The organism is Bifidobacterium sp. LH_417, from assembly GCF_056357035.1.
Genome location: NZ_JBKEVI010000019.1, coordinates 1 through 50,862 on the forward strand (window position 1 = coordinate 1; position 50,862 = coordinate 50,862).

39 protein-coding genes, 1 tRNA gene, 2 rRNA genes and 1 pseudogene are annotated in these 50,862 nt (G+C 63.9%); 15 read left to right on the forward strand and 28 right to left on the reverse strand.

Annotation, left to right across the window (positions count from 1 at the left end; genetic code table 11):
* The first annotated feature begins 287 nt into the window (after positions 1–287).
* The 5 genes from AC1AYR_RS09780 to AC1AYR_RS09800 all read left to right on the forward strand — a co-directional run bounded on the left by AC1AYR_RS09780 (position 288) and on the right by AC1AYR_RS09800 (position 5,460).
* On the forward strand, positions 288–461 hold the full coding sequence (locus AC1AYR_RS09780) for a hypothetical protein (RefSeq protein ID WP_476512529.1): 174 nt from the start codon (positions 288–290) through the stop codon (positions 459–461).
* A gap of 1,762 nt (positions 462–2,223) precedes the next feature.
* Positions 2,224–2,814, forward strand: coding sequence for a GNAT family N-acetyltransferase (locus tag AC1AYR_RS09785; protein WP_476512528.1), 591 nt, complete (start codon positions 2,224–2,226; stop codon positions 2,812–2,814).
* Positions 2,815–3,552: 738 nt separating this feature from the next.
* Positions 3,553–3,957: a DivIVA domain-containing protein gene (locus tag AC1AYR_RS09790; RefSeq protein WP_476512527.1), complete on the forward strand. Its 405-nt coding sequence runs from the start codon at positions 3,553–3,555 to the stop codon at positions 3,955–3,957.
* Positions 3,954–4,394: a very short patch repair endonuclease gene (locus AC1AYR_RS09795; protein WP_476555170.1), complete on the forward strand. Its 441-nt coding sequence runs from the start codon at positions 3,954–3,956 to the stop codon at positions 4,392–4,394. The genes AC1AYR_RS09790 and AC1AYR_RS09795 overlap by 4 nt, the downstream gene beginning before the upstream one ends.
* 145 nt (positions 4,395–4,539) lie before the next feature.
* Positions 4,540–5,460, forward strand: a complete 921-nt coding sequence (locus tag AC1AYR_RS09800) for a hypothetical protein (protein ID WP_476512525.1) — start codon at positions 4,540–4,542, stop codon at positions 5,458–5,460.
* 157 nt (positions 5,461–5,617) lie between these two features.
* Here AC1AYR_RS09800 and AC1AYR_RS09805 read toward each other — a convergent pair whose 3' ends face one another.
* Positions 5,618–7,057 carry a hypothetical protein gene (locus tag AC1AYR_RS09805; protein WP_476512524.1) on the reverse strand — a complete coding sequence of 480 codons (1,440 nt, stop codon included), beginning with the start codon at positions 7,055–7,057 and terminating at the stop codon, positions 5,618–5,620.
* A gap of 200 nt (positions 7,058–7,257) precedes the next feature.
* Here AC1AYR_RS09805 and AC1AYR_RS09810 point away from each other — a divergent pair, with 200 nt between their 5' ends.
* On the forward strand, positions 7,258–8,385 hold the full coding sequence (locus tag AC1AYR_RS09810) for a helix-turn-helix transcriptional regulator (protein WP_476512523.1): 1,128 nt from the start codon (positions 7,258–7,260) through the stop codon (positions 8,383–8,385).
* 127 nt (positions 8,386–8,512) lie between these two features.
* Here AC1AYR_RS09810 and AC1AYR_RS09815 read toward each other — a convergent pair whose 3' ends face one another.
* Entirely contained in the window at positions 8,513–8,758 is a 246-nt protein-coding gene (locus tag AC1AYR_RS09815; RefSeq protein ID WP_476512522.1) for a hypothetical protein, read from the reverse strand.
* A 240-nt stretch (positions 8,759–8,998) separates the two neighbouring features.
* Here AC1AYR_RS09815 and AC1AYR_RS09820 point away from each other — a divergent pair, with 240 nt between their 5' ends.
* On the forward strand, positions 8,999–9,436 hold the full coding sequence (locus AC1AYR_RS09820) for a (deoxy)nucleoside triphosphate pyrophosphohydrolase (RefSeq protein ID WP_476512521.1): 438 nt from the start codon (positions 8,999–9,001) through the stop codon (positions 9,434–9,436).
* Between the two features lie 87 nt (positions 9,437–9,523).
* On the forward strand, positions 9,524–9,724 hold the full coding sequence (locus AC1AYR_RS09825; protein ID WP_476512520.1) for a hypothetical protein: 201 nt from the start codon (positions 9,524–9,526) through the stop codon (positions 9,722–9,724).
* Positions 9,725–9,950: 226 nt separating this feature from the next.
* On the opposite strand, the gene AC1AYR_RS09830 is transcribed toward AC1AYR_RS09825, so the two are convergent.
* A complete protein-coding gene (locus AC1AYR_RS09830; RefSeq protein WP_476512519.1) occupies positions 9,951–10,865 on the reverse strand; it encodes a DUF4928 family protein in 915 nt (304 codons plus the stop codon).
* A gap of 18 nt (positions 10,866–10,883) precedes the next feature.
* Positions 10,884–12,074 carry a DNA cytosine methyltransferase gene (locus AC1AYR_RS09835; RefSeq protein WP_476512518.1) on the reverse strand — a complete coding sequence of 397 codons (1,191 nt, stop codon included), beginning with the start codon at positions 12,072–12,074 and terminating at the stop codon, positions 10,884–10,886.
* A 154-nt stretch (positions 12,075–12,228) separates the two neighbouring features.
* Between AC1AYR_RS09835 and AC1AYR_RS09840 the strand changes: the two are divergent.
* A pseudogene (locus AC1AYR_RS09840) lies at positions 12,229–13,119 on the forward strand (DUF3427 domain-containing protein); the annotation flags it as partial.
* 227 nt (positions 13,120–13,346) lie between these two features.
* On the opposite strand, the gene AC1AYR_RS09845 reads toward AC1AYR_RS09840, so the two are convergent.
* From AC1AYR_RS09845 to dnaK, 15 genes are all read right to left on the reverse strand, one after another.
* Positions 13,347–14,621 (reverse strand): ABC transporter substrate-binding protein, encoded by a 1,275-nt coding sequence (locus tag AC1AYR_RS09845; protein WP_476512517.1) that lies wholly within the window; start codon positions 14,619–14,621, stop codon positions 13,347–13,349.
* Between the two features lie 254 nt (positions 14,622–14,875).
* Positions 14,876–15,694: an ABC transporter ATP-binding protein gene (locus AC1AYR_RS09850; protein WP_476512516.1), complete on the reverse strand. Its 819-nt coding sequence runs from the start codon at positions 15,692–15,694 to the stop codon at positions 14,876–14,878.
* Between the two features lie 321 nt (positions 15,695–16,015).
* Positions 16,016–17,104, reverse strand: coding sequence for an ABC transporter ATP-binding protein (locus AC1AYR_RS09855; RefSeq protein ID WP_476512515.1), 1,089 nt, complete (start codon positions 17,102–17,104; stop codon positions 16,016–16,018).
* On the reverse strand, positions 17,097–18,080 hold the full coding sequence (locus tag AC1AYR_RS09860; RefSeq protein ID WP_476512514.1) for a branched-chain amino acid ABC transporter permease: 984 nt from the start codon (positions 18,078–18,080) through the stop codon (positions 17,097–17,099). The genes AC1AYR_RS09855 and AC1AYR_RS09860 overlap by 8 nt, the downstream gene beginning before the upstream one ends.
* A gap of 3 nt (positions 18,081–18,083) precedes the next feature.
* Entirely contained in the window at positions 18,084–19,514 is a 1,431-nt protein-coding gene (locus AC1AYR_RS09865; protein WP_476512513.1) for an ABC transporter permease subunit, read from the reverse strand.
* A 208-nt stretch (positions 19,515–19,722) separates the two neighbouring features.
* The gene (locus tag AC1AYR_RS09870; protein ID WP_476512512.1) at positions 19,723–20,094 is read right to left on the reverse strand and encodes a fluoride efflux transporter FluC; all 372 of its coding nucleotides are present in this window, start codon (positions 20,092–20,094) and stop codon (positions 19,723–19,725) included.
* Positions 20,091–21,029 (reverse strand): fluoride efflux transporter FluC, encoded by a 939-nt coding sequence (locus tag AC1AYR_RS09875; protein ID WP_476512511.1) that lies wholly within the window; start codon positions 21,027–21,029, stop codon positions 20,091–20,093. The genes AC1AYR_RS09870 and AC1AYR_RS09875 overlap by 4 nt, the downstream gene beginning before the upstream one ends.
* A 57-nt stretch (positions 21,030–21,086) precedes the next feature.
* Positions 21,087–22,373 (reverse strand): adenylosuccinate synthase, encoded by a 1,287-nt coding sequence (locus AC1AYR_RS09880; RefSeq protein ID WP_476512510.1) that lies wholly within the window; start codon positions 22,371–22,373, stop codon positions 21,087–21,089.
* A gap of 1,754 nt (positions 22,374–24,127) precedes the next feature.
* Positions 24,128–24,200 (reverse strand) — tRNA-Ala (locus AC1AYR_RS09885).
* 101 nt (positions 24,201–24,301) lie between these two features.
* Entirely contained in the window at positions 24,302–25,042 is a 741-nt protein-coding gene (locus AC1AYR_RS09890; protein WP_051922922.1) for a DedA family protein, read from the reverse strand.
* A gap of 435 nt (positions 25,043–25,477) precedes the next feature.
* Complete coding sequence (locus AC1AYR_RS09895) at positions 25,478–26,164, reverse strand: HAD family hydrolase (protein ID WP_034529081.1); 687 nt, start codon at positions 26,162–26,164, stop codon at positions 25,478–25,480.
* A gap of 270 nt (positions 26,165–26,434) precedes the next feature.
* A complete protein-coding gene (locus AC1AYR_RS09900) occupies positions 26,435–26,989 on the reverse strand; it encodes a heat shock protein transcriptional repressor HspR (RefSeq protein WP_476512532.1) in 555 nt (184 codons plus the stop codon).
* A 117-nt stretch (positions 26,990–27,106) separates the two neighbouring features.
* Positions 27,107–28,141 (reverse strand): DnaJ C-terminal domain-containing protein, encoded by a 1,035-nt coding sequence (locus tag AC1AYR_RS09905; protein ID WP_476512509.1) that lies wholly within the window; start codon positions 28,139–28,141, stop codon positions 27,107–27,109.
* 225 nt (positions 28,142–28,366) lie between these two features.
* The gene (grpE, locus tag AC1AYR_RS09910; RefSeq protein WP_476512508.1) at positions 28,367–29,065 is read right to left on the reverse strand and encodes a nucleotide exchange factor GrpE; all 699 of its coding nucleotides are present in this window, start codon (positions 29,063–29,065) and stop codon (positions 28,367–28,369) included.
* A gap of 11 nt (positions 29,066–29,076) precedes the next feature.
* Positions 29,077–30,960 carry a molecular chaperone DnaK gene (gene dnaK / locus AC1AYR_RS09915; RefSeq protein ID WP_476512507.1) on the reverse strand — a complete coding sequence of 628 codons (1,884 nt, stop codon included), beginning with the start codon at positions 30,958–30,960 and terminating at the stop codon, positions 29,077–29,079.
* Between the two features lie 485 nt (positions 30,961–31,445).
* Between dnaK and AC1AYR_RS09920 the strand changes: the two genes are divergently transcribed.
* On the forward strand, positions 31,446–32,471 hold the full coding sequence (locus AC1AYR_RS09920; protein ID WP_476512506.1) for a LacI family DNA-binding transcriptional regulator: 1,026 nt from the start codon (positions 31,446–31,448) through the stop codon (positions 32,469–32,471).
* A 24-nt stretch (positions 32,472–32,495) separates the two neighbouring features.
* On the opposite strand, the gene AC1AYR_RS09925 is transcribed toward AC1AYR_RS09920, so the two are convergent.
* From AC1AYR_RS09925 to AC1AYR_RS09950, 6 genes are all read right to left on the reverse strand, one after another.
* Positions 32,496–33,266 (reverse strand): TraX family protein, encoded by a 771-nt coding sequence (locus AC1AYR_RS09925; RefSeq protein ID WP_034530288.1) that lies wholly within the window; start codon positions 33,264–33,266, stop codon positions 32,496–32,498.
* Positions 33,267–33,331: 65 nt separating this feature from the next.
* A complete protein-coding gene (locus AC1AYR_RS09930) occupies positions 33,332–34,159 on the reverse strand; it encodes an HAD family hydrolase (protein ID WP_034530287.1) in 828 nt (275 codons plus the stop codon).
* Positions 34,152–36,317 (reverse strand): type I pullulanase, encoded by a 2,166-nt coding sequence (gene pulA / locus AC1AYR_RS09935; RefSeq protein WP_476512505.1) that lies wholly within the window; start codon positions 36,315–36,317, stop codon positions 34,152–34,154. Before pulA ends, AC1AYR_RS09930 begins: the two co-directional genes overlap by 8 nt.
* Before the next feature lie 193 nt (positions 36,318–36,510).
* Entirely contained in the window at positions 36,511–37,413 is a 903-nt protein-coding gene (locus AC1AYR_RS09940) for a sugar ABC transporter permease (protein WP_476512531.1), read from the reverse strand.
* Positions 37,414–37,436: 23 nt separating this feature from the next.
* Complete coding sequence (locus tag AC1AYR_RS09945) at positions 37,437–38,810, reverse strand: carbohydrate ABC transporter permease (RefSeq protein ID WP_476512530.1); 1,374 nt, start codon at positions 38,808–38,810, stop codon at positions 37,437–37,439.
* Positions 38,811–39,018: 208 nt separating this feature from the next.
* Positions 39,019–40,254 (reverse strand): extracellular solute-binding protein, encoded by a 1,236-nt coding sequence (locus AC1AYR_RS09950; protein WP_476512504.1) that lies wholly within the window; start codon positions 40,252–40,254, stop codon positions 39,019–39,021.
* Between the two features lie 256 nt (positions 40,255–40,510).
* Between AC1AYR_RS09950 and AC1AYR_RS09955 the strand changes: the two genes are divergently transcribed.
* The 3 genes from AC1AYR_RS09955 (at position 40,511) to AC1AYR_RS09965 (ending at position 45,426) form a co-directional block, all read left to right on the forward strand.
* Complete coding sequence (locus AC1AYR_RS09955) at positions 40,511–42,247, forward strand: alpha-amylase family glycosyl hydrolase (RefSeq protein ID WP_476512503.1); 1,737 nt, start codon at positions 40,511–40,513, stop codon at positions 42,245–42,247.
* A 242-nt stretch (positions 42,248–42,489) separates the two neighbouring features.
* Positions 42,490–44,292, forward strand: coding sequence for a glycoside hydrolase family 13 protein (locus tag AC1AYR_RS09960; protein ID WP_476512502.1), 1,803 nt, complete (start codon positions 42,490–42,492; stop codon positions 44,290–44,292).
* Between the two features lie 120 nt (positions 44,293–44,412).
* Positions 44,413–45,426: a LacI family DNA-binding transcriptional regulator gene (locus tag AC1AYR_RS09965; RefSeq protein ID WP_476512501.1), complete on the forward strand. Its 1,014-nt coding sequence runs from the start codon at positions 44,413–44,415 to the stop codon at positions 45,424–45,426.
* A 94-nt stretch (positions 45,427–45,520) separates the two neighbouring features.
* On the opposite strand, the gene AC1AYR_RS09970 is transcribed toward AC1AYR_RS09965, so the two are convergent.
* On the reverse strand, positions 45,521–46,234 hold the full coding sequence (locus AC1AYR_RS09970; RefSeq protein ID WP_476512500.1) for a histidine phosphatase family protein: 714 nt from the start codon (positions 46,232–46,234) through the stop codon (positions 45,521–45,523).
* Between the two features lie 90 nt (positions 46,235–46,324).
* Between AC1AYR_RS09970 and AC1AYR_RS09975 the strand changes: the two genes are divergently transcribed.
* Together AC1AYR_RS09975 and AC1AYR_RS09980 are read left to right on the forward strand one after the other, a co-directional pair.
* Positions 46,325–46,708 carry a DUF4235 domain-containing protein gene (locus tag AC1AYR_RS09975; protein WP_476512499.1) on the forward strand — a complete coding sequence of 128 codons (384 nt, stop codon included), beginning with the start codon at positions 46,325–46,327 and terminating at the stop codon, positions 46,706–46,708.
* Positions 46,709–46,804: 96 nt separating this feature from the next.
* Complete coding sequence (locus AC1AYR_RS09980) at positions 46,805–47,674, forward strand: nitroreductase family protein (protein WP_476512498.1); 870 nt, start codon at positions 46,805–46,807, stop codon at positions 47,672–47,674.
* Positions 47,675–48,109: 435 nt separating this feature from the next.
* Here the strand turns inward: AC1AYR_RS09980 and rrf are convergent.
* Together rrf and AC1AYR_RS09990 are read right to left on the reverse strand one after the other, a co-directional pair.
* Positions 48,110–48,226 (reverse strand): 5S ribosomal RNA (gene rrf, locus AC1AYR_RS09985).
* A gap of 175 nt (positions 48,227–48,401) precedes the next feature.
* Positions 48,402–50,862, reverse strand: a 23S ribosomal RNA gene (locus AC1AYR_RS09990); the annotation flags it as partial.

Here is a 50,862-nt window from a genome sequence, read left to right on the forward strand (position 1 = left end):
CCCGGACCCGACCGGCAAACCCCCGGCCGGACGGCGAAGCACGCCCACCACGCACAACCCCTAACCCGATACATCACCCCGGCCACAAGTTGACAAAAACATAGGAACACCCCCCTCCCATCGGCGGGAGGTGGCACGCACGAGCCGCACCTTCCATCTTCCTCCCGCTGGCGGGAGGCGGCGCGCAGCGCCGGAGGGTAGCCACGAGCGGGCAGATGCCGGAATTCCACTCCCTCCCCGAGGGGGGTCGCCACCTCCGCTACCGGCAGGACGACACACATCGATATATGAGCCCCGACGCCAGCAATCCCGAAGATGAGCGGCTTCATCCAGGATTCCTGACGCTGAGTCATGGGGGTGCGTCACATATCCCGGAGATGAGCGGCTTCATCCGGATTTTGGGATGCCAGCTCTCAGCGTCACAGATTCCGGAGAACAATGGCTTCGTCCGGGATTTCTGACGCTGGAAGGGGGCAAGCGGACGGGGAACAGCCTCCCGGGGCGATGCGGACAGTCTGTCTTCGGGCCAGGGGCGTCCTTGTGCTTCACACGACGAGTTGACCCCACGGCCACATCATGCCACGCAACCATTTGATTCCCCGCGCTTCACACGACGGTCCGGTCCACGCCATGGCAATGGGCGGCAATACCCCACCGCGGCGCGCGGGGATCGTGTCATGGGACCGCGATGCCCCACGATGGAGCCGATCCATGCCGCGGGATACGGCAATGCCCCACTACGGCGTGCGAGATCCGCGCCGTGGTGCAACCGTAGAGGCGACGCGCTCCACAACGACATATGAGGATCGTGTTGTGGAGCGGTAGTGCTCCACTATGGCGTGCGGGAATCGTGGCTGTGGGCGGTGATGCTCCACAACGTTGTGCGGGAATGGTGTTGTGGAGCGCTGGTGCGCCACAACAGGGCCATAGGAGGCGGTTCGCGGGAATCGTGGCGCAATATGAGGGTCCTTCTGCTCCACAACGCACGGTGAGAACGATACCGGCTCCTGTTGTGGAGCAGCCCCGTCCGGGACACGGGACGTAGGACGCGGAGTATGGGACATAAGGAGCGGGAAGCCGCACGCCGCACCCCGCACGCGCCCGCCACCCGCATCCTGAAACGACCGGTCCCACGCCCGAAAACGGTCCGCTGCCAGCCCCCTGAAAACCGCCTCGCACCCGAAACGACCGGCTTCACACCACACCGCACCGGGAAATCCGTGGCACGCCACCCACGACGGTCACCCGCGCGAGGTCATGCGCCAATCGACAACGCCGGGAAAAGGGAATCCCGGCATTCCCGCCACGCGATTACCGGTCCGGCGTCACGACCCGCGGCCACCCTCCGGCGTTGCACGCCGCCTCCCGCCAACGGGAGAGGAATAGGGGGACTCATGCCCCATGTGCGCCATCTCCCGCCCACCGCGCCGCGATCCTTTCGCTCCCGCCAGCGGGGCTCCCGGCGTGAGCCGGGTGGGGGTGGTTACGCCAGACACCAACGACACCGCCAGCATCAGCCGGACACGACGACGCACCATCGCAGACCGCCCTCCGGCGCTACGCGCTACTTCCCGCCAGCGGGAGGAAAATACCAATCATCCCGCAGTGCATCTGCGGCCTAATCATCACCTATCTCTAGCGGAGGGGAGATGAAAACCACAACCGCACGCCCTATAAAGAGTCCATAATCAACATCCGTACACGTATGACCCAGTTTCCACATACGGGGGGCATACCCCCGTATGTGAAACAGCCCCGACTCATGCGTCGAGCGCGATAGAAGTAGATAAAACCGTCGAAAATCAGCCATTTCACATACCAACCTGCAATCATCACCCGAAGAGCGAGCACCCTCTCAATTACCCCCTTAAACTTCATACGGGGGTATGCCACCAAAGCCGCGAACTCCGAAATCACCGATTCCACGTTACAAGGTCACCATATGCCATGAGGCCAGCCCGACAGTCGCCATCCCGGAGCGGAGAACAGGCCCGCATTCGCGCATAAGACATGGACTCACGGCATCGGCGATGCCGACCAACAGTGCAGTCACATTGTGGCCACCCATTCGGCATACGAACATAGTCCGTCAGAGGAACGCACTTGCGGCCATAGTCCACAATCCGCACCCAGTAAGGCCACATGACGATTAGGGGGTATACACGAGGGGGCATTGCCCCTACCGTGCGAGGGTAGTGAAGGGGAGAAAGAAGGAATCACACCATGCCAAGCAGCAATTCAAGGCACTCCGATACCCCCATACGACGGAGAAAGCGCCGCGGCCCGGCACCACGCCTGCTGGCCCCCACGATGGACGACCTCGACGACCTGCACGCCCTGTTCGCCGACCCGCGCACCTGGTGGAACGCGCCGAATCATCGGCACACCGGCATCGGCCAGACACGCACGATGCTCAGCCAATGGATCGACGACTGGCAGCAACATGGCATCGGCTATTGGGTGATGCGCGACAGCCAAGGACAGTTCCTCGGCACGGGCGGCATCCGCAGAACCGGCGACAGTCTGACCATGCGCTATTACATACCGCCACGTCTCTGGAACCACCGATACGGCTCGTACCTCGCCGCGAGCGGACGGCAGGTGGCCACGCAATACAACGCAAGCCTGCCCATATTCCTCACATCGCTCGCACGCAACCATGCGTCCTGCATGATCGCCGACAAACTCGGCTTCGTCGTGGTACGACGTGACGTCGACCTCACCGCCGACGCCGCATCACGCAGGATCTACGCCGACCGAGCGGTCCGCCAGCAGGACATCGCCGACTATCTGCGCGCGCGGGAAACCATCTGACCCCACAGCAAATGCCGGCAGCCCAAAACGACGTTGCCACAACAGGCGCAGCCGCAAACGGGCGTCGCCCATCACACATCGAAACGGCGAAACGTGCGGAGCTGACGGCAGGTCCTGTATGGTCCAGGCACGAACCTGTATGGTCCGGGCACGAACCTGCACGATCAGAGCAACGACCTGCACAATCCGACCGGGAATCTGCACGGTCACCCCGGGAAGACGACACCAACCTCGACGACTCCTGGAGCCAAGATGCTTGGAATCATGCGGATTCGCCGAAATACGGACAGCCACCGGCCGGGCGGTCTTCAAGGAGACACCCTACACATCCGCATCGGAACACTACAGGTTCACGCCAAAACCCTACAGGTTCGCCATCGCACTCCACACATTCGCCGGGGTGTGGACCGCCGACGTGTGCGGCACCGACCATGACCTGTAATCGCACTCCACACATTCGCCAGGGTGTGTGCCGAATGCCGGCTCCGGCCCCACCGGCCTACGCGCCAAGCCAGCCCCGTGTCTCCTCTCGCGGGCACCCACTACCCATCCACGCCGATGCCCCAGGCCATCAAGACCAAGGCTAAGCTGAGAACCACGGACGACCGGCCCGCACCCCGGAGCCACAAGCACAGGCACGCGCCGCACACAGGCGCCGCCGTCAAACCGGCCTATCGCGCACGGCGTGCATGGCCTCGGTCGCCCCTGCCGCAAGATGGGAGGACAATGATGGTCAGTGTGAACGACATCCGCAACAGGACGTTCCAGACGGTGCGGTTCAGGACAGGATACGACGTCGATGAGGTCGATGATTTTCTTGACACGGTCATGGAACGCATGAAGGCAGGCCAACCGATGAGCGCCGCCGAACTTGAAGGGCACACATTTCGCACCGTCCGTTTCAAGGAGGGGTACGATACCGGTGAAGTGGATGAGTTCCTGGAGGAACTCGCGATCAACGCGCCCGCCGCCAGCAACGGCACCACGGATACCGTCACGTCCCGCGACACCGGCGTTCGGGATGATTCCACGTCGTCGTCGTCGAACAACGCCCCGCTCTCGGGCGATCACCGATTTTCGGGCAACACCTCCCTCCCGAGTGACGACCCGTTCTCGGGCGGCGAGGCCCAGCGCGCGTGGTGACGCCGAAGAAAGCTACGAAGCCGGAGAAGTACGCGCGCGGCACCCGGTCGTACACGATGTCGCATATCCGCGGCAAGGACACGTCGATCGAGGTGCTGGTGCGCAGCTACCTGTTCCGCCGGGGACTGCGGTTCCGCAAGAACGACAAACGCTACCCCGGTCACCCGGATGTGGTGCTGCCGAAATGGCATACGATCGTGTTCGTGAACGGCTGCTTCTGGCATGCGCACGAGGGGTGTTCGCGGCGCAGCACGCCGAAGTCGAACGTGGAGTTCTGGACGGCGAAGCTGCTGCGCAACCGCGAGCGTGACCGTCGCCAGCATGCGGAGCTCACGGCGGCCGGTTGGCGCGTGATCGACGTGTGGGAGTGCGAGCTCGTGAAGGCCAAACGAGAGGATCGTCTGGCTCGCCTCTACGACGAGATCGTCGGCGGCTGAACCGCCACGTCACGCCAAGATGAACGGCGGTGCAACATAAGGAGACGCGTCGCTGAACATCGCGGATTTGCGGAGGATTCATACGCGCACGATCGTTTCCGGCGGGACAATGGGAATTGACGATAAGAACGGTTTAAGGAGCATCGTGAGCGCCATTCCCGAATCCCAATTCCAGCAGCCATTCGACGGTCGTACCGATACCCAGCATGCCGATACCCCGCATGCCGATACGGATTCCGCTTCGGGGGAACCATCTGACCAATCCTGGCGCGCCGTCGGTTGGATCGGCACCGATGGGCCTCGCGCGGATGCCGAGAAGGGAGCGTCGTCACAGCAGTTTGGCATGGCGTGGTTCTACACCAAATTCGCTTTGTTCTGCTGGGTGTTCGCCATCGGGGGTTTCATGATGGACTGGGATCAGCATGGCAGCATCGACGTAACGGACATCATTCCGGCATCGATGTTCGGCATCCCGGCGATCATCACCACCGTAGTCGCCTGCCGCCTGTTCCGTCAGCGTTACCAGCAGGGCCACGGGGCGAATCCTTACGCGGGACTTATCGGCATTGACGGGAAGGACATCGCTTCCGCGCTCGGCGTCAAATCATTGCAGATGCAGCATTTTGATCAGGAGGGCGATCCCAACCACTATCACGTTGATCGCGTTCTCTTCCCTCCAACGGCGAACGTGACCCTCCGGTTCCCCGCTTCGATCAGCCCGCGTCTTTGGAAACAGAATCGCCAACCTGAGGCACCGAAGAGCGACCTCAACATTCAGCTCGACCGGTTGTCCCCGTCCGAAACGTCAGCGGCCGTTCAACGTGTCCTCGACTCCAGTTTGTCGACCTGTGAACGACTGCACACCGCCTATATCACGCTTCGCATCGCCAGCGGACGAGTCTCAATCACCGGCATCATTCCCATCAGCACTACCGCGCAGCAGATAGAGTTCACGAACAAGGGCGCGATCGCCTCCATCACCGGAGGCCGCTATGACGACGACGCGAAAGCCCTCATCGCCGGTCCTCCCAACGAGCATTTCCGGCCACGATCCGCCGCGCTATGAGGTGGCGGGCTGAGGTGGCGGGCATGGCCGAGTTCCTCCCCGAACCGTCGAACGTTCCGCACATAGACAACGCGACGACACGGTCGTGACGTTCGGAATCTACTGATGATTCCAAACGTCACGGCCGCGTTGCGCAAGTAAGGCCTGAACGTTAGCTCTACAGGATTCCGGCGAGCGCCATCTTGTAGGCATCTTCGACGGTGTTGTAGCTCGCCGCCGACTTGCCGATCTTCTGCGGATCGTAATCGCAGGGAACGAATTGCGCCGAATAACGCTTCACGATGCCCGGCAGCCACTTGTCGAGGAACGCCACGGGCTCGGTGCGCCATTCCATCTTCTCCGGGTCGACCAGAACGGTCAGACCGTACACCAACGGCGTGATGAAACCATCGGGGCTGACTGTGTTCACCGGAACGCCCGCGAACGGGGTGACCTTGTCGGTGGTGCGCTCGTTAAGCTTCTTCACCGCGGTGATGCGCCCATAGCTGCCGCCGGCCTGGTTGTACAGGTCGGGGAATTCGCTATAGATCTTGTCATACAGTGCGGGGACCTGCGCGACCAGATCGAAGGCCTTGCGCACCGTCTCGTTCCTCAAGCCGTGACGGTAGCTTCCATGATCCTGGCTGGTGACATCCTCCGAGCTCATGAAACGCTCGAACAGCGCCAGACAGCTCCCCTTGCCCGAATACAGCTTGGTGGGTGCAGGAGCCTCCACCTTCTTGCCGGCGCCGTCGTCGATCGGACACAGCCAGCTCAGCACGATCCAAGACAATGCGATGATGTCCTGAACCTTGATGTCGCCGCCGTTGTTGGTCTTCCATTCGACACGGTCGTGGACATCCGGGTTGGTCTTGCCCAGCGCGGCGGCGAGCGCGTCGAAGTAACCCTTCTGGTGGGCTTTGGCGCTGGCGTTCAGCTCGGCGTTGTTGTTACGGGCCACGCAGATTTCCAGCAGATTGTTGCTGAAATCCTCTACACAGATGGGATCCGTGGGGTCGGTCGGCACCAGCAGCTCGACGGGAACATAGAACGACAGATCGTCGCCCTGAGGCTCTTCGCCGGAGTCCAGCGTCTCATCCTTGCGCACGGCTTCCTGGTATTCCTGAATGAGCGAACGATTATCCTGCCACAGCGCCTTGAACTCGCTCCACGTCTTCGATCCGGTCGGCATCTTGGCCTTTGAGTTGCCGGCGGAACGCGCGTAGCCCATGGCACGTTCCAGAATCAGCAGGCCGATGGCCAGCGTGTTGTGACCACCATCGAGGATGCCCTCAGTGGACGGATCATTGAAGATGACGCGGATGCGCCCCCTTTTCATCTCCTCGTAATCGGATGCGGCGAGCAGCAGACCCTTGGTCTTGAAGGGGAACAGCATCGGATCCTCGTCGATGGACTGCTGAATGGCTTTCGTCACAGGACCGGTCTTGGAATTACGCGGATTGGCTTGAAGGTCGAGGTTATCGATGATGGGGATCAGATACTTCGCTCGTACCAGACCGATGATCTTCGTGGTTTCCCCGACCGACTGCTTCACCAGCTTCTCGAAACGGATGATGATACCGCCATTGGCATCCGTCACATTCTTGTCTTGCGTCATCCTAACTCCTTCCAGAGTCACCTTGCCGACTGCACCGCAATCGGCCTACTTACCAGAGCCCGTCCGAGCTCTTGGTTCATATTGAATACCCGGTTTTTCAGCTCGGCAAAATTTTGCCGAATCGTTCATCGCCCGACACCAAGTACGAGCTCTGAGATCACACCTCTCAGCTTCCCGCAACACTCGTAGTATCAACCCTTATGAGCCAGTCCGAAGCCGACGACGAACCACCGACGAGAACGCCAGCCAAACAGCCAGCCAAACAGCACTATGCCAGCAACTCCGTCCCGGAAATCCTTGAGATTCTATGGCGGCACACATACTCCGGGCATGGCCTCAGCGCCCGCGAGATCCACGATTCATTAGTGGACAAGCTCGGAGAGTCCGCTCCGGCCATCCGCACGGTGTCCAATCAGCTCAACGCCTTGGAAGGACGCTCTTTTCTAGGGCGTGAGATCCATAAGCTGGCTCCCAAACAGAACGAGGATGACGCCAACGAGTTGGAGGGAGCCACCGATCCACGCCCCGGTTGGCGCATGAGCACCTTCTTCGATCCCTCAGAGGCGCGCCTACTCGCCGACGGCTTGGCATTGTCGCGAATCAGCCGCGACTCAATCGGCGACATCGTCGTCAAACTCAATGAGCTGGTCGGCGGCATATCACTCAGCAGCGATTATCTGACCACCACCACCGCGAAAGACGATTTCAATGGCGAGTTTCTCCGAACTATCGGACTGCTCAATGAAGCCATCACGCATCATCGTTCCGCGACCTTCAACTACATGAACTACGACGAGAAAGGTCAGCTACGCCCACGCCGATCACGCACCACGGGCAGACCCCGCGAATACCACATCGACCCCTATCAAATGGTGTTCAAGAACGGCCGTTACTATCTGGCATGCTGTCTGCATGATGACCCCACTCAGCAACGCATGTTCAGCATCGACCGAATCACCAATCTGCAAGTCACGGAGGCCCTTCCCGACACGACTCGGACAGATTTCGATGTCATCACCTACATGCGAGAACGCCCATACCCGGTGACGGACACCCCCACGACCATCATCATGGCGGTCAAGGCGGAAGCGTTCAATCCCCTGTTCGAGTGGTTCGATAGTCCAAAAATCACAGGGCCGAACTCGGCAGGCTGGTACAAGGTCGTCGTACGAAGCCCCGAAACGGCCGTCTACTGGTGGACATTGCAGTATGCCGACAACCCGATCGTCATTCAAAAGCCGGAAAACCTCAGACAGAGACTGGCCAAAACCGGATACGCCTTCGCCGTTCGATACGGCCTTCATAAGGCGGACAAGGATTCCAGATAGAACAGAGGCGAAACCGTTCCCACTGCCATCACGTTGTTCGAGATGGACCCGGAGCAAGCGCTTCGCCTCTATCAGGACGCGAAGGAAACCACCCGCGCCAAGGGACTGGAGCGACTCGCCACCATGTTCAGGCGACATCCCCGTCATCACTGACATTGTCTTCGCCATCATCGCCGTTCAGCCAGTCGTCGGAGATGAGCATTACCGACACCGCCAATGGCACAGCATCGGCCAGCACCTCCGCCAACCGTTCGCGCGTGGTGATTTCGGTTTCACCGTCCGCCTCGATGGCGTTCACGATGTTGCTGTACCAGCGGATGTGTTCGCCCTTCGGCATCACGAACGTCACGCACGCGGGAATGTGCACACTCACGATTGGTCTCCTTCCGATTGACGCGGATCAGCGTTACACCGCCCGCGGTATCCGACATGTATTCCCCATCGTGATCAACAAGTCCGCATCGGATGCGCCGTGCCGATACAGATCCACCAGTGATCCACGATCGGCGCGGATTGAGACACGTAAACCACCATGTCCCAGACAACGATTCGGCGCAAACAATCCGCTGCGGAATCCACACATCCCAGCGAACCCGTTGTATCCTGGTGAGCCATGGAGACAACGAGTAGTCCCAAAGCGAACAGCCCCAAGGTCATCAACGTCGTCGGCGCGGCGATCGTCCGCAACGGGACGGTGCTATGCGCGCAGCGCGGCCCCGGCAAATCGCTCGCCGGATACTGGGAGTTCCCCGGAGGCAAGATCGAACCGCATGAAACGGCACGGCAGGCACTGCACCGCGAGATCGAAGAGGAGCTGCTGTGCGAGGTCGACGTGGCCGACGAAGTGTGCACCAGCGAATACGCCTATGACTTCGGCACGGTCCGGCTCACCACGTTCATCTGCCATCTGACCGACGGCACTCCGCATCTCACCGAACACACCGACATCCGCTGGCTACACCCCGCCGAAATGTCCCAGTTGGATTGGGCACCAGTCGATCGGGAAGCGGTCGGCATCATCGCCGGGAACCAATCGCTGACGAAGCGCTAGCCGCATATCACCACGCAGTCCGCCCCCTCCCACACACACTTTCCCAACCGTCACTACATCGCCCGCATACTCAAGGAGCATGGCAACATGACGAACACGAGCCCCGACATCGACCTGCGACTCCATCAGCCAGCGACTGTGCCAAGTCCTGTGCCAAGTCCAACGTTCACCGACGATAACACGGGAGCGATCGCCTCCATCACCGGAGGCCACTATGACGACGACGCGAAAGCTCTCATCGCCGGCGCTCCCGACGAACATTTCCGCCCACGATCCGCGGCGCTATAAGGTGGCAGGCACGACCCATATATATGGGCCCACAGGATAGATGCCATTCAGCGGAAGCAGCTAGATGAGCCGGAGTGCTCTGGGCGTCCTGCCGGTCTAGGTTTCGCAGCTGCGCCAAAATTCGCGTCTGCGCTTGAGTCGGGCTCACGTGAGCCCCTAGCAGGACAGTTTCGACGCCTTGCATGGGGATTGCTCGTCCGCTTCGCGCTACCGCCGTATGCCGATTTCAGTTGTACTCGATTCGCAAACTTGGATCTGTTTCGTACTTATCGATAATTCTGTTATAAGCAGAGATCAATTCGCTAAGCATTGCCTTGCGTGCATTCTTACTAAAATGTCCATGTTCATGAACATTGGTCGACAAGAACGCCTGAATATCCCAAACCTCCAAACGCTCGGCAAATCCCATGTCCGCCGCCAAATCCCACGCAGTCTTTACTCGATCCTTTACCGTGATGATGATTGGGTGAAGGCCGTTCTTGATATTGCGTTGGCATTTCTCCATAAGCAGTGTAGCTGGAGCAGTAGTGCAATGTATAGCAGTATCGCCGATATTGAAATCTCCACCTCGTCCCGTGGGATCATCTGCGACTGAAGCACCATTGATTTGTACTTCAGGCATGACGATAGACAGCTTTGCCGCCACAAGTTGTTGCAATACCGTCCCCTCATACATGGTGCCGGGGTTTTCCTTCTGCCTCTTCTTGGCTTGATCCAGCAAATGCCCTACAGCTGCGGTGACCGAGAGAGAATCATCAGATTCCAGCTTAAAGGGTTTGCCGCTGAAGAATTTGCGTATACGGTCAATCCAATACGCTTCGATATCGGTGAAATCCTCATTTGATGGCTGTTCAGCATTGATGAAAGCCGCATAGGCCTTCATAAGTCCCATGGAGCCACGACTAGTGCGTCCGCCTTCAGCCGCAAGCATTCTTGTTATATGGTACTCTTCCAAGATGCTCTGGCAGTTATCGCCACTCAGCCCCTTGACCTGTCCCTCTTTGCCGGTGAGATAATCATTAGGGTCAATTGGTAACGTGTCCTTCGAGAAGGCACGATTAAGTTGAAGAACAGCCGCCAAATTCCCCTTAGTGTTAATTCTGTGGCTTTTTCGAAATGCTTCAATAGCACTAATATCCATTCTGCTCTCCTTTGATAGCTATCGAACCAACTGGGGTTCACATTTCGGTTCCGTTTTACCCAATGTTCCTCGAAGTGCCGGCATGAAATAGTGTTCACTCAACCATTCAACGACGGGCACAGCCACTGCATCACCGAAACCAAATAGGGCTTGATTGGTACGAAGCCCGTCGAGATTGTAATGAGCCGCACCCATAAGAGCAGCATATTCCTTCGGCGTCATCCACCGCACTGATGCAGACCCTTCTCCGAGACGCACCACCGCTTGCCTTGAAGATCCTCCACGCGCTGTACGCAGGCAACCGGAGATGTCATCAGCGCGGACTTCCCACGTAGGTTTTCCGTTCCTAGTACGCCTATAGGCCGTCCGATAGGAAATAAATGAATTAGACTTGAGCTTCTCCACCCTTTCAGCTTGAACAGTTGACAACGATGCGAAGAAGGCTCCCAACTTGCTTTCGGCCCACCATCTAGAGTCATCATCCGACATCTCTTCTGCGTATAAGCCAAATCCGGACATCAACGGTTCAGGCGGCTCCGGAAGTACCGCCCTATGCATACGAAGAGAAGCGTCCGCGAATACCTGCTGTAACCAGTCAGGACGTAGAGGAGAATTGACCTGCACGCCCTCCGGCGGATTCATCAAGCCAATCAAAAACAGCCTAGGACGGGACTGCGGAACGAACCTACGAGCGTCAATAGACAACGCATCCACAGAATACCCAAGTTTGTTGAACGCACGCACTGCCGCCGCTATATCCTCCCCTGAATGTGACGTGGCGAGCCCATTGACGTTCTCAAGAACAGCAATCGGAGGACGCTCCCCGCCCATTTCTTCCAGCAGACGGATGTACTGCCAAAATGCACTGGACTGTCTGCCATTCAAACCCGTGCGAGTTCCAGCCAACGAAATATCGGTACACGGAGACGACCCCCAAGCGATAGAGATATTGCGCGGAAGGTCAGAGCCATGCAACTCACTCATATCACCTTCGACCAGTGTATGCCCCTGTCCGTCCCCAAACTGGTTCTTATACATCTGGCATTTGGCATGATCTATATCATTCGACCAAGCAACATGAAAACCAGCTGCTTCAAGACCGAGGCGCGCAAGACCAATACCCGCGAAGAATTCAAGAGCCCGAGGAGCTGTCTCGTTGCCCCTATCGCTTGGCTCAGGACGAACGCCACCTCTTGCTGCATCAGCCATACCCCTATTCCTTCCAACTACCGACACCATTAGCACTAGTGTACGTGCTGCCAGCATCGCTGCTCCCGCATATCGCTATGAGATTCCTCCGCCGAGCGGTGGCAACAGCGAAGATAGATCATTCGCCACCTAGGTCGAACCAGTGCCGAAGACCGTCGACGCGATCCGCACGGACTTCCCGCAGGCCGACCTGTCCGACGTGCAATTCGACTCGGCGATCGGCGTGCTCGACTACTCGTACTTCACCGAACCGAACCGCAAGCGCTTCGGCGGGCAGCCGCTGATCGCCGCGACGCACGTCGCCGGTGCCAGCGGCAACAGCAACGCCAACGCCAACGACAACAGCAACGACAACGGCAACGGCGAACCCGCGTACCGGCTGGACGACACGTTCGCCGCGATGCTCGCCGCGAACCGCACGTTCCGCATCTTCTTCGCGGATACGCTGCGCACCGGTCTCGCCAACTGCCGCGACCTGTTCCGCGAGGCGCACGCGAACCGTCGCACCTTCGACCGCACGTTCCTGTACGAGCACAAGTATTCACTGGCCGACGTCATGCGCCTGTGCGGGTGGCGGAAGGAGAATACGCCGCAGAACGTCGGCGGCTATCTGCTCGATAAGGAGACCGGCACGATGCCGATCTTCGTGAAGTACGCGGCCAGCCAGTACGAGGACGAGTTCCTCAACGAGCAGGAGATGCGCTACTACAGCAAGAACGGGCGCACGCCGCAGTCGCCGGAATTCCGGTGGCTGCGTGAGGGATTGGAACCGGCCGAAAGCGATTCGGATGCGAGCGCCAGCACGGCCGACTGGCAGCGCACGCACTTCATACCGCTATTCGTCATGCGCAAGGCGGAAAGCGATCACGCGAAGCAGGGCGAGACCACTCGGTACTACTACGTCGGTCGCGTCGCCGCGTTCGACCATCCGACGCTCACCACCAAGCCGAACGCGTCCGGCAACGGGACCGTGAACGTCACGGTCTCCACGCTACGACTGGCGAAGCCGCTCGACCCGGAGCTCTACCGCCATCTGACCAGCTGAACCAGCAGCGACGGAGGCTGCGACGACGGAAACCGCATACGGCAAACGCCCGTGGGAATGCCGCCCGTCTGCACGGGCCCACTCCCACGGGCGCAAAGACCGGCGCGCGGCCCGGCGGCGAGACCCGCACGAACCGCGAGACCCGCACGAACGCGAGACCCGCACGAACCGCACAGGGCCAGACAGTGCCGCACCGGACCGCACAAAGCCGCCCTCCCGGACGCGGCCTACTTGGTCGGGACCTTGCCTTCCTGCGCGTGGTCGAAGTTCGGCACGTTCTTGGCGTCGAACTTGTACACGCCGATGTTGGCGGAGCTCGGATCGTTGCTGGAGTTGAACGGTCCGATGCCGGTCACACCCTTGTAGTGGATGTCCTTGCCGGACTTCAACGCGGCAAGGCATTCCTTGTAGGACGTGCATTCGGTGCCGCCGTTCGCGCCGGAGACGGCCGCCATGTTCTTCTGGATGGTTTCGCCGTCGGCGCTGCCGCCCTTCTGCGCGGCGAGCGCGGCGAGGATGATGCCGTCATACGTTTCGGCGCCGTAGGTAAAGTTGTCGATGTCCTTGCCGTACGCGTCGACGAGCTGCTTCTGGAAGTCGTCGGAGGCCTGGACGCCCGGGATGGTGCCCTTCGAGCCTTCAAGCAGCCCCGCGTCGAACACCTTCGAATAGTCGGACGTGTTGCCGTCGACGAAGTACAGCTTGTGGGTGTCCACGCCGGCGCTCTTCAACGCCTTGACGAGCGGCTTGGTCTGGTCGAAGGCGATCACGGCGACGGCGTCCGGGTTGCTCGCCTTGATCGCGGTGGCGATCGACGAGAAGTTCGTCTCGGTCGGGTCGAACGCGTCCTTCTCGCCGTAGACGACGTTCACGCCCGCGTCCTTGACGGTCTTGACGACCGTGTCGCGCAGACCGGTGCCGTACTCGTCGTTGAACACCGCGACGGCGAGGTTCTTCACGCCGTCCTGCGCGATGACCTGTCCGAGCACGGTGCCCTGCACGGTGTCCGGCGGGACGGTGCGGAAGAAGTACGGGCTCAGGCCGGAGAAGTCGGAGCTGGTGGCGCCCATGGAGAGCATCGGGATCTTCTGTTCGGTGATGGTCTTGTACACGTTCTTGACGACGGCGCTGGAGGCCGGGCCGATCACGAACGACGGGTTCTTCGACAGCACGGACTGCACGGCGGACGTGTTCTGGTCGGCGTGGTCCGCATCGGAGGTGTCGGCGTCGGTGGTGGTCACGTCCTTGCCGAGTACGCCGCCGGCCGCGTTGATGTCGCTGACGGCGAGCTTCTCGGCACCGTGCTCCACCGGCCCCAGGTAGGCGAGCGAGCCGGTGTCGGGCCAGAGTCCTCCGAGCACGAACGTGTCCTTCTTGCCGGAACCGTCCGCCCCGGAACCGGACGCGCCGGAGCTGGACGACGAGCCGCATCCGGCGAGCGCCATGACGGCCGCGGCGACGGCCGCCGTGGCGGTGAATAGGAACTTCTTCTTGCTGTTCATGATTGCTTCCTCTCTATAGCGATATGAACGTGTGGCGATATGAACGTGTGGCGTAATGGCGAAGACGCGCCGGTCACCGGCCTTCTGCAAGCAGGTCAGTGATGCGCGTGGATTCAAAGCGCACCGAGGGAAGCGGTACTGAGTACCGCAACCGAGGAGCAACGCCGAAGCGCCACGTTGCACGTGGCCTTCGCAGCAAGCTGCTCACTTCGCCTATGGACAGCCCACTGGGCTGTCCATGAAACGGCTCAGCATCACTGGCCTTCTTCTTCGACTTCCTGTTCGAGGTTGCCGAGATACAGGGAGATGACCTTGGGGTCTTCCAGCAGGTCTCGCCCGCGACCGGAGTAGGCGTTGCGGCCCTGGTCGAGGACGTAGCCGCGGTCGCAGATCTGCAGGCAGCGGCGTGCGTTCTGTTCGACGATGATGACGGAGACGCCGGCCTTGTTGACCTGGCGCACGCGGATGAACGTCTCGTCCTGAAGCATCGGGGACAGTCCGGCGGAGGGCTCGTCGAGGAGCAGGACGGACGGGTTCATCATGAGGGCGCGGGCCATGGCGACCATCTGGCGTTCGCCGCCGGACAGGGAGCCGGCGAGCTGGTCCTTGCGCTCCCCCAGTCGGGGGAAGATGGAGCACACGTAGTCGAATCGTTCGTTGAATTTCTTCGGCGCCTGGTAGGCGCCCATGTGCATGTTTTCGGCGATGGTGAGCGACGGGAACACGTTTTCGGTCTGCGGGACGAATCCGACGCCGAGGGAGACGAGCTTGTCGGCGCGCAGGTTGGTGATGTCGCGGCCTTTGAGAATCAGGTGTCCGGAGTGGATGTGGACGAGTCCGAACAGGGATTTCAGCAGCGTGGATTTGCCGGCGCCGTTCGGGCCGATGATGCCGACGATCTCGCCTTCGTGGAGGGTGAGGGATGCGCCGTTCAAGATGTTCACGCCGGGGATGTAGCCGGCGACGAGGTCGACGGCGTCGAGCAGCGGCTCGCCTTCCGGTTCGCCCACATGGATTGCGGAGCGCGGACGCGTATCCGTGGTGGTCGCGGTCAGTGTTGCGGTATCGGTCATCGTACGGCCTCCTTAGCCCCCTCAGTCCGCTTCGCGGACAGCTCCCCCTGAAGGGGGAGCAGAATATTAAGACCGGTCATCGTACGGCCTCCTTGCCCCTCCCAGTCCGCTTCGCGGACAGCTCCCCCTGAAAGGGGAGCAGAATATTAAGACCGGTCATCGTACGGCCTCCTTGCCCCTCCCAGTCCGCTTCGCGGACAGCTCCCCCTGAAAGGGGAGCAGAATATTAAGACCGGTCATCGTACGGCCTCCTTGACCCCCTCAGTCCGCTTCGCGGACAGCTCCCCCTGAAGGGGGAGCAGAATATTACGACCGGCCATGTCAGTGTTCCTCGCTTTCCTTGAGGTCCATCACCGAGTCGTCGCCCAAATCGATGTTGGCATGGGCGCCGAGGTAGGCGTCGATGACGGCGGGGTCGTTCATCACGCTCTTCGGCTGTCCTTCGGCGACGATCTTGCCTTCGGCCATGACGGTCACCCAGTCGGCGATGTGGCGGACCATGTTGATGTCGTGTTCGACGAACAGCACGGTGGTGCCTTCCTCGCGCAGCGACAGGATGTGGTCGAGCAGCGACTGCTTCAACGCCGGGTTGACGCCGGCCATCGGCTCGTCGAGCATGACGAGCTGCGGGTCGGACATCAGCGCACGCGCCATTTCGAGGAGCTTGCGCTGGCCTCCGGAGAGCGAACCGGCGAAATCATTCTTCTTCTTGATGAGCAGGAACCGTTCGAGCAGCGCCTCCGCCTTCTCGATGTTCGCCTTCTCCTGCTTGCGCCACAGTCCCGGCACGAGCGCGCGGAACAGGCCCTCGCCGGGCTGGACGGGCGCGCCGAGCAGCATGTTGTCGAGCACGGTGAGGCGGCTCATCACCTTGGTCAGCTGGAACGTGCGGACCATGCCCATGCGCGCCACCTGCTCGGGGTGCACGTGCGCGAGGTCCTTGCCGTCGAACTGCCAGGAACCGGTGTTCGGGGTGTCGAAGCCGGTCATCAGGTTGAAGAACGTGGTCTTGCCGGCGCCGTTCGGGCCGATCAGCGCGGTGATGCCGTGCCGTTCGATCTCGAAGTGTTTGACGTTGACGGCGGTCATGCCGCCGAAGCGGCGTACCACGTCGTCGGCCACGAGGATCGGATCGGGCTTGTGCACGCCCGGCTCGTTCTTGACGAACTTGAGATCCTCTTTCACCTTGTCGCCGAACGCGGTGGAGATGAGGTGCTCTCCTTCGGGGGCTTTGGTGGCCCATTTGGCGAGGTCGTGGAACGGCTTGCCCGGTTCGGCCGGGTTCACGTCCCGCTCGGACAGGTTGCCCGGGGTGACGCCGGCCACGGTCTCGACAGGCTCGACAGGCTCTGCGGTCTTGGCGGTCTTGGCGGTCTTGGCGGGATTCTTCCCGGAAGTATTCTCAGACATTGAAGGCCAGCTCCTTTCGGTCTCCCAGCAGACCCTGTGGTCTGAAGATCACCAGGCACATCAGCGCGACGCCGACGATCACCCATCCGAGCGATTCGACCTGGTTGGAGGAAATGACGGTTTCGGGGATCGCGCCGCGCATGAGCTCCTTGACGAACGTGAGCAGCACCCACAGCAGGCAGGAGCCGATGATCGGCCCGAAGATCGTGGCCGCGCCGCCGAGCAGCAGGATCGTCCACGCGTAGAACGTGACCGCGCGTCCCAGCGAATCGGGCTGTACGGAACGCGGCAGAACGAAGATGATGCCGCCGAGCGCACCGAAGATGCCACCGATGATGAGCGCCTGCATCTTGTAGACGGTGACGTTCTTGCCGAGCGAGCGGATCGCGTTCTCGTCCTCGCGGATGCCCTTGAGCACGCGCCCCCACGGGGAGCGGAACCAGCGCCAGCACAGCACGGCGGCGATCGCGACGAGCACCCAGGCGACGATGCGCAGCCACCACGAGTTCGCAATGTTGTTCGAATACGTCCAGAACAGGAACGTGGTCGAATCGTCCGGCAGGGGCGACAGGTCCTCGAACTTCGTGGTGAAGTCCTGCGGCGAGATGCCGGCCGAACCGCCGGTGATCGTCGTCATCGCCGTGGAACGGCCGATGATGCGGATGATCTCGGCGGCGGCCAGCGTGACCATGGCGAGATAGTCGGGGCCGAGCTTCAGCGTCGGGATGCCGAGCAGCAGCGCGTAGATCACGGCGAGCAGGATCGCCGCGCACACGGAGGTGAACAGGTTCGCCCCCATCGACTGCGTGATCGCGAAACCGTATGCGCCGAGGAGCATGAAGCCCGCCTGGCCCATGTTCATCAGTCCGGTCATGCCGAAGTGGATGTTCAATCCGATGGCGGCGAGCGCGTACGCCGCCGTGGTGGGCGCGATGAGCTCGCCCAGCGTGTTGGTGATGATGGTCATGATGTCCATGTCTCAGCCCACCCTTTGCTGCTTGCCGAAGATGCCCTGCGGACGCACCAGCAGGACGATGATGAGGATCGCCAGCGCGCTGGCGTATCGCATGTCGTTGGGGATGACGAGCGAGCTCATGTCCGCGACGACGCCGATGATCAGCGAACCGACGAGCGCGCCGTTCGCGGTGCCGAGGCCGCCGAGCGTGACCGCGGCGAACATAAGGAGCAGCAGCGTGGCGCCGGTGTTCCACGAGATGCCGTTGAGGTAGACGCCGAGCAGCACGCCGGACAGTGCGGCCATCGCGCACGAGATGATCCACACGATGCGCACCACCTGTTCGACGTTGATGCCGGAGGCGGCGGCGAGCGCGGCGTTGTCGGAGACGGCACGGGTCGCGCGGCCGAGTCGCGTCTGGTAGAGGAACAGGCTCACGCCGATGATGGTGACGATGGCGATCGCCGCGGAGATGAGCGTCGGCGCGTCGGTGGTGATCGGGCCGAGCGCGAAACTGTTCGGCACGGACTTGACGATGCCCTTGATGTCGCCGCCGAAGAAGAACTGGAAGAGATACTGCAACGCCATCGACAGGCCGATCGTGACGATCATCTGCTGCATGGTGCCGACGCGTTTACGCCTGAGCGGCGCCCACACGATCTCGTTCTGGATCCAGCCGGTGAGGCCGCCGATCGCAATCGCGACGATCGCGGAGGGTATGAGCGGCCAGTGCAGAATCTGCGTGCCGACGAACGCCATGAGACCGCCGAGCGTGACCTGCTCGCCGTGGGAGAAGGAGCTCAGTCCGGTGGTGCCGTAGACGAGGTTCATGCCCACGGACATGAGGCCGAGCATGAGGCCGAAGATCACGCCGGAGTAGAGCTGCTGCCAGAAGCGGGCGCCGATGTTCGCGCCTGCGCCGCCGGCGTCGGGCGTGGAGGCGGTCGAGGAGCCCGAACCGGATGTCGAGCCGCCGGACGTGCCGGAGCCGGACGCCGATCCCGAGCCCGAGCCGCTCGAAGCGGGCGCGGGCTTGTCGAAGCGGACCACCTGACGGGCCGCGTCGAAGCTGTTCTTCTCGACCTTGACGGTGGCGGTCGCGGCCTTGAGACCATGCTCCTTGGCGACGGACTCATCCATCGTGACGGTGTACGAGCCGTCCTTTTCGACGCTGAACGCCCAGTTGCCGTTCGCGTCGGTCGTGGTCGTGGCGCTCTCCGCGCCGCTGAGCTTGAGTTCGACGCCGGCGATCGGCTTCTTGGATGCGTCCTGCAGGATGCCGTTGACGCATCCGTTCGTGGCGGACGGGTTGCAGGTGGGGACGGCCTCGGCCGCCAGGGCTTGGTTGGGTGGTGTGAAACAGAACGCCATCAGTAGGGTCAATGCCGCCGCGCAAAGCGACGAGCGCAACAATCCCATTCGACGACGCCGTTCGATGTTCTTCACGGCTGTCATGTGAATGTCCTCTCTGGATTTGCTTCACAACCTAGAGAGGCAAACAGCGCACGCCGTTATGCTCCGGTTTCCCGGGAGTTACCGCGCGGGCCGCATATTACCCGGGTATGACGGAACCCGGGGTTTGATTTCGCCTGCATTACATGATGTCGTGCAGGTTACAGAACCCCGCGCCGTGATCCCCAAGGAGGAAAGCAGCCAGCAGCGGTCAGTCGCCGAGGGAACCAACCCACCATCCGGCCGCGACGCACAGGATCGGCACGAGAATCGTCATCGCGCAATAGAAACCGGCCATACGGTACCGGCCGCCGCGCACCAGCGACACCATCTCGTTAATCGCGGTGGAGAACGTCGAGAATCCCCCGAGGAATCCGGTCACGAACAGCAGGTACACGTGATGGTCGACGGCGGCGGACGCATACGCTCCCGCGGCGATGCCCGCGCAGAACGTGGCGATCACGTTGATGATGAACGTGGACAGCGGGAACGCGCGGTTCCACCAGCGCTGCACCGACGTGTTCACGATGAAGCGCGTCACCGCGCCGAGACCGCCGCACAGGCAGACGAGCAGGAACGTCATCGCGTCTCCTCCCCATGCACGTCGCCGGTGACGGGATCGCCGACCATCGGAATCTCATCGGTGATCGGCGCAGGCTCGAACGACGGCAGCGGCTGACCGTAGTCACCTTCCGGCGGCGTCGACGAGGTGATCTCAATCGGACCGAACAACGGATCTCCGACCACGATCGGCTTGTCGGCGAGCGCGACACCGTCCACGTCGACGTTGCGCTTCGGCGCGGCGTGCGCGGGGCCGGAACGGCTCCCGGCAGCCGTCGCGCCGGACGATGTCGCGCCGGACGCGCCGGAAAGCGCGGCGGCGTCGGCGAGCGCGTCCGCGACGACGCGCGCGGAACGACGCGCGGACGCGGCGAGCGCGAGACGCACGCCCGCCGCCGCGACGATGAGGCCGCCGGCGAAACTGACGAGCATATAGAAGAGGAATCCGCCGATCTGGTCGCCACGGATCGAGATGAGCTCCTCGATGACCATCGCGGACAGTGTGGAGAACCCGCCGCACATGCCCATGCCGATGCCGCGCGACGCGAGCTGGCGCACGCGCTTGCGGATCCACGCGGCCTGCGACATGTACGTGGAGACGAATGCGAAGATGAGGCACGCGATCATGTTCGCGAGGAACGTGGCCGTATGGAACGCGCTGAAGAACCCGTGTGCCGCGGCGGGCGCGGGAAGCAGCAGCGACAGGGCGTAGCGCATGGCGGTGCCCACGCAGCCGCCGACGAACACGACGAGATAGATCATGCCGTCGGCGAGCGGATTGAACTGCGCCTGCACGCGTTTGGCGGGAGCGAGCGGGATCGCGGGAGGAGCGGCCGCGGCGGCGGCGCCCTTCGGATGCGGCACGCCCGCCGCATAGGAGCGGGCGTGCGCCGCGGTCATCTCCTGCGTCGCCGGATCCGGCTCGGCGAAGTATTCGGGCTCATGGATCACGGTCATACGCGAAAACCAGTCGATTGGTCGATTGAACGGTGCGCCGGTTGAACGGTCTGCCGGTCAGTCGATGAGCGAGTGGACGGAGATGATGTGGTCGCGCTGCGGGCCGGTGCCGATTGCGGAGATGCGGCAGTTGCTCAGCTCCTCAAGACGCTTCACGTACGCCTGGCAGGTGGCGGGCAGCTCGTCGAAGCTGTGGCAGCCGGAGATGTCCTCGTCCCAGCCGGGCATGGTCTCGTAGATCGGCTTGGCGGCGGCGAAGGCGGCCTGGTCGGTCGGCATGTCGTCGTGGCGTTCGCCGTCCACGTCGTAGGCGACGCAGATCGGAATCTCCTTGAGGCCGGTGAGCACGTCGAGCTTGGTGAGCACGATGTCGGTCAGGCCGTTGACCTGGCTCGCGTAGCGGTTGACGACCGCGTCGAACCAGCCGCAGCGGCGCGGGCGACCGGTGGTCACACCGAACTCGTGGCCCTGCTGGCGCAGCCATTCGCCGGACTCGTCGAACAGCTCGGTCGGGAACGGGCCCTCGCCCACGCGGGTCACGTACGCCTTGGCGACGCCGATCACGCGGTTGATCTTCGTGGGGCCGACGCCGGTGCCGGTGCAGGCGCCGCCGGCGGTCGGGTTGGAGGAAGTGACGAACGGGTAGGTGCCGTGGTCCACGTCGAGCATCGTGGCCTGGGCGCCCTCGAACAGAACAGTCTTGCCCTCGTCGAGCGCCTTGTTGAGGATGAGGCCGGTGTTCGCGACGTACGGCTTGAGCCGCTCGCCGAGCTTGAGCAGCTCGTCGGTGGTCTGATCCACGTCGATGGCGCGACGGTTGTACAGCTTGACGAGAATCTGGTTCTTCTGGTGTAGGCTCGCCTCGACCTTGTCGTGCAGGTGGTCGGCGTTGAACAGGTCATGCACGCGGATGCCGACGCGGTTGATCTTGTCCGCGTAGGCGGGGCCGATGCCGCGGCCGGTGGTGCCGATCTTGTGCTTGCCGAGGAAGCGCTCGGTCACCTTGTCGAGCGTGCGGTGGTACGGCGCGATGATGTGCGCGGCTTCGGAGACGAGCAGGTGCGAGCAGTCGATGCCGCGGGCCTCAAGACCGTCGATCTCCTCGAACAGGACCTCCGGGTCGACGACGACACCGTTGCCGATGACCGGGGTGAGGTTCGGATTGATAATGCCGGAGGGCAGCAGGTGCAGCGCGTACGATTCGTCGCCGACGACGACGCTGTGGCCCGCGTTGTTGCCGCCGTTGAAACGGGCGACGTAATCGACCTTCGTGCCGATGAGATCCGTGGCCTTGCCTTTGCCTTCGTCGCCCCACTGGGCGCCGATCAGAACGATTCCGGGCATGATGCACCTCCGCATTTGCATGATTTCCGCATGATTCCGCCGGGGAACAAGCCTACCCTACGGCCCCTACGGTGCGGCACCACGTCCCGTTGTACGGATGGATGCGAGCCACGGGCTCGTCCCCGCCGAAACGTATCCGCCAGGTCACGTCACCGCCAGTTCGCGTCCTCGCCAGGTCGCGTCCCGTTGTGCGAATGGATACCAGCGACAGCGAGCGCTCTCTTTATCGCCTCCCGCCGGCAGCGAAGCTGCACACACGAGCCGACACTGCCATCTCCCTCCCGCTGGCGGGAGGCGGCGCGCAGCGCCGGAGGATGGTCACGAGCGGGCAGACCACGCGAGTCGCATCCCTCACCCTCCTCCCGCCGGCGGGAGGTGGCGCGCAGCGAGATGACGCGGGCAACGGTATATCCTTCCTCCCGCTGGCGGGAGGTGGCGCGCAGCGCCGGAGGGTGGCCGCGGGCGGGCAGACACCGGGCACCCCCTCCCCGAGGGTGGATGCCACAACCTCCGCCACCAGCAGGACGACATACGTCGATATATGCGCCCCGGCGCCAGCAATCCCGAAGATAAGCGGCATCGTCCGGAATCTGGGATGCTGAGCCATTCCCAGCGTCCCAGATTCGGGAAACGAGCGGCTTCATCCGGGATTCCTGACGCTGAGTCATTCCCAGCGTCATATATCCCGGAGATGAGTGGCTTCGTCCGGATTTTGGGATGCTGAGCACTTCTCAGCGTCCCGGATTCGGGAGAACGGCCCCGCCGTCCGGGATTTCTGACGCTCAGTCCCCCCAGCGTCATAAATCCTGGAGAACAACGGCTTCATCCGGGATTTCTGACGCCAGGGAGGAGCGGCCGGACAGGGAGCGACCTCCCGGGGTGATGCGGGAGGCCGGCCTTTGAACCTGGGGATGTCCCTGTGCTCCACAACGCTGTGCGGGAATGGTGTTGTGGAGCAGCGGTGCGCCACAACATGGTCGCAAGAGGCGGTCCCGGGAGTTGTGGCGCGTTATGAGGGCCCTTCTGCTCCACAACTCGCGGCGGGAACGATACCGGCGGCTGTTGTGGAGCAGGCCCGCTCCACAACAGGAGCGGAACCCAGGATTCCGGGGAGTTGTGGCGCGGTTTACGGGCCGGGAACGCTGGAAACAGGGGTTTTCGCGGGGGTCGCGGCGGGATGCCGCTCCACAACAGGCTCTCCGGCACGTGTTGTGGAGCAGACCCGACCGGGACACGGGACGTAGGACGCGGAGTATGGGGCATAGGAAGCGGAGAGCGGAGAGCGGGGTATGGGGAGCCGCGCACTGCACGCGCCCGCCGCCTGCATCCTGAAACGGCCGGCCCATGTCTGAACGACCGGCCGGCCCACGTCTGAAAACGGCCGGCCCCGCGCCCGCACCGACCGGCTCGCCCGCACCAACCAGCCCGGCACTGGCGGACGCGTCGGATTGTGGCCCGCGACCACCCTCCGACACCACGGCGTCTCCAGCCGCGACCACCCTCCGGCGCTGCGCGCCACCTCCCGCCAGCGGGAGGGAGAGCACAGCGACCGGCAGCCAACGGCCCGGGAATCACGAAAAAGAAAAACCCTCCGGGGCCAAGCCGTGAAGAAAAACCCTCCGGGGCCAAGCCGTGAAGCATACGGTCCAGTGGACCGTTTGTAGGCTTGGGTCGGCGAAGCCGACAACTGCCAACAGATAAGCGGGCAAGATTACAAAAAGAAAAACCCTCCGGGGTGGAATCCGGAGGGTTTGTGGAGCTGATGGTAATCGAAACCACGACCTCTTCGATGCGAACGAAGCGCTCTACCAACTGAGCTACAGCCCCTTGGTTTGTTGTCTTGCTCCGCAGGACAACTCGACCAATACTATCCCGAGTTCAGGATTTCGCAACTCGACACGCCCGGGAAGTCGCAATCACCCCGACGATCACTCGGCCGCGGCGACGTGGTGGGGCACGTGAAGGCCGTCGGTCGAGGAACCGGCGGACGCATCATCGTCGGACGCTCCCTTCTTCTTGCCGAACTTCGCCTTGATGAGGCCGACGATCGTCGGGATCAGCGAGACGGCGAGGATGAGCACAATCACGAGCTCGAAGTGCTTCTGCACGGCGGGAATGTTGCCGAAGAAGTAGCCGAGCAGCGTGAACAAGGACGACCAGACGAGACCGCCGAGCATGGAGAACGGCGTGAATCGACGCCAGCGCATGCCGGAGATACCGGAGATGAACGGCATGAACGTGCGGATGAACGGGAAGAAGCGGCCGAGGAACACGGCGAGCGGACCCCACTTCTCAATCATCGCTTCGGTCTTCGCGATGCGTTCCGGCGTCATGGCCTTGACCTTGCCGGAGGCGATGATGCGACGGCCGAAGAAGTGGCCGATGAAGTAGTTGCACTGGTCGCCGATGATCGGCGCGCACCACACGACGGGCAGCAGGTAGTGCAGCGGCAGCGCGACCTGGCCGGTTGCGGCATCGGGCGCGGCGAACACGCCGGCGGCGAAGAGCAGGGAGTCACCGGGCAGGAACGGGAAGAACACCACGCCGGTTTCGATGAAGATGATGAGGAAGATGAAGCCCAGCGTGGGCGCAACGCCCATCGCGATCCAACCGGCGATGGCCGCGCGCGGATCCTTCAGCAGTTCGATGATGAAATGTACAAAACCCATGTATTTCCGTGTTTCCTATTGCGGGTGCCGCAGTTGCTGCGGCGTTTCCTATTGCATATGTAAGGGGCCGCCGGTATCGGACGGACGGCCGCGAATCAGCCGTCCATCACCATACCAGCAGCCCCTATAAGAAACGACTAGGAAACCGGGCCTCCGGCCGCGTCACCGCGTCACCACACCGCGCTGCGCCACACCGCATCACCGTGCCACACCGCGCTGCGCCACCGCACCGCGCGTCACCGCACCGCGCGTCACCGCGTCACCGCACCGCACCGCGCGTCACCGCACCGCGTCACCGCACCGCGCTGCGCCACACCGCAGCACCGTACATCACCGCGTCACCGCGTCACCGCACCGCACCGCTGCACCGCACCGCACTGCACCGCAAGACCTCCACCTCTCCCCCACCCGCCTTCGCGGGAAGGGCGCGTCGTGTCACGCTTCGGCGGCGAGGGCGGCGAGACGACGGCGAACGATCGCGTCGATCGCCTCCGCGTCGATGCCGTCATATCCGTCGACCGACGTGAACTGCGGACCGTTCGACGTGTCGGTGCGGATCGTGCAGGTCTGCGCGATGACGGTCGCGCCGGACGCGGCACCCGCGGCGAGGCCGACGGGCGTGTCCTCGAACACCGCGCATTCGGCCATGTTCTCGGGCGCGATGCCGAGCTTCTTGGCGGCGAGCAGGTACGGTTCGGGCGACGGCTTGTGCTTGGCGTCGTCGTCGCCGCACACGTAGCCGGAGAACAGTCCGGGCGCGGCGTCGAGCACGTTCTCGACGATCGGGCGCGGCGAGGTGCTCACCAGCATGGTCGGGATTCCGGCCTCCTTGAGCGAGCGCAAGGTGTCGAGCACGCCGTCGATCCACGGCATGTGCATTTTCTCGTGCTCGAACACGTAGGCCTTGAGCTGCTTGTCGATCTCCTCGACGCTCAGCGTGCATCCATGTTCGATCATCCGGCGCGCCACGTCGGGCACCGGCGTGCCGGAGCACTCCCAGCCGAGTTCCTCGGTCCAGTGACCGTTGTTCGCCGCGGCGATCTCCAATTCGCCGTCATGCCACAGCGGCTCCGAGTCGATGAGCGTGCCGTCGAGATCCCAGAACACGGCTTTGAGCTGCATGATTCCTCCGTCCGTTTCGACCATTCGACGAGGTTTCGGCAGGTGTCGCTGCCGGTCGTCGTTCCGGTCTCCATCTCACCAAATCGACACGACAGACACGACACGAATCATCACAGAATCGTCCACGAAAGTAACGGAACCGCACACGCAACTGCCATGTTTCACAGCGTTTCACGTGAAACGCGCGTCTGCCGCGGCGTGAAACGCGGCAGACGCAAACGGCCTCGCGTCACGTCGACTGACGTGGCGCGAGGCCGTTTCGTGCGCGTTTCAGCGCCACAGCACGATCGACTTGGAGTCGGGATCGGCGTCGACGCGACGATGCGGGCGACCGGGCAGTTCGCGCGTCTGCGTGCGGATCGCGCGACGCCACATGCGCGCGGAGTTGGAGCGCTGCATCTCGATGATGTCGCCGTCGCGCCCGGCGGCGAACACGCTCTCCCCGCCCGACGACTGCAGTCGTCTGACCTGACGGCGCAGCTGACGGTTCTCTTCCTGAAGCTTCAGGATGCGGGTGACACCAGCCAGATTGATGCCTTCCGACTGACTCAACCGCTGCGCCTGCACGAGACGGTCGATGTCGCGCAGGCAGTAGCGGCGGGCGCCGCCTTCCGTGCGCTGCGGCGTGACCAGACCGACGCGATCGTACTGACGCAGGGTCTGCGGGTGGATGTCGGCGATTTCGGCCGCCTGCCCGACGGTGAACACCGCCAGATCGAGGTCGAAGCCGGCGTCGTCGGCGCCATCAAGATCGGCGCGGCCGAGCACGATCGCCGCCGCGCACATCGCATACAACTGGCGCACTTCACGCGCGACTCTCGCCATCATCCACCTCCATATATCGATTATCGGCACCAGACGCACCTGTGGGAAACAGACCAGACCAATGCCGAGCCCTCACCGGACTACCCGGCCGGACCGCCGGCTGAGGCGCCGAGCAGGTCACCGCCCGACGTAGTCGCCGGCGGCCTTGTCGAACTCCTTGGCGGCGTGTTTGACACCGAGACCCGGCTTGGCGGGCACCTGGATCATCACGCGGCCGATCAGGTCGCCCGGAGTGTTGCCGGCCTGCACGCCCTTGCCGGAGATCCGTACTTCGGCGCCGCTGGACGAGCCGGCGGGCACCTTGAATGTGACGGTCTCGCCGTCGATGTCCTTCGCCTCGACCTTCGCGCCGGCAACGGCCTCGGCGACGCTCACAGGCAGATCCATGACGAGGTCATGGCCGCGCATCGTGAACTTGGAGTCAGGCTTCACGTTGACCTGCAGGTACAGGTCGCCGTGCTTGCCGCCGTTGACGCCCGCGTGACCCTTGCCGGCCAGACGGATCTTCTGCCCGTCCTTCACACCGGCGGGGATATGCGTCTTGAACTTGGAGCCGTCCACGGACAGGGACACGGTCGCCCCCTTGGCGGCCTGACGCAACGTCAGGCTGATCTTCGAGTTGCGGTCCTTGCCCTGCTGAGGCTGCGGAGCCTCCTCGTAACCGCCGGCACCACCGGGGTTGCCGTATGCGCCGTAGGGCGAGCCGCCCATGCCGGATGCACCGGCACCGGCCGCACCGCCGAACATCGAGAAGATGTCGTTGAGGTTCGGGTTGCCGCCGCCCGACGTGGAGAAGCGGATGCGTGACCCGTTGCCGCCCATGCCCGCGCCGCCGCCGAACATCGAACCGAAGATGTCGGAGAATCCGGAGGCGTCGAAACCGCCCTGGCCGGAGCCGCCGGCGAAACGGGCGCCGCCCATGCCGAACTGGCGGATCGCATCGTACTTCTGGCGCGAATCCTTGTTGCTCAGCACGTCGTAGGCTTCGGAGATGTCCTTGAACTTCTCCTCGGCCTCCTTCGTCTTGTTGAGATCGGGATGGTACTTGCGGGCCAGCTTGCGGTAGGCCTTGGTGATGTCGGAATCGGAAGCATCCTTGGAGACACCAAGGACCTTGTAGAAGTCTTTGCTCAGCCATTCGTTCTCAGCCATTCATGTCTCCTTTCGTATTGAAGTCTGTACGTATGATTTCGTGAAACCTGAAGTCTTGCAATGATGCGCGCCCTCTGGCGAGGGGACGCACCCTCCCCCGCTCCCGCCGGCGGGAGCTGTCGAGCGAAGCGAGACTGAGGGTGGTCTCGAACCGAGAACCACCCTCAGTCAGCCTGCGGCTGCCAGCCAGCTCCCGCCGGCGGGAGCGAAGTGGGGGGAATCGAATCAGTTGCTCGGAGAGGCGACGACGACGCGGGCGGCGCGGATCACGCGGTCACCGATGCGGTAACCGGCCTCCACGACCGTGTCGACGGTCTCCTTCTCGGCATTCGCGTCCGGCTTGTGCAGGATCGCGTCATGCTTGGTCGGGTCGAATTCCTCGCCGGCCTCGCCGAACTTCTCGACGCCGAACTTCTCGAAGGCCTTGTCGATCTTCGCGGCGACGGCCTTGAACGAGTCATCCATCTCGCTGTTGGCGCGGATGCGGTCGATGTCGTCGAGCGCGGGCAGCAGGGCGGTCAGCACGTCGATGATGCCGTGCTGGCGGAAGCGATCCTGCTCCTTCTTCGCGCGGTTGCGGAAGTTGATGAACTCCGCACGTTCGCGCTGCAGCGCTTCGAGGTAGTCGGCGGCCTCCTTCTTGGCCTGGCCCAGCGGGGTCAGGGTGTCGGAGTCGGAGTCGTCGGACTTGGCGTCGGCGGACTTGTCCGCAGCCTCGGCCTCAGCCGCGCCGGCTCCCTCGTCGGAGGAAGCCGAAGAAGACTCGGCAGCGGCCGAAGCGGTCTCGCCCTCAGCCGAAGCGGGGGCCGACTTGGCGGCGGCCGCGTCGGCGGGGGTGTCGGCCGGGGCCGACGAGCCCGCCTTGCGGGCGTCGTCGGCATCGGGCAGATCGTTCAGGTAATCGTCCTTGTTGAACTCAGCCATCGGACGGGACCTTACTTGTTGTCCTTGTCGTCGTCGTCCACGACCTCGGCGTCCACCACGTCGTCGTCACCGCCGTTGGAGGCGGCGCCGGCGCCCGCGGCACCGGCAGCACCAGCAGCACCGGCGGCATCCGCCGCGCCCTGCTGGGCGTAGAGGGCCTGGCCGATCTTCTGGGCGGAGGTCATCAGCTCGGTCTGAGCGGTCTTGACCTTCTCGATGTCGTCGCCCTTGAGGGCTTCCTTGAGGGCGTTGACCTTCTCGGTGACCTCGCCCGCGACCTCGTCGGAGAGCTTGTCCTTGTTGTCGGCGACGAGCTTCTCGGTCTGGTAGGCGAACGCCTCGGCCTGGTTGCGGGTCTCGGCGTCCTCCTTGCGCTTCTTGTCCTCGGCCTCGTGGGCTTCGGCTTCCTTGACCATGCGGTCGATCTCGTCCTTCGGCAGGCCGGAACCGCCGGTGATGGTCATCGACTGCTCCTTGCCGGTGCCCTTGTCCTTGGCGGACACGTGCACGATGCCGTTGGCGTCGATGTCGAAGGTGACCTCGATCTGCGGGACGCCACGCGGGGCCGGAGCGATGCCGGTCAGCTCGAAGGTGCCGAGCGGCTTGTTGTCGCGCGCGAACTCACGCTCGCCCTGGTAGACCTGGATCAGCACGGACGGCTGGTTGTCCTCGGCGGTGGAGAACACCTCGGAACGCTTGGTCGGGATGGCGGTGTTGCGGTCGATGAGCTTGGTCATGATGCCGCCCTTGGTCTCGATGCCGAGGGAGAGCGGGGTCACGTCGATGAGCAGGACGTCCTTGCGGTCGCCCTTGATGACGCCGGACTGCACGGCGGCGCCGACGGCGACGACCTCATCCGGGTTGACGGACTGGTTCGCTTCCTTGCCGCCGGTGAGCTCCTTGACGAGCTCCTTGACGGCCGGCATACGGGTGGAACCGCCGACGAGCACCACATGGTCGATCTGGCCGACGGAGATGTTCGCGTCGCGCAGCACGTTGTTGAACGGCGTGCGGCAGCGGCCGAGCAGGTCGGAGGTCATTTCCTCGAAGTGCGCACGGGTCAGGGTCTCGTCCAGGTGGACCGGGGTACCGTCGGGCGTCATGGCCAGGTACTGCATGGAGATGGAGGTGGAGGTCGAGGAGGAGAGTTCCTTCTTGGCCTGCTCCGCGGCTTCCTTCAGACGCTGCAGGGCGATCTTGTCCTTGCTCAGGTCGATGCCGTACTTGTTCTTGACTTCGGTGACGAGCCAGTCGATGATCTTCTGATCCCAGTCGTCGCCGCCGAGGTGGTTGTCGCCGTTGGTGGCCTGCACCTGGATGGTGGAGAAGCCGTCCTCGTCCTTGCCGATCTCCAGCAGGGAGACATCGAAGGTGCCGCCGCCGAGGTCGAAGACCAGGATGCGCTCGTCCTCCTTGCCCTTCTCGAGGCCGTAGGCCAGCGCGGCCGCGGTCGGCTCGTTGATGATGCGCAGGACGTTCAGGCCGGCGATCTTGCCGGCGTCCTTGGTGGCCTGACGCTGGGCGTCGTTGAAGTACGCCGGGCAGGTGATGACGGCGTCGGTGACGGGCTCGCCGAGGTAGGCTTCAGCGTCCCTCTTCAGCTTCATCAGGATCTGCGCGGAGATCTCCTGCGGGGTCCACTTCTTGCCGTCGATCTCGACGGTCCAGTCGGTGCCCATGTGACGCTTGACGGAGGAGATGGTGCGGTCGACGTTGGTCACGGCCTGACGCTTGGCGACCTCGCCGACGAGGATCTCGCCGGACTTGGAGAACGCGACCACGGACGGCGTGGTGCGCGCGCCTTCGGCGTTGACGATGACCGTGGGCTCGCCGCCTTCGAGGGTGGCGATGCAGGAATTCGTGGTGCCCAGATCGATACCAACTGCACGTGCCATAATGTGTGCTCCTTTGTTCTTGTGTTCGTTCTTACGTTCTTCGCTCAAGTTCCGGATGCGATCGGTGCGGCCCGACCGCCCGGCCCTTTGCCGTTCCAAAACTTGAGCCTACACCACTCAACTTCCACTCCGCAAGTTTTATTCCCACTTTCAACACAAAAACCTGAGCGAAGTCCGCTCAGGTTTGTGAAAAGAGGTTTCGGTGACACGTATGCCGCCGCAAGTGCGGTCGATACGTCTCCATTCACCCCCATCGAGTGCATACGTTTGCAACAATGTGCAGTACTTACTGCATCACGCTCGGTATGGCGACCCGCGACGTTTCGCAAACGTTTGCAGCGTATGATGGTCATGTCATCCGACGACACACCGAAGTATCATCGCCCACAGGTACGGGCGGCACGGACGGGACGACACGGCGCAACCGCACGCGCCGGCAGACGCGACCACGCACCCGCACGCACCGCACGGCAAGGAGGAGCACCATGGCCAAGTCAGACATCCACGAGGTGGCGAAGGAAGCCGGCGTCTCCATCTCCACGGTGTCCCGCGCCTTCACCCGCCCGGAGCTCGTCTCCGCGAAGACCCGCGCCAAGGTGCTCGAAGTGGCCGACCGGCTCGACTTCAACATCTCCCGCTCCGCCACCGCGCTCAAGTCCGGGCGCACCAACCGCGTGGCCATGCTCATGAACGAGGAGATCACCAGCTGGTTCAACACGCAGACCTTCGCCGGCATCGAATCGGTCATGCACCCCGCCGGCTACGACATCTCCCTCTTCCAGCACATCGACACCGAGGCCAACCGCCGCGAATTCTTCGGCGACCTGCCCATCCGGCGCAACGTGGACGCCGTGTTCGTGGCCTCGTTCGCCATCGACCCGCACGAGGTGGAGCAGCTCAAGCGCATCCACGTGCCCATCATCGGCATCAACACGCCCTCCTCGGACGGCTTCGACGCGACCATCAGCATCGACGACGAGCAGGGCATGTTCACCGCCGCCCAGCATCTCATCAATCTGGGCCACAAGCGCATCGTCTACCCATGCTCGGAGGCCGCCCTGCTCGACTCCTCCATCGACGCGCGCAGCCGCGGCTTCATCCGCGCCTGCAAAAGCGCGCAGGACAAAGGCAACACGGACCTCGACTGGCGGGTGCTGTCCGTGCCGCGCGGCCCGGCGTTCGCGGACTCCACGCTCTCCGCGCTGCTCGCGCTGAACGAATTCCCGGACGCCATCTGCTGCCAGATGGACATGATGGCCATCCCGCTCGTCATCAAGCTCGGACGCTACGGGCACCGAACCCCGCGCGACTATTCGATCGTCGGCTTCGACGACAGCCCCTACGCGGACACCATCAACCTCACCACCATGCGCCAGGACCCGTACGCGATGGGCCGTTCCGCCGCCGCCAAGGCGCTGAAGCTCATCGACGGCAAGACGCTGCTCAAGCCGCACGAGGTGGTGGAGGCGCAACTCGTGCTGCGAGGCTCCGACGCCCCGGTGGAGGACTAGCCACAGATCAACGGCCGCCGCAGGTCACAGCATCAGGCAACCGGCCGCAAGCATGGCCGGGTAGAGCGCGTAGAACACCCACTTCGCCCACGCGTGCCGCCAGCCGGGCTCATCGTTGCGGTAGTGCAGGAACGCCACGCCCACGCCCGGCGTGATGCACATCACCGCGCCCAGCAGGCCGGCGGTGAACATCATCGTGTTCTCATGGGCGCCGAGATAGCGGAATACCAGCGAGAACGCCAACGTGAGCACGCCGGTGTACATGACCTGCTGACTCACCCCCACGCGCAGCAGCAGATCCCACAGCACGCCGGCAACGACCACCGCCACGGTGAGCAGCACGCGCGGCGCGCCCGCGTACCGCTCCGCAATCCGGTCGGCGGCCACGAGCACCACGAGCGTCACCAGCAGGCCCCACACCGGGTTGTGGGCGCGCATGTCGAACCAGTGCCCGGTCATGAGCCGCATGTACGGCGCCTCGCACACCACGGCCAGCACGAGCAGCCGCAGCGCGTAGCGGGACACGCTGCGCGTATGCCTCAGGCCGTTCACCAGCAGCCACGCGTAGATCGGCACCGCGCACCAGGAGGCCACCTCGCACACCACGGCCACGGTCAGGCCGGTCATGTTGTCCGCCGTGGGCGGGCCGACCAGCAGCGGCACGAGCGTGGTGGAGGCGACGGACAGGGCCATGAACACCGCGGCGACCACCTTGAGCCGGAACACGGATAGGCCCTTGCGGCGCCTGCCGCCCGCGGCCTGCCTGCGCTGTCGTTCCATTTCGATGTCGTTCATCGTTCCTCCATTGCGTTCATACGCCCTTTCGGCATCGCCCGTCCGACCGACACGCCCCAGGGCGCTCAGACGCCCAGAAACTCCATGAGCCCAGCATAATCGGGGCCGTCCAAGGATAGGACGGCGTGCGTGCTGGCCTGCGGATCGTCCTGCGGGGAGATCGCGGTGCGCAGGTAGACGCCGTCGATGCCCGCTCCCTTCGCGCCGAGGATGTCCGCGCGCTCGTCGTTGCCGACCATCACCGTGCGGCCCGGATCGGCCAGGACCCCGTCCAGCGCGATGTGGTAGATGTCCGGCGACGGCTTGCGCACGCCCACCTCGCTGGAGATGACGATGCCGTCGAACAGCGGCTCCAAGTCCAGCCAGCGCAGTTCCGGCCGCGTGTAGCCCGATTGCGCGTTGCTGACGAGCACCACCGTGAGGCCCGCCTCGCGCAGCCGCGTGAGCATGGCCGCGGCGCCCGGGTAGAGACGCAGCAGGTTGGTGCTGGCGCGCCGGAACGTCCACGCCAGCCGCAGGGCCCACGGCAGCACCGTCGGCCCGAGATTGGCCAGCTCGCCCACGTCGGCCATCGCGACCGCCCGCGGACCCCTAGAGGCGGGGTCGACGACCGTCCGCTCCGCCGCCAACGCCGCATATACGGGCAGCAGGTCGGGCTCGGCGTTCCCGCCGCGCGCGTCGGCCGCCCGTGCCAGCACCGGCGCGGCCAGCGTATCGAACCAGGCCTTGAGCGCGGCCGCGTCACGGAACGTCACGCCGGAATGGTCCTCCAGCACCTCGCGCAACGCCTCCCACGCGGCCGGCGACTCCTCGTCGGTGCGGATGTCCACCAACGTGCCGTACAGGTCGAAGAACACCGTGTCATAGCGGCGTTCACGAACGGGCTCAGGCATGACGTCTTCTCCTCCACACGGTGATGCTGTACGGGGGCAGCGGCATCTCGCGATCCTCCACGGACGGCAGCGGCAGGGCGGCCGCGTCGTCGGACGCCCGCTCGGCATCGGACGGAACAGCCCAATCGCATGCCGCGGCCGGACCGGACGCGAACCCGTCGGCGGCGCAATAGAGGCACCGCCAGTCGTCGGGCGCGATCTTCGCGACCTCGTCGTACGGGGCGGGCGTCTCCAAGGCGACGGTCGGCTGCGTGCGCACGTCGTCGGTCGGGTTGACGGCCACGCAGTCGTCGCCGACGCGGAACACGACCACCTCGTCGTCGCGCGGCACGATCGTGCGCGCGCCGCCGAAGTACGCGGGGTTGCCGCGTCGCAACGCGATGAGCGTGCGATAGTGCTCGACGAGGCGCGCGAGCCGTCGCGCGCGCCTCCAGTCGAGCCGGTTGAGCGCGGCGGGACTGCGGTAGGAGTCGGAGTCGCCGCGCTTGGTGCGCGCGAACTCCTCGCCGGACAGCAGGAACGGCACGCCGGCGGCGGTGAACACGATGCCGGCGGCGAGCCGGTTCGCGGCCATGAGGTCCGCGCACCGGCCGCCGGAGTCAACGTCGTCCGCCGCGTAGTCGGCTTCCGTGGGGAGCCGGCGCATCGCGGCGCACAGTTTGTCCCACAACGTGAGGTCGTCGTGCGCGGAGACGTATTGGATGACCTGCGCGACGGATGCGGTCTCGTGCGGCGTGCCGCGCCACGCGTCCGCCGCATGGCGGATGTCGTCCGCGTAGTCGGCGGCCGCGCCGGACAGGTATCCGGGCTCCTTGTGATAGAAGATGTGGCCGCGCACCGCGTCGCGCGTCGTATCGCAGAACGCGCCGATGCGCGGGCTCAGGTACGGCAGGCCGCGTTTGTCGGCGAGGACGACGCCGGCGGCCGGGTCGAGCGCGGTCCTGCGCGCCGACCACGGCTCGCCGTGCATGAGGATCGTCGCGCCGCCCGGCAGCTCGTCGAGCGCGGTGCGGATCGCGTTCATCGTGTCGACGTCGATGAGTCCCATCAGGTCGAAGCGGAATCCGTCGATATGGTATTCGCGCGCCCAGTACGTCACCGAATCCACGATGTAGCGGCGCATCATCGGATGCTCGGTGGCCACGTCGTTCGTGCAGGCGGAGCCGTCCGCGAACGTGCCGTCGGCGCGGCGGCGCAGGCAGTAGCCGGGGATCATGCGCTCGAACCAGTTGTCCGTGGAGAACATGTGGTTGTAGACCACGTCCATGATGACCTTGATGCCGGCGGCGTGCAGCGCCTGGATCATGCGCTTGCACTCCCTGATGCGCACCTCGCCGTGGAACGGGTCGGTGCTGTACGAGCCTTCAGGCACGTTGTAGTTGAGCGGATCATAGCCCCAGTTGAAGCCGTGGCGCGGATCGTCGTGCGCGAGGGATTCGTCGATGGAACCGTAGTCGTAGAACGGCATGAGCTGGACGGCGGTCACGCCGAGATGCTTCAGGTAGGCGACGCATGTGGGGAATTCGCCGTCGCCGTCGACGCTCGTGTCGTCGTAGGTGAACGCGAGATACGTGCCGCGATGCTCGAACGGGACGCCGCTGTGCATGTCGTCGCTGAAGTCGCCGACATGCGTCTCCCAGATGACAAGGTCGTGGCTGGCGACGTGCGGGCGACGGTCGGCCTCCCAGCCGTCCGGGTCGGTGCGCGCGAGGTCGACGACCATGCTGCGCCGGCCGTTCACGCCGGCCGCGCGCGCCCACGGGTCGGCGGTGCGGTGCGTCGTGCCGTCGGGGAATCGGACGAGATAGTCGTAGTAGACGCCGTGGCCGACGCCGTCGCAGCGCGCCGCCCACGTGCCGTCCGCGCCGGGGACGAGGTCGCGCGAGGCGAACGGGCCGGCGCAGTCGCCCGCGGATTCCGCGGCGCCGGCGATGGACGCCGCGGGCTCCTCGACGGCGGACTCGGCGTCCGAACCGTAGCGGAACAACCGCAGCGTCACGCCGGACGCGGTCGGCGCCCACACGCGGAACGTGGTGCCTGCGGCGTCCGGACGCGCGCCCAAATCGCCGCCGGCGTATACCGGCAGATCGGGGCACGGCAGGGCCGGCTCGGCGGGTGTGCCGGCGGCCACGGCCGGAATCTGCACGGGCTTCTCCATCGAAGTCTCCTTTCATGGAACGCGGCGCCCGCCGGACAGGCCGGCGAGCGCCGCGATGATATGCAAGTGACGGCCCTCCTCCGGCCCCGCAAGAACGGACCGGCCTGCGGCCGGGCCCGATCCTGCCTTCGTTCGGCTGTCGCCTCACTCAGGCTGAGGCCAGTCGGAAGCCCACTGGGCTTCCTTGGTGGCCTCAGCCCTTTACCGATCCCGCCATGGACTCCTGGTAGAAGCGCTGCATGACGATGAAGAGAATGGCGATGGGGATGGAGATCAGGACGGCGGCCGCGGCGAAGCGGGCGTACCAGTTCTGAATGTACTCCTTCTGCAGCATGAGCCACAGTCCGAGCGCCACCGTGTAGTTCGACTGCGTGCGGCAGATCACCTTCGCCATGACGAAGTCGAGCCACGGGGTGAGGAATCCGATGATGGCCTGGTAGACGATCATCGGCTTGCAGATCGGGACGATGATCTTCGTGAACACCTGCAGGCGGGTGCAGCCGTCGAGCAGCGCCGCCTCGTCGAGCGAGGTGGGAATCGTGTCCATGTAGCCTTTCATCACGTAGAAGCCCGCGCCGGTGCCGGCCGAATACACGAGAATCAGCGCGAGGATCGTCATGCCGTCGCCGGTCAGGCCCATCGCCTTGAGGATGAAGTAGATCGCGGAGACGGCCATGATGCCGGGGAACATGCCGAGGATGAGCACCACGTTCATGAACGTGCGGCGCGTGCGGAAGCGCAGACGGCTCATGCAGTACGCGACGGACAGCACGAACGCGATCGAGATCACGCACGTGAAGCATGCGACGATGAACGTGTTCGCGAACATCTTCGGGAAGTCGAGCACCGATTTGTCGGTGAACAGCGCGATGTAGTTGTCCAGCGAGAACTCGGTCGGGAAGAACGTCTTCGTGTACGGCGCGGTGTTCTTGTTGAAGCTTTCCGCGAACACCCACACAATCGGGATCAGCCAGATCACCGCCATGACGGCGAGGAACAGGTGCGCGAGCACGTCGCCGAGGATGCGGCGCTTACGGGAATCGTGCATGAGGCCGTGGGATTCGGCCTTCACCACGCCGCCGGTCGCATCCTCCATGACGGCGGTTTCGCTGTGCTTGCTCATCGGAACGCCTCCTCGTTCTTGTAGGAACCCGAATTGCGGTAGGTGACGAGCGACACCACCGCGAGGACGATGAACGTCATGATGCCGATGACCGCGCCGAGGTTGTAGTCGCCCTTGTCGACGGTCAGCTTGTACAGCCACGTGATGAGCAGGTCGGTCTTGCCCGCGGACGAGCCGATCGGCGTCGGGTCGCCGCCGGACAGCAGGTAGATCACGTTGAAGTTGTTCACGTTGCCGGTGAACGTGGTGATGAGGTACGGGGTGAGCACGAAGATGATGTACGGCATCGTGATCTGCGTGAAGATCTGCCACCAGTTCGCGCCGTCGAGCCGCGCCGCCTCGTACAGGTCGGCGGGGATGTTCTGCAGGATGCCGGTGATCTGCATGATCGTGTACGGGATGCCGACCCACAGGTTGATGATGATGACGGTGACGCGCGCCCACGTGGCGTTCGTGAAGAACGGCAGCGCGGAGTCGATCCACCCCCATTCCATGAGCAGGCGGTTGACGGCGCCGGTCGGCTGGAGCATCGTGCGCATCACGAGCAGCGAGACGAACTGCGGCACGGCGATGGACATCGAGAAGCAGGCGCGCCAGAACCCCTTGAACCTCGTGGTCCTGCGGTTGATGACCATCGCGAAGAACAAGCCGAGGAAGAAGTTGAGGAACGTGGCGAAGAACGCCCACACGAGCGTCCAGACCAGCACGGACACGAACAGGCCCGCATTGACGGTGCCGCCGCTGTTGGAGAACACCTTGCCGAAGTTCTCGAAGCCCACCCAGTCGAACAGGACGAGATGGTCGTGGTCGTAGCTGGTGAACGCCATCGAGATCATGAAGATCAGCGGCAGGACGGTGAACACGAGGATGCCGAGCGTCGGCAGGAACATGAGCAGCTGGTGCGCGCGGCCGTCGGTCAACTCGTGCAGGTCCTCGCGGAAGGTCGGCGCATGGCCGTGCTCGCGGGCCTCGCATTCGGCCCGGTAGGCGCTGCGCACGGACACCGCCCACAGGACGGCGAACGCGGCGATGAGCACGACGGTGCACACGCCGTACAGGAGGATGACCACCGAATTGTCGCCCTTGGTGTATACCCAGAAGCCGTCGACGAGCGTCTTGCCCTGCTTCTGGCTACCCAGGCCGGGCAGCTTCGACAGGTAGCCGGCACCGCTGACGGCCATGAACACGATGAACGCGATCTCCAGGGCGAGGAACAGCACGCCCTTGACGAATTGCTTGCGCACGAGATTACCCAGCCCGAAGACCAGGGCGGACAGTTTCGTGAACACGTCGCCGCGGGTCAACGCGTTGCGCACCGAATACGGCGACGGTGCCACGTAGTCCGCGCCCATCCTGCGACGGCGTTTCATCTCGCGCGGGGAAAGGGTTGCCGAAGTCATTGCACCCTACCGCCTCTCAACATGATTGATACGTGTGGAATTGTTACGTGTGGATCGATGATCGATGGTTGATGTTCGACGATCGATGGTTGATGTTCGACGATCGTCGCCGGCCGCTGCCGGCCGACGAGGGAACGGGGCCGGGCCCCGAAGGAGGGAGGACCCGACCCCGCGGGAATCACTTGGCGTAGGATCCGACGGACTTGACCCAGGCGTCGGTCTTGGCCGCGGCGTTGTCGGCCGTGACCTCCTTGTTGACGATGGCCTTGCCGAAGGTCTCGGCCGGGGTCCACCAGTCGTTCATGCCGGCGAGACCGGACTGCAGGATGGCGGTGTTGGCCATCGTGTCGGACTGGGCCTTGGCGACCGCGTCATCGGCGGTCAGGGCGGCGAGGGACTTGTCGGTCGGGATGATGCCGCGGGTCGTGTAGTGCAGCTTCTGCGCCTCGGTGGAGCCGAGGTAGGCGGCGAACTGGGCGGCGGCCTTCGGGTTCTTGGCGTTCGGGTTGTAGGCGGCGGCCTTGGTGGCGGCGAAGGACTTCATCTGCTTGGTCTCACCGTTGACGGTGAAGGTCGGCAGCTGGGCGACGCCCATGTCGTCGCCGAGGGCCTTCTTGATGTCGGCGGCGGACCAGGAGCCTGAGAAGAACGCGTCGGCGGTGCCGGCCTGGATCTCGGACAGGCCGGAGTTGTCGGCGCTGTTGTGGAAGTTCGGGTTGGCGGCCATGTCCACCAGATACGTGGTGATGTCGGCTGAATCCTTCGGGAAGACCATGCCGGCCTTCTCGTCGTTGCCCTTCTCGCCGAAGAGCGTCAGGCCGTCGTAGAAGCCGCCGAGGTACCAGGAGTCGGCCAGCGGGAAGGCGACGACGCCCTTGGAGAGCATCGTGTCGAGGCTCTTGACGTCGTCGTCGGAGAACTTCGCCTTGTTGTAGTACAGGAACCACGTGTTGTCGGTGTACGGCACGCCGTAGTACTTGCCGTCGGAGCCGGTGACGGAATCGACTTCGAGGCTGCCGTCCTGCTTCTTGATCTGCTTGGCGGCGTCGGTGCCGAGCTCGCCGATCGCACCCAGCTTGATGAGCGCGCCGAGCTGGTCGGAGGCGAACATGTAGACGTCGGCCGCGGCGGACGGATCGGTCTGGACCTGCTTGGAGGCGTCGCCTTCGGAGACGACGTCGTTCTTCCACGTGATCTTGTACTCGGGGTGTGCCTTTTCGAAGCCCTTCTCGACCTGGCTCAGCCACGAGTCATTGCCGTCCTGGTCCTCCTGCGGGGCCCAGACGCTCAGCGTGACGGCGCCGCCGTCGGCGCCCTGCGCGGAATCACCCGAATCGGAACCGCATGCGGCGAGCGGCGCCAGCATGGCGGTCGCGGCGACAAGTCCGACAAGCTTCTTCTTCCAACTGATCATCTTCGATCGTTCCTTTCCTGTTCAGTCGACTCTCCAACTTCACGATGACCACGTTTGCAATGCCGAATTGACATTATCGCTGAATACGTTAACACCACCGCTTTGGGGCGTTGAGATGCCTTGTATTTGCAACGCTGCGGAACATCGTTGGCTCACAGTGTAGCACCGTTTCTGCATACGTTCGCATTTCGCGTTTCCCTGCTAGAATTGCAATCGTTGGTCAATGACGAGAAACCGCATGAACATTGGAGTTTTCATGGATGAGACAACACGACACACCCGTCCCGCATGGCTCGCCGACGCGGTCTTCTACGAGGTCTACCCGCAGTCGTTCAACGACACGAACGGCGACGGCATCGGCGACATCCCGGGCATCATCGCCAAACTCGACTACATCCGCGACCTCGGCTGCAACGCGCTGTGGATCAACCCCTGCTACGATTCGCCGTTCAAGGACGCCGGCTACGACGTGCGCGACTACACGAAGGTCGCGCCGCGCTACGGCACGAACGCGGACCTCGAACATCTCTTCGAGGAGGCGCACGCCCGCGGCATGCACGTCCTGCTCGACCTCGTCCCCGGCCACACCAGCGAAGAGCACGCCTGGTTCCGGGCATCCGCCCTCCCCGACCCGGCCAGCCGCGTCGTCACGGACGGCACCGGCACGGCCGACGACGTGTCCGAACGCTACATCTGGACGGACTGCTGGATCGCGGGCGGCGACGGCCTGCCGTTCGTCGGCGGCGAGGCCGAACGCGACGGCACGTACATTCTAAACTTCTTCAAATGCCAGCCGGCGCTCAACTACGGGTTCGCGCACCCGAAGCAGCCGTGGCAGAAGCCGGCGCTCGGCCCGGACGCCCTCGCCACCTGCGACGCGATGCTCGACGTGATGCGCTTCTGGCTCTCCCGCGGCGCGGACGGCTTCCGCGTCGACATGTCCGACAGTCTCGTCAAGCACGACGACGACGGCAAACCGTTCACGATCCGCACATGGCAGCACATGTTCGCGCAGATCCGCCCCGAATTCCCCGAGGCCGCGTTCGTCGCCGAGTGGGGACGCCCCTACGAGTCGATGCAGGCGGGCTTCGACATGGACTTCTATCTCGATTGGCGCTGGGGCGGCTGGCCGAACGGCTACAACATGCTGTTGCGCAACACCGACACCCCGTTGGTCCGCGACGGCGACGCCAGTTATTTCAACGCGGATTCCGGCGCGGCGATCAAACCGTTCCTCGACCAGTATCTGCCGCAGCTCGCCGACTGCGAGCGCGCGGGCGGCCTGTTCGACCTCATCACCTGCAATCACGACACGATCCGCGTCGGCCAGCGCCTGACCGAGCGCGAACTGAAGGTCGCGTACGGCATGCTGCTGACGATGCCCGGCTGCCCGTTCGTCTACTACGGCGACGAGATCGCGATGCGCTACCGCCCGTTGCCCACGCATGAGGGCGGCTACGTCCGCACCGGCAGCCGCACGCCGATGCAGTGGGACGCGGCCGCTCCGAATCTCGGATTCTCCGAAGCGCCGGCCGATCCCACGACCGGCGTCGCCGACCTGTATCTGCCCGTCGACCCCGCGCCGGACGCGCCTACCGTCGCGGCGGCGCAGGCCGATCCGCAATCGTTGTGGCATTGGCTGCGCACGCTGCTCGCGTTCCGTCACGCGTGCCCCGCGTTGCGCGCGCACGCCGGTTTCGAGGTGGTCGCGGGGCGCGACGGCGGCCGCGCGTTCGCCTTCCGCCGCGTCGCGCGCGACGCCGGCGAGGCGAACGCCGCCGACGCGCGTCGCGACGTTTCCGGCGGACGTTCCGACGGCGACGCGATCGTCGATGACGTGATCGTCGCGATGAATCCCGGCCACGGCACCGTCACGATCGACGTGCCCGCGCGCGATGACGGCGAGCGCACGATCGCCCTCGCGCTCGGCGATCCGTCGGTCGACGGCGGCTCGCTCACGCTTCCGCCGCAGTCGTTCGCGATTCTTGAGTGATACCGTCACGGTTCCCTTCCCAACCGTCGCACGACACCCCGTCATCCTTACTACGGCAACGATGCTATCGTTGTCATCAACGTGGCAGGACGTTCGCCGCGCGAGGGAATACGCATCATAACCGCACAACAACCGCAGGCGCCGCGGCACGGCCGGCGTGGCCCGTCACCACAAAGCCGCCCGTCGCCCGACCGCAACACCGCACCCGGCGTCGGCACGCACCCAAAGGAGGGCGAACATACATGACCGCGAACAACATGCATGAGGACTGGTGGAAGCAGGCAGTCGTCTATCAGGTCTACCCGCGCAGTTTCAAGGACGTGAACGGCGACGGCCTCGGCGACATCGCCGGCGTCACCGAGAAAATGGACTATCTTGAGAAGCTCGGCGTGGACGCGATCTGGCTGAGCCCGTTCTACCCGTCCGATCTCGCCGACGGCGGCTACGACGTCATCGACTACCGCAACGTCGACCCGCGGCTCGGCACGATGGACGATTTCGACGCGATGGTCGCCGCCGCGCACAAGGCCGGCATCAAGGTGATGGTCGACATCGTCCCGAACCACACCGCCGACAAGCACGTCTTCTTCCAGGAGGCCCTCGCCGCCGCTCCCGGCTCCCCCGCGCGCGACCGCTACATCTTCCGCGAGGGGCGCGGCGAACATGGCGAACTGCCGCCGAACGACTGGCAGTCCATGTTCGGCGGCCCCGCGTGGACGCGCGTGCCCGACGGCCAGTGGTACCTCCACCTGTTCGCCAAGCAGCAGCCGGACGTCAACTGGAACAACCCGGACATCCACGCCGAATTCCTGAAGACCCTGCGCTTCTGGGCCGACCACGGCACCGACGGCTTCCGCATCGACGTGGCCCACGGCCTCGCCAAGGACCTCGACTCCACGCCGCTGGCGGACATGGCCGCGAACGACGTGCAGAACCAGCTGTGCCACGACTTCACCAGCCCGCTGTGGGACCGTCACGAGGTGCATGAGATCTACCGCGAGTGGCGCCGCGAGGTGTTCGACCGCTACGATCCGCCGCGTTTCGCCGTCGCCGAGGCGTGGGTCGTGCCCGAACACCAGCACCTGTACGCCTCCACCGACGAGCTCGGCCAGTGCTTCAACTTCGATTTCGCGAAGGCCGCATGGCTGCCGGACGAGATTCGCGCCGCCATCGAAGGCGGTCTCGGCGCGGCCGCGGCCACGCACGGTTCGACCACCACGTGGGTGATGAACAATCATGACGTGCCGCGCAGCCCCACCCGCTACGGTCTGCCGCAGGTGCCGAACGCGCCCTACCACCAGCTCGCACACGACTGGCTGGTGCGCGACGGCTCCACGTATGTCGAGGACCGCGCGCTCGGCACGAAGCGCGCCCGTGCGGCCGCGCTCATGGAGTTCGGCCTGCCCGGCGGCATCTACGTCTATCAGGGCGAGGAGCTCGGCCTGTTCGAGGTCGCGGACATCCCGTGGGATCGTCTCGAGGATCCAACCGCGTTCAACACGCGCCGCGCCGCCACCGACAAGGGCCGCGACGGCTGCCGCGTGCCGCTGCCGTGGGTCGCGGACGAGTCCGGCGACGGCACGCCCGCCGCACACGCCGAATGGAGCGACCGGTTCGCCGCGGGCACGTCGTTCGGCTTCTCGCCGCGCGAGAAGGCCGACGGCACGCCCGCCGCGGCGCCGCACCTGCCGCAGCCCCTGTGGTTCCGCGACTTCGCCGCGGACGTCGAGGAGCATGACGACACGTCGATGCTCAGCCTGTACCGCACGATCCTCGCACTGCGCGCCAAGCTGCTCACCGCCACCGGCGACACGTCCACCTTCGACTGGGTGGACATGGGCGCCGACGTGATCGCCTACCGCCGTCCGGCCGCGAGCGCGGACGACGGCGCGACGGCGGCCGGCGCCACGCGCACGCTCATCTCGATCACGAACTTCGGCGCCGAACCGGTCACGCTGCCGGACGGCGAGATCGTGCTCGCCTCCGCTGACCTGACCGACGACGGCAGGCTGCCGCAGGACGTGAGCGTCTGGGTGCTCGACTGACGATGGTTGAGTGACGGGTGTGGCGGGTGACGAGGCGGCATCCAAGCCGCCGCCTCGTCACCCGCCACACCCGTGTAAGCTGGACACGATTCGATTGTTTCCGTTACCAAGGTGGTTCGCATGAACAGCAACATCCAGGATGTCGCCAAAGCGGCGGGCGTATCGATTTCGACGGTGTCACGATCGTTCACCCGTCCCGACCTGGTGAACGCGAAGACCCGCGCACGCGTACTCAAGTTCGCCGACGAACTCAACTTCTCCCTGTCGCGTTCCGCCGCCGCGTTGAAATCCGGCCGATCGCTGCGCATCGCCGTGCTGATGAGCGGTCACATCCGCATGTGGTTCACCGCCTCCGTGATCGAGGGGCTCAACGACATCTTCCATGCGGAAGGCTACGACATCTCCATCTTCCAGATCTCCAGTATCGAGGAACGCCGCGAGTTCTTCGAGATGCTGCCGGTGCGCCGCAACGCCGACGCGGTCATCGTCGTGTCGTTCGACATCGACGCCGCCGAGACCGCGCAGCTCGCGTCGATCGACGTGCCGATCATCGGCATCAACTGCGCCGACTCCGAACAGCACGGTTTCGCCGCGTCCGTCACCATCGACGACGCGCAGGGCGCGACGCTCGCCGCACGCCACCTGCTCACGCTCGGACACCGCGACATCGCGTACATCACCACGAACCGCGACGTCTCACTGAGCTTCTCCGTACGCGGCCGTTTCGACAGATTCATGGACTACTGCCGCAAAGAAGGCGTCGAACCGCATGCCATCGAATGTCAGATCGACGACGACGGCCACTACGAGATCGGCAGCGTGGTCACGCAACTGATGAGCCTGCCGACGATGCCCACCGCCATCGCCTGTCAGGAGGACGGCATCGCGCTGCCGCTCATCTTCCAGCTGGAGCGCAACGGATTCTCCGTGCCCGGTGACGTGTCCGTTCTCGGCTATGACGACAGCTTCTACGCCGACGACATCGGATTGACGACGATTCGCCAGAACCCGGTCGAAACGGCGCGCATCGCCGCCCGTATGACCCTCGACCTCATCCGCGGACGCAACACGGACCACCGGTTCCGCACGCTCCCCGCGCAACTGGTGGTCCGTTCCAGCACCGGTCGACGCTAGCGCCGACAGTCCCACCCGCTTGCCTGTCGGGCAAGCCTTCGGCCTAAGGGCAGTCCCCACCGGACTGCCCTTCATACGGCCTCAGCGGACGGCACTAGCAGTTCCAGCGTTCGATGACGTTGTCGCCCTTGTACTTGCTGAGCACGCAGTAGTGCGCCGTGTCGAGGCGCAGCAGACGCGCGAACCGCGGTTCGACGCCCAGCCACTGCGACGTGAGGATACGCAGGATATGCGCGTGCGCGACGAACAGCACGTTGTGCCCCGCCTCAAGCAGCGGCAGCACCTCGTCGATGGCGCCACGCGCACGGGCGGCCGCCTCCTCCACGGTCTCGCCGACACCGTCATGCACCGGCACCTGCGTGCCGTCGGGCAGCGTCTCCACCCAATCAGCCTGCATATGCTCCGGCAGCGATCGCGGACCGTCACGCCACACGTCCCACTGGAATCCCGCCATCTCGCCGACCTGCTGGCGTGTGCGACCTTCCGCGCACCCGTAATCCCACTCGGCGATGCCGTCCAACGTGCCCGGATGCTCGAAACCGGCCAGCACGGCCGTCTCCCTCGCGCGCACGAGCGGACTGGAGAACACGCACCCCTCGTCGAATCCGCCGGGGAACGCGGCCGCGAGACGCTTGCCGGCATCCACGGCCTGCTGTCTGCCGACCTCCGTCAACGGAATGTCGGTACGTCCAGTGTGCTGCCCCGATTGGCTCCATGCGGTCTGCCCGTGGCGCAGGAGCACCAGGTATCCGGTGCCGCCACGGGACGTGTCGACGGCTACGGTGCCGTCCGATTGATGTGTAGTCATGGTTCCACTGTAGCCCGTGAACGCTCCCGACTCCACTGAATCGCCGTGAGGTGTTCGATTGATGATCGACGCGCCGGTAGACTGGAGGCTATGAGTGATGAGAAGCATAGCGGGGCGCATGCAGGGCCATCGTCGGCGGATCGTGCCGTCTCCGCGTTCCATCGTATCGACGAGAAGGTCGACGCGATGCGCGCACACCGGTTGAATGATCCCGATTCCCTCGGCGACAAGATCGTGACATGGGCGTTGCCGTCGCTCGCGGGACTGATCGGCGGCAAACTGTTCCAAACCATGTGGAATCGAGGCGTATCCCGTCGTAACGTGCGTCGCGGTCTCGCCGCCGACGCGCCGCAGGGATTCCTCACGCAGCTGCTGTTCACCGTGCTGTCCGCCGCGTTCGGCGCGCTCGTCTCGCAGCTGTCCGACCGCGGATCCAAGGCGATCGTCGACCGTCGTCACCGCCGCCGCCGCTGAAGGGCGACGCTGAAGGGCGACGCTGAAGGGCGACGCACGTGCGCTGCCGGCGCACCGGCGTCGCCGTTTGGCCAGTGCGCGGACGACAATGGGGTCATGGTTACTAACAGCACTATCGAAACCCTGTTGAACCGTCGTTCGATCCGCGCCTTCAAAGACGAGGCCATCGACGACGACACCCGCGCGGCGCTCGAAACGGTCGCGCAGCACGCCGCCTCAAGCCAGTATCTCAACGATTGGTCGGCGATTCGCATCACCGATCCGGCGATCAAGGCGAGGTTCGCCGAATTCGGGCATCAGCCGTACATCGCGCAGGCGCCGCTGCTCTACCTGTTCATCATCGACGAGCACCGCAACGCGCTGATCGCCGAACGCAAGGGCGTCGACGCGCATGGTGACGCGTGGACGCTGAATTCCAGCTACCGCTTCACGCAGGCGCAGAACGATGCCGTGCTCGCCCTGCACGCGATGGAGACCGCCGCCTACTCGCTGGGACTCGGCTGCGTGATTCTCGGCTCCGTGCTGAACGACATCCCCGGTCTGATTGATGTGTGCCATCTGCCGGAATACACGTATCCGGTGCTGGCGATCGCCATCGGCAAGCCGGATCAGGAGCCCGCGTTGAAGCCGCGTATGCCGCGCACGATGCAGTTCTTCGAGAACACATATCCGTCCGATGGCAGCGGTGCCGATGCCTGTGTTGGCGCCAGTACGGAAACCAATACCGAAGCTGGTACCGGTGTTGGAGCTGGCGTTGGTGTTGGTGTTGGTGTTGGTGTTGGTGCCGCCATGCTGTCAGGTCTTGACGAGTTCGATGCGACGGTGCACGAATACTACGATCTGCGTAACACAGATCGTCCGGTGGACGCGTTCAGTGATCAGATTGCCAAGGTCGGCGTGCAGGACGTCAGCGGCAAGTGCCTGCTTCCCAAGGCAGCCGCCCAAGGCTTCCGCCTAGACCGCTGACACAACTCAAGAACGGCCGTCCCCTGTTTCCTCCCGCCGTCTCTTTCGTCGGTGTCCTGGTTGTTTCCTCCCGCTGGCGGGAGGTGGCGCGTGAGCGCCGGAGGGTGGTCTTCGTGGGCGGCCCCCGTGTGTGGTGTCGGTGAGGACGCGTGCGGCGCGGGGCTCCCGTCGCGTGTGTCCGTTGTTTCCTCCCGCTGGCGGGAGGTGGCGCGCCAGCGCCGGAGGGTGGTTTTCGTGTCCCGCGCGCGTGTGGTGTCGGTGGGTGGCTGGCGGGTTCGTTCCCGTCGCGTGTGTCCGTTGTTTCCTCCCGCCGGCGGGAGGTGGCGCGTAGCGCCGGAGGGTGGTCGCACGCGCGCGTGGTGACGTGGCGTGCGTGTCGTGGTATGGGAAGGACCCCGGGAGCTGTTGCTCGACCGGGGTCCTGTTCTCGTTGTGGTGCGGCGGCGTGCTACTCTCCCACACCCTGTCGGGTGCAGTACCATCGCCGTGCCAGGTCTTAGCTTCCGGGTTCGGAATGGGTCCGGGCGTCTCCCCTGGGCCATGACCGCCGCAAATCTTCAATTATCAGGAGGGAATCGTGTCCCGTGTCTCCTGATGGCTGGTGGTTTGGGGACCGGATGGTGGACGCGTCGCTGATCGTTTTTGTGGTCACGGACCGTTGTTCCGTGTCGCGTGTTTCGCGCAGTCTTCGCCGATGCTCTCCCCGTGTCCTCCTTGGAGGGTGGGGTTGTGTGTCGCGCTTCCCCGTTAGTACCGGTCGGCTCCACCCCTTGCGGGGCTTCCACGTCCGGCCTATCGACCACGTGTTCTTCATGGGGGGTCTCAGGAACCCGAAGGCTCCCCGGGAATACTTATCTTGGAGCGGGCTTCCCGCTTAGATGCTTTCAGCGGTTATCCCTTCCGAACGCAGCCAACCGGCGGTGCCACTGGCGTGACAACCGGCGTACCGGAGGTTCGTCCACCCAGGTCCTCTCGTACTATGGGCAGGTCTCCTCAGTATTCCGACGAGCGCAGAGGATAGAGACCAAACTGTCTCACGACGTTCTGAACCCAGCTCGCGTGCCGCTTTGATCGGCGAACAGCCGAACCCTTGGGACCTGCTCCAGCCCCAGGATGCGACGAGCCGACATCGAGGTGCCAAACCATCCCGTCGATATGGACTCTTGGGAATGATCAGCCTGTTATCCCCGGGGTACCTTTTATCCGTTGAGCGATGCCGCGTCCGTACACCGGCACCGGATCACTAGTTCCGACTTTCGTCCCTGCTCGACCCGTCGGTCTCGCAGTCAAGCCCCCTTGTGCACTTGCACTCGCCACCCGATTGCCAACCGGGCTGAGGGGACCTTTGAGCGCCTCCGTTACTCTTTGGGAGGCAACCGCCCCAGTTAAACTACCCGCCAGGCACTGTCCCAGAGCAGGATCACTGCTCGTGGTGAGACATCCAATGCGAACAGAGCGGTATTTCACCTTCCGACTCCACACGATCTGGCGTCCATGCTTCCCAGTCTCCCGCCTATGCTACACAATCCACACCGAATGCCAATACCAAGGTATAGTAAAGGTCCCGGGGTCTTTTCGTCCTTCTGCGCTTAACGAGCATCTTTACTCGTACTGCAATTTCGCCGAGCTCCTGGTCGAGACAGTGGGGAAGTCGTTACGCCATTCGTGCAGGTCGGAACTTACCCGACAAGGAATTTCGCTACCTTAGGATGGTTATAGTTACCACCGCCGTTTACCGGGGCTTGAATTCACCGCTTCGCCGAAGCTGACGGATCCTCTTAACCTTCCGGCACCGGGCAGGCGTCAGTGCATATACAGCGGCTTGCGCCTTCGCATGCACCTGTGTTTTTGGTAAACAGTCGCTACCCCCTGGATTGTGCCACCCCCGACCGCTCCCCGAGCAGAGTCGGTTCACCGTCAGGGGTCTCCCTTAAACCGAAGGAACGGGAGTGATTTGCCGAGTTCCTTGACCAGGATTCGCTCGATCGCCTTGGTATGCTCTACCTGACCACCAGTGTCGGTTTGGGGTACGGGCGCCCATGCGCCTCGCGCCGAAGCTTTTCTCGACGGACGGACCCACCGGAAGACACCCCAACAGGGTGCCCCCATCACGCCTCGGGCCATGCTATCCCCGGATTTGCCTGGGGAAGGCCCCGCACGCTTGGACCCGGAAAACCACCTCCGGACCCGGCCTGCCATCCGCGTCACTCCACACGCTATCCTACCGGGAATCGGTTCCCAACAAGCACTCCCACGAACCATCCCGAAGGACGGGGCGGGAACGCCCGGAGGTGAGCATCAACCTTTCGGATCTTGTCGGTTCATGGCCGGTACGGGAATATCAACCCGTTCATCCATTCGACTACGCCTGTCGGCCTCGCCTTAGGACCCGACTCACCCAGGGACGACGAACGTGGCCCTGGAACCCTTGGTCATCCGGCGGACGGGATTCCCACCCGTCTCTCGCTACTCATGTCTGCATTCTCACTCCCATGCAGTCCACGGACGTTTCCACGCCCGCTTCGACCCGCATGGGACGCTCTCCTACCCAGCGAACCAGGTTCGCTGCCGCGTCTTCGGTGGCGTGCTTGAGCCCCGCTACATTGTCGGCGCGGAACCACTAGACCAGTGAGCTGTTACGCACTCTTTCAAGGATGGCTGCTTCTGAGCCAACCTCCTGGCTGTCTATGCGACTCCACATCCTTTCCCACTTAGCACGCGCTTCGGGACCTTAAACGACGGTCTGGGCTGTCTCCCTCTCGACGACGGAGCTTATCCCCCGCCGACTCACTGCCGGGATACACTTGACGGGTATTCGGAGTTTGGTTGCTGTCGGTACCCGGTATGGGCCCTCAAGCATCCAGTAGCTCTACCCCCCGCAAGCAATCACCCGACGCTGCACCCAAATGCATTTCGGAGAGAACCAGCTATCACGGAATTTGATTGGCCTTTCACCCCCAGCCCCAGTTCATCCCCCCGGTTTTCAACCCAGGTGGGTGCGGTCCTCCACACGGTCCTACCCGCGCTTCAACCTGACCAGGGCTAGATCATCCCGCTTCGGGTCCAGGACAAGCGACTCAAACGCCTTATTCAGACTCGCCTTCGCTACGCGTACCCCACACGGGTTACGCTCGCCACCTGCCACTGACTCGCAGACTCATTTTTCGATAGGCACGCCGTCACCCCAC

Bases quoted from the DNA above. Each gene is read 5' to 3' on its own strand.
- AC1AYR_RS09865 (WP_476512513.1), bottom strand. From the start codon at position 19,514: ATGACAGCCGTGAAGAACATCGAACGGCGTCGTCGAATGGGATTGTTG.
- AC1AYR_RS09855 (WP_476512515.1), bottom strand. From the start codon at position 17,104: ATGTCTGAGAATACTTCCGGGAAGAATCCCGCCAAGACCGCCAAGACC.
- AC1AYR_RS09875 (WP_476512511.1), bottom strand. From the start codon at position 21,029: ATGACCGTGATCCATGAGCCCGAATACTTCGCCGAGCCGGATCCGGCG.
- AC1AYR_RS09780 (WP_476512529.1), top strand. From the start codon at position 288: ATGAGCCCCGACGCCAGCAATCCCGAAGATGAGCGGCTTCATCCAGGA.
- AC1AYR_RS09905 (WP_476512509.1), bottom strand. From the start codon at position 28,141: ATGGCTGAGAACGAATGGCTGAGCAAAGACTTCTACAAGGTCCTTGGT.
- AC1AYR_RS09895 (WP_034529081.1), bottom strand. From the start codon at position 26,164: ATGCAGCTCAAAGCCGTGTTCTGGGATCTCGACGGCACGCTCATCGAC.
- AC1AYR_RS09860 (WP_476512514.1), bottom strand. From the start codon at position 18,080: ATGGACATCATGACCATCATCACCAACACGCTGGGCGAGCTCATCGCG.
- AC1AYR_RS09980 (WP_476512498.1), top strand. From the start codon at position 46,805: ATGGTTACTAACAGCACTATCGAAACCCTGTTGAACCGTCGTTCGATC.
- AC1AYR_RS09805 (WP_476512524.1), bottom strand. From the start codon at position 7,057: ATGACGCAAGACAAGAATGTGACGGATGCCAATGGCGGTATCATCATC.
- AC1AYR_RS09900 (WP_476512532.1), bottom strand. From the start codon at position 26,989: ATGGCGAGAGTCGCGCGTGAAGTGCGCCAGTTGTATGCGATGTGCGCG.
- AC1AYR_RS09820 (WP_476512521.1), top strand. From the start codon at position 8,999: ATGGAGACAACGAGTAGTCCCAAAGCGAACAGCCCCAAGGTCATCAAC.
- AC1AYR_RS09955 (WP_476512503.1), top strand. From the start codon at position 40,511: ATGGATGAGACAACACGACACACCCGTCCCGCATGGCTCGCCGACGCG.
- dnaK (WP_476512507.1), bottom strand. From the start codon at position 30,960: ATGGCACGTGCAGTTGGTATCGATCTGGGCACCACGAATTCCTGCATC.
- AC1AYR_RS09890 (WP_051922922.1), bottom strand. From the start codon at position 25,042: ATGGGTTTTGTACATTTCATCATCGAACTGCTGAAGGATCCGCGCGCG.
- AC1AYR_RS09945 (WP_476512530.1), bottom strand. From the start codon at position 38,810: ATGAAACGCCGTCGCAGGATGGGCGCGGACTACGTGGCACCGTCGCCG.
- AC1AYR_RS09920 (WP_476512506.1), top strand. From the start codon at position 31,446: ATGGCCAAGTCAGACATCCACGAGGTGGCGAAGGAAGCCGGCGTCTCC.
- AC1AYR_RS09950 (WP_476512504.1), bottom strand. From the start codon at position 40,254: ATGATCAGTTGGAAGAAGAAGCTTGTCGGACTTGTCGCCGCGACCGCC.
- AC1AYR_RS09925 (WP_034530288.1), bottom strand. From the start codon at position 33,266: ATGAACGACATCGAAATGGAACGACAGCGCAGGCAGGCCGCGGGCGGC.
- AC1AYR_RS09965 (WP_476512501.1), top strand. From the start codon at position 44,413: ATGAACAGCAACATCCAGGATGTCGCCAAAGCGGCGGGCGTATCGATT.
- AC1AYR_RS09810 (WP_476512523.1), top strand. From the start codon at position 7,258: ATGAGCCAGTCCGAAGCCGACGACGAACCACCGACGAGAACGCCAGCC.
- pulA (WP_476512505.1), bottom strand. From the start codon at position 36,317: ATGGAGAAGCCCGTGCAGATTCCGGCCGTGGCCGCCGGCACACCCGCC.
- AC1AYR_RS09835 (WP_476512518.1), bottom strand. From the start codon at position 12,074: ATGGCTGATGCAGCAAGAGGTGGCGTTCGTCCTGAGCCAAGCGATAGG.
- AC1AYR_RS09830 (WP_476512519.1), bottom strand. From the start codon at position 10,865: ATGGATATTAGTGCTATTGAAGCATTTCGAAAAAGCCACAGAATTAAC.
- AC1AYR_RS09825 (WP_476512520.1), top strand. From the start codon at position 9,524: ATGACGAACACGAGCCCCGACATCGACCTGCGACTCCATCAGCCAGCG.
- AC1AYR_RS09880 (WP_476512510.1), bottom strand. From the start codon at position 22,373: ATGCCCGGAATCGTTCTGATCGGCGCCCAGTGGGGCGACGAAGGCAAA.
- grpE (WP_476512508.1), bottom strand. From the start codon at position 29,065: ATGGCTGAGTTCAACAAGGACGATTACCTGAACGATCTGCCCGATGCC.
- AC1AYR_RS09845 (WP_476512517.1), bottom strand. From the start codon at position 14,621: ATGAACAGCAAGAAGAAGTTCCTATTCACCGCCACGGCGGCCGTCGCC.
- AC1AYR_RS09850 (WP_476512516.1), bottom strand. From the start codon at position 15,694: ATGACCGATACCGCAACACTGACCGCGACCACCACGGATACGCGTCCG.
- AC1AYR_RS09975 (WP_476512499.1), top strand. From the start codon at position 46,325: ATGAGTGATGAGAAGCATAGCGGGGCGCATGCAGGGCCATCGTCGGCG.
- AC1AYR_RS09785 (WP_476512528.1), top strand. From the start codon at position 2,224: ATGCCAAGCAGCAATTCAAGGCACTCCGATACCCCCATACGACGGAGA.
- AC1AYR_RS09870 (WP_476512512.1), bottom strand. From the start codon at position 20,094: ATGACGTTCCTGCTCGTCTGCCTGTGCGGCGGTCTCGGCGCGGTGACG.
- AC1AYR_RS09940 (WP_476512531.1), bottom strand. From the start codon at position 37,413: ATGGAGGATGCGACCGGCGGCGTGGTGAAGGCCGAATCCCACGGCCTC.
- AC1AYR_RS09970 (WP_476512500.1), bottom strand. From the start codon at position 46,234: ATGACTACACATCAATCGGACGGCACCGTAGCCGTCGACACGTCCCGT.
- AC1AYR_RS09960 (WP_476512502.1), top strand. From the start codon at position 42,490: ATGACCGCGAACAACATGCATGAGGACTGGTGGAAGCAGGCAGTCGTC.
- AC1AYR_RS09930 (WP_034530287.1), bottom strand. From the start codon at position 34,159: ATGCCTGAGCCCGTTCGTGAACGCCGCTATGACACGGTGTTCTTCGAC.